Annotated in this window: 40 protein-coding genes and 3 tRNA genes (1 of these 43 running past the window's edge); 8 read left to right on the top strand and 35 right to left on the bottom strand. The window is 62.2% G+C overall.

The features are described from left to right. Both BTIS_RS01910 and clpB read right to left on the bottom strand, forming a co-directional pair. On the bottom strand, positions 1-1982 hold the 5' portion of the coding sequence (locus BTIS_RS01910) for an InlB B-repeat-containing protein (protein ID WP_158216810.1). 739 nt of this gene lie to the left of the window's left edge; the window shows 1982 of its 2721 coding nt (coding positions 1-1982); the start codon lies at positions 1980-1982; its stop codon lies off the left edge, out of view. A 532-nt stretch (positions 1983-2514) separates the two neighbouring features. Next, entirely contained in the window at positions 2515-5184 is a 2670-nt protein-coding gene (gene clpB, locus BTIS_RS01905; RefSeq protein ID WP_094662144.1) for an ATP-dependent chaperone ClpB, read from the bottom strand. A 357-nt stretch (positions 5185-5541) separates the two neighbouring features. Here clpB and BTIS_RS01900 point away from each other — a divergent pair, with 357 nt between their 5' ends. After that, on the top strand, positions 5542-6471 hold the full coding sequence (locus BTIS_RS01900; protein ID WP_094662142.1) for an AEC family transporter: 930 nt from the start codon (positions 5542-5544) through the stop codon (positions 6469-6471). A 40-nt stretch (positions 6472-6511) separates the two neighbouring features. Here BTIS_RS01900 and BTIS_RS01895 read toward each other — a convergent pair whose 3' ends face one another. The 17 genes from BTIS_RS01895 to leuC all read right to left on the bottom strand — a co-directional run bounded on the left by BTIS_RS01895 (position 6512) and on the right by leuC (position 32292). Then, positions 6512-8014, bottom strand: coding sequence for a nucleoside hydrolase (locus tag BTIS_RS01895; protein WP_094662140.1), 1503 nt, complete (start codon positions 8012-8014; stop codon positions 6512-6514). Positions 8015-8202: 188 nt separating this feature from the next. Next, positions 8203-9261 carry an ABC transporter substrate-binding protein gene (locus tag BTIS_RS01890; RefSeq protein ID WP_094662491.1) on the bottom strand — a complete coding sequence of 353 codons (1059 nt, stop codon included), beginning with the start codon at positions 9259-9261 and terminating at the stop codon, positions 8203-8205. 975 nt (positions 9262-10236) lie between these two features. Next, positions 10237-11052, bottom strand: a complete 816-nt coding sequence (locus BTIS_RS01885; protein ID WP_094662138.1) for a fumarylacetoacetate hydrolase family protein — start codon at positions 11050-11052, stop codon at positions 10237-10239. Positions 11053-11087: 35 nt separating this feature from the next. Further along, positions 11088-11756, bottom strand: coding sequence for an HTH domain-containing protein (locus tag BTIS_RS11960; RefSeq protein WP_181160714.1), 669 nt, complete (start codon positions 11754-11756; stop codon positions 11088-11090). A 650-nt stretch (positions 11757-12406) separates the two neighbouring features. Continuing rightward, complete coding sequence (locus BTIS_RS01875) at positions 12407-13306, bottom strand: YggS family pyridoxal phosphate-dependent enzyme (RefSeq protein WP_094662136.1); 900 nt, start codon at positions 13304-13306, stop codon at positions 12407-12409. Positions 13307-13413: 107 nt separating this feature from the next. Further along, on the bottom strand, positions 13414-14217 hold the full coding sequence (locus BTIS_RS11955) for an HTH domain-containing protein (protein WP_211279412.1): 804 nt from the start codon (positions 14215-14217) through the stop codon (positions 13414-13416). A 495-nt stretch (positions 14218-14712) separates the two neighbouring features. Further along, on the bottom strand, positions 14713-16248 hold the full coding sequence (locus BTIS_RS01865) for an isopeptide-forming domain-containing fimbrial protein (protein WP_094662134.1): 1536 nt from the start codon (positions 16246-16248) through the stop codon (positions 14713-14715). Between the two features lie 102 nt (positions 16249-16350). After that, complete coding sequence (locus tag BTIS_RS01860) at positions 16351-18741, bottom strand: DUF7604 domain-containing protein (RefSeq protein WP_094662133.1); 2391 nt, start codon at positions 18739-18741, stop codon at positions 16351-16353. Between the two features lie 448 nt (positions 18742-19189). Then, the gene (locus tag BTIS_RS01855; RefSeq protein WP_094662131.1) at positions 19190-20368 is read right to left on the bottom strand and encodes a class C sortase; all 1179 of its coding nucleotides are present in this window, start codon (positions 20366-20368) and stop codon (positions 19190-19192) included. Between the two features lie 218 nt (positions 20369-20586). Beyond that, positions 20587-21714 carry a glutamyl-Q tRNA(Asp) synthetase gene (locus BTIS_RS01850; protein WP_275542039.1) on the bottom strand — a complete coding sequence of 376 codons (1128 nt, stop codon included), beginning with the start codon at positions 21712-21714 and terminating at the stop codon, positions 20587-20589. Between the two features lie 1103 nt (positions 21715-22817). Then, positions 22818-23552, bottom strand: a complete 735-nt coding sequence (locus BTIS_RS01845) for an MIP/aquaporin family protein (RefSeq protein WP_094662127.1) — start codon at positions 23550-23552, stop codon at positions 22818-22820. A gap of 215 nt (positions 23553-23767) precedes the next feature. Next, positions 23768-24655 carry a lysophospholipid acyltransferase family protein gene (locus BTIS_RS01840; protein ID WP_094662126.1) on the bottom strand — a complete coding sequence of 296 codons (888 nt, stop codon included), beginning with the start codon at positions 24653-24655 and terminating at the stop codon, positions 23768-23770. Positions 24656-24850: 195 nt separating this feature from the next. Continuing rightward, positions 24851-26173, bottom strand: coding sequence for a UDP-N-acetylglucosamine 1-carboxyvinyltransferase (murA, locus tag BTIS_RS01835; protein WP_094662124.1), 1323 nt, complete (start codon positions 26171-26173; stop codon positions 24851-24853). 285 nt (positions 26174-26458) lie between these two features. Beyond that, complete coding sequence (locus tag BTIS_RS01830; RefSeq protein WP_094662122.1) at positions 26459-27652, bottom strand: beta/alpha barrel domain-containing protein; 1194 nt, start codon at positions 27650-27652, stop codon at positions 26459-26461. Between the two features lie 128 nt (positions 27653-27780). Continuing rightward, positions 27781-29487 (bottom strand): Ig-like domain-containing protein, encoded by a 1707-nt coding sequence (locus BTIS_RS01825; RefSeq protein ID WP_158216809.1) that lies wholly within the window; start codon positions 29485-29487, stop codon positions 27781-27783. 588 nt (positions 29488-30075) lie between these two features. Then, positions 30076-30759, bottom strand: coding sequence for a 3-isopropylmalate dehydratase small subunit (gene leuD / locus BTIS_RS01820; protein ID WP_094662118.1), 684 nt, complete (start codon positions 30757-30759; stop codon positions 30076-30078). A gap of 129 nt (positions 30760-30888) precedes the next feature. Then, positions 30889-32292: a 3-isopropylmalate dehydratase large subunit gene (gene leuC / locus BTIS_RS01815; RefSeq protein ID WP_094662116.1), complete on the bottom strand. Its 1404-nt coding sequence runs from the start codon at positions 32290-32292 to the stop codon at positions 30889-30891. 319 nt (positions 32293-32611) lie between these two features. Here leuC and BTIS_RS01810 point away from each other — a divergent pair, with 319 nt between their 5' ends. Then, positions 32612-33355 carry an IclR family transcriptional regulator gene (locus BTIS_RS01810; RefSeq protein WP_223848281.1) on the top strand — a complete coding sequence of 248 codons (744 nt, stop codon included), beginning with the start codon at positions 32612-32614 and terminating at the stop codon, positions 33353-33355. Positions 33356-33457: 102 nt separating this feature from the next. Here the strand turns inward: BTIS_RS01810 and BTIS_RS01805 are convergent, their stop codons facing one another. From BTIS_RS01805 to BTIS_RS01780, 6 genes are all read right to left on the bottom strand, one after another. Then, positions 33458-34777: a metallophosphoesterase family protein gene (locus tag BTIS_RS01805; RefSeq protein WP_094662112.1), complete on the bottom strand. Its 1320-nt coding sequence runs from the start codon at positions 34775-34777 to the stop codon at positions 33458-33460. 334 nt (positions 34778-35111) lie between these two features. Continuing rightward, positions 35112-35183: transfer RNA gene (locus tag BTIS_RS01800), tRNA-Gln, on the bottom strand. 42 nt (positions 35184-35225) lie between these two features. Continuing rightward, positions 35226-35298 (bottom strand) — tRNA-Glu (locus BTIS_RS01795). A 495-nt stretch (positions 35299-35793) separates the two neighbouring features. Beyond that, positions 35794-35869: transfer RNA gene (locus BTIS_RS01790), tRNA-Glu, on the bottom strand. A 327-nt stretch (positions 35870-36196) separates the two neighbouring features. Beyond that, entirely contained in the window at positions 36197-37735 is a 1539-nt protein-coding gene (gene gltX / locus BTIS_RS01785; RefSeq protein ID WP_094662110.1) for a glutamate--tRNA ligase, read from the bottom strand. 40 nt (positions 37736-37775) lie between these two features. Next, positions 37776-38801 (bottom strand): hypothetical protein, encoded by a 1026-nt coding sequence (locus BTIS_RS01780; RefSeq protein WP_094662108.1) that lies wholly within the window; start codon positions 38799-38801, stop codon positions 37776-37778. A 335-nt stretch (positions 38802-39136) separates the two neighbouring features. Between BTIS_RS01780 and BTIS_RS01775 the strand changes: the two genes are divergently transcribed. Next, positions 39137-39910, top strand: coding sequence for an ABC transporter permease (locus BTIS_RS01775; RefSeq protein WP_094662107.1), 774 nt, complete (start codon positions 39137-39139; stop codon positions 39908-39910). Between the two features lie 165 nt (positions 39911-40075). After that, the gene (locus BTIS_RS01770; RefSeq protein WP_158216808.1) at positions 40076-41056 is read left to right on the top strand and encodes a DUF805 domain-containing protein; all 981 of its coding nucleotides are present in this window, start codon (positions 40076-40078) and stop codon (positions 41054-41056) included. 227 nt (positions 41057-41283) lie between these two features. Here BTIS_RS01770 and BTIS_RS01765 read toward each other — a convergent pair whose 3' ends face one another. Both BTIS_RS01765 and BTIS_RS01760 read right to left on the bottom strand, forming a co-directional pair. Beyond that, positions 41284-42156 (bottom strand): hypothetical protein, encoded by an 873-nt coding sequence (locus BTIS_RS01765; protein ID WP_094662103.1) that lies wholly within the window; start codon positions 42154-42156, stop codon positions 41284-41286. Between the two features lie 100 nt (positions 42157-42256). Then, positions 42257-42916: a histidine phosphatase family protein gene (locus BTIS_RS01760; protein ID WP_094662101.1), complete on the bottom strand. Its 660-nt coding sequence runs from the start codon at positions 42914-42916 to the stop codon at positions 42257-42259. Positions 42917-43562: 646 nt separating this feature from the next. On the opposite strand from BTIS_RS01760, the gene BTIS_RS01755 reads away from it, so the two are divergent. Beyond that, a complete protein-coding gene (locus tag BTIS_RS01755; protein ID WP_094662099.1) occupies positions 43563-44894 on the top strand; it encodes an MFS transporter in 1332 nt (443 codons plus the stop codon). 134 nt (positions 44895-45028) lie between these two features. Here BTIS_RS01755 and BTIS_RS01750 read toward each other — a convergent pair whose 3' ends face one another. Then, positions 45029-45586, bottom strand: a complete 558-nt coding sequence (locus BTIS_RS01750; protein WP_094662097.1) for a GtrA family protein — start codon at positions 45584-45586, stop codon at positions 45029-45031. 185 nt (positions 45587-45771) lie between these two features. Here BTIS_RS01750 and BTIS_RS01745 point away from each other — a divergent pair, with 185 nt between their 5' ends. Beyond that, positions 45772-46119: a tautomerase family protein gene (locus BTIS_RS01745; RefSeq protein ID WP_094662095.1), complete on the top strand. Its 348-nt coding sequence runs from the start codon at positions 45772-45774 to the stop codon at positions 46117-46119. A gap of 306 nt (positions 46120-46425) precedes the next feature. Here the strand turns inward: BTIS_RS01745 and rplI are convergent, their stop codons facing one another. The 4 genes from rplI to rpsF form a co-directional block, all read right to left on the bottom strand. Beyond that, entirely contained in the window at positions 46426-46878 is a 453-nt protein-coding gene (gene rplI, locus BTIS_RS01740; RefSeq protein ID WP_094662093.1) for a 50S ribosomal protein L9, read from the bottom strand. Between the two features lie 20 nt (positions 46879-46898). Beyond that, positions 46899-47147 carry a 30S ribosomal protein S18 gene (gene rpsR, locus BTIS_RS01735; protein WP_043167349.1) on the bottom strand — a complete coding sequence of 83 codons (249 nt, stop codon included), beginning with the start codon at positions 47145-47147 and terminating at the stop codon, positions 46899-46901. A 149-nt stretch (positions 47148-47296) separates the two neighbouring features. Beyond that, entirely contained in the window at positions 47297-47959 is a 663-nt protein-coding gene (locus tag BTIS_RS01730; RefSeq protein WP_094662091.1) for a single-stranded DNA-binding protein, read from the bottom strand. 148 nt (positions 47960-48107) lie between these two features. Next, positions 48108-48404: a 30S ribosomal protein S6 gene (gene rpsF / locus BTIS_RS01725; RefSeq protein WP_094662089.1), complete on the bottom strand. Its 297-nt coding sequence runs from the start codon at positions 48402-48404 to the stop codon at positions 48108-48110. 459 nt (positions 48405-48863) lie between these two features. Here rpsF and BTIS_RS01720 point away from each other — a divergent pair, with 459 nt between their 5' ends. Further along, positions 48864-49463, top strand: coding sequence for a hypothetical protein (locus tag BTIS_RS01720; protein ID WP_094662087.1), 600 nt, complete (start codon positions 48864-48866; stop codon positions 49461-49463). A gap of 105 nt (positions 49464-49568) precedes the next feature. Here BTIS_RS01720 and BTIS_RS01715 read toward each other — a convergent pair whose 3' ends face one another. Together BTIS_RS01715 and BTIS_RS11630 are read right to left on the bottom strand one after the other, a co-directional pair. Continuing rightward, positions 49569-53330 carry an AAA family ATPase gene (locus BTIS_RS01715; RefSeq protein ID WP_094662085.1) on the bottom strand — a complete coding sequence of 1254 codons (3762 nt, stop codon included), beginning with the start codon at positions 53328-53330 and terminating at the stop codon, positions 49569-49571. Continuing rightward, positions 53327-55210 carry an exonuclease SbcCD subunit D gene (locus BTIS_RS11630; protein WP_143248836.1) on the bottom strand — a complete coding sequence of 628 codons (1884 nt, stop codon included), beginning with the start codon at positions 55208-55210 and terminating at the stop codon, positions 53327-53329. Before BTIS_RS11630 ends, BTIS_RS01715 begins: the two co-directional genes overlap by 4 nt. Before the next feature lie 426 nt (positions 55211-55636). Between BTIS_RS11630 and BTIS_RS01700 the strand changes: the two genes are divergently transcribed. Further along, on the top strand, positions 55637-56416 hold the full coding sequence (locus BTIS_RS01700; protein ID WP_094662083.1) for an SDR family oxidoreductase: 780 nt from the start codon (positions 55637-55639) through the stop codon (positions 56414-56416). A gap of 645 nt (positions 56417-57061) precedes the next feature. Here BTIS_RS01700 and BTIS_RS01695 read toward each other — a convergent pair. Next, positions 57062-57671 (bottom strand): integrase core domain-containing protein (locus BTIS_RS01695; protein WP_143248835.1); only part of this gene is annotated, 610 nt, incomplete at its 5' end.

Below are 57671 nucleotides of genomic sequence, written 5' to 3'. Positions count from 1 at the left end.
GGATCCACGTCGGTCGGCTCCCAACGGGCCACGACCTTGTAGAGGTCGCCGGTGACCTTGTCGGTCTCCGTGACGGCGTTGCCGTCCAGCTTGGTGCCGGTCTCGGCGTAGGTCCAGCCCTTGAGGGTGAATCCGTCGCGCTTGAGCGTGTCGGCGGTCGGCAGCTTGTCGAGCAGAGTCTCGTCCTTCTTCACCTGAAGCTGGAAGTCACCGACCTCGCCATTGATGTTGCCACCGTTGGTGCTGTAGACCACGGTGTAGCGCACGGGCTGCTTGGTCCACTGGGCGTACACCTGGGTGTCGGCGGAGATGACGTCGGTGGCGGCGACAATGGACTTGCCGTCCTTGTCGGTGCTCCAGCCCTTGAAGACGTAGCCGTCGCGGACGACGGTCGGCACGACGGACAGCACTGTCTGATTCTGGCCGACGGTGGTCTGCACGTCGCCGGTCTGGCCGTCGAACTCGCCGCCCTGGATCGTGCCGCCGTTGGTGGACACGGTCAGGGTGAAGGTCTTCACACTGGCGTCCGGATCGACGTCAACAGCCTTCCACTGCGCCCAGATCTCGGTGTCGGCGGAGATGAAATCAGCGTCGATGACCGGGGAGTTGCCGGCCTGATCGTAGGACCAGCCGGTGAACACATAGTCGAGGCGGGCCACGGACGGAGCCACGGAGACGACCTTCTCGTTCTGGCCGACGGTGGTCATGATGTCGCCGGTCTGGCCGTCGAACTCGCCGCCCTTGATCGTGCCGGCGTTGGTGTGCACGGTGAGGGTGAAGGTCTTCACGCTGGCGCCGGGGTCAACGTCAATGGCCTTCCACTGGGCGTACACCTCGGTGTTGGCGGAGATGAAGTCGGAGTCGAGCACCTTGCTCTTGCCGGCCTTGTCGTACGTCCAGCCGACGAACTCATGATCGAGACGTGAGACCTTCGGCAGCTTGCCGACGAAGGTGCTGCCGTTGGCAACCTCGATGGAGTCGTCGCCGACGTTGCCCTGCTCGTTGCCGGACTGGAAGGTGCCGCCGTTCGAGTGGACGATCACGCGGAAGGTCTTGATCTTGGACCACTGGGCGTACACGTGGGTGTTCGCGGAGATGAAATCGTTGGCGATCACCTTGGACTGGCCGGCCTGATCGTAGGACCAGCCGACGAAGTCGTAGCCGTCACGCACAACGGTGGGCACCACGGACAGCACCTTTTCGTTCTGGCCGACGGTGGTCTGCACGTCACCGGACTGGCCTGCGAACTCGCCGCCCTGGATCGCGCCGCCGTTGGTGGACACGGTCAGGGTGAAGGTCTTCACGCTGGCACCCGGATCGACGTCAATGGCCTTCCACTGGGCGTACACCTCGGTGTTGGCGGAGATGAAGTCGGAGTCGAGCACCTTGCTCCTGCCGGCCTTGTCGTACGTCCAGCCGACGAACTCATGATCAAGACGCGAGACCTTCGGCAGCTTGCTCACGAACTTGGAGCCGTTGGTCACGGTGAAGGACGTGTCGCCCTGATGGCCCTTGTCGGCACCGGACTGGAAGGTTCCGCCGTTGGCGTGCACGGTGACGACGAAGGTCTTGGCCGGCTGGGGGGCGTCCTTGAGCACGGCGTCAAGGATGGCGCCGCCGGGCAGCCCCTCGGCATTGGTGGCGAACTCGGGTTCGCTGAGCTTGGCTCCGGTGTTGATCTTCGCGCCGTTGAGCGTCCAGCCGGAGATGACCTTGCCGGACGGAACGTTGAACGAGCCCTTGACCGCAGCCACGGCTTGGGCGATGGTGGAGTCGCAGGTCAGGTTGCCGACGCCGGTGCCGGCCTGAACAACATAGCCATTGACGCGGAAATTCACACTGCAGCTTGTAGCGGGCTGACTTTGCGAGTCAGTCGTCTTGGCGGTATCATCGGCCGCCAACGCGCTCGTAGCGGGGACAAGGCTCACCAGCATCGCTGCGGCAAGCACGCCTCCGAGCGTCTTCTTCTTCCAATTTCGCATGATCGCGAAACCTCCAATAAACATCATCGTCTTTGCAATATCACTGATGGGAAGCACACAGCCTTGTGCACCATCTAGTACTACCCTTACACCCCCTAACGAGACATTGCAAGGCGACCGCTGAGGTTACATATAGGAAAATCCTAGGGAAAAACCAAGAAAAGGCTTGAAAATCAACACTCCCGGATCACCGATGACCGCGACACGCCCAAATCGTTGATATATCAACGATGTTATGGCATGTTTTGGCAACAAACGAACATATTCAAACATATTGTGTGGCGTATCACATCACCACAACATACGTAGATCGGATGCATAAACTACACCAGTCTGACACTTTTCCCATAACGGGGGTATAGCACATAACGATACCCCCTTATGACGTGATCGCTCTCATTGCGGTCATGTCGATTCGAGAACCCTCGGAAACGACGATGGGCCGGGCCCCTCTACGGGAAACCCGGCCCATCGCCTATATGCGCATGAGACGGAACCGTTGCGGACGGCTACGGAACGCGTCCGGACCGAATCAGTCGGCCTCGATGTGGTCGACGCTCACGTCGGGGTCGTCCTCGGCATGGCCGGCCAGCGGATCCTCCGGCATGGCCGTGAGCTCAAGGTGCTCACCGCCGGTCTGGTCCACCAGCACGGTGTCGCCATCGTGCACCTTGCCGCCGAGCAGCATACGGGCCAGCTGGTCGCCGACCTCGGTCTGCACCAGACGACGCAGCGGACGGGCACCGTACGCCGGATCGTAGCCGGTATCGGCCAGCCACTCGCGGGCGGCGTCGGTCACGTCGAGCGTGATCCTGCGGTCGGTCAGGCGCGACGCCACCTGCTTGACCTGAATGTCCACGATGCCGCCGAGCTCGTCGCGGGTGAGCGGATGGAAGATCACCAGCTCATCGAGACGGTTCACGAACTCCGGCTTGAAGTTCGCGTGCACGGCGTCCATCACGGCCTTGCGCTTGGCGTCCTCGTCGAGATCCTGCGACACCAGGAACTGCGAGCCGAGGTTCGACGTCATGATCAGGATCGTGTTCTTGAAGTCCACGGTCCTGCCCTGACCGTCGGTCAGACGACCGTCGTCGAGCACCTGCAGCAGCACGTCGAACACTTCGGGGTTGGCCTTCTCGACCTCATCGAACAGCACCACCGAGTACGGACGACGACGCACGGCCTCGGTCAGCTGACCGCCCTCCTCATAGCCCACGTAACCCGGGGCCGCGCCGATCAGACGGCTCACGGACGCCTTCTCCATGTACTCGGACATGTCGATGCGGACCATGGCCTTCTCATCGTCGAACAGGAAGTCGGCGAGCGCCTTGGCAAGCTCGGTCTTGCCCACGCCGGTGGGGCCGAGGAACAGGAACGAGCCGGTCGGGCGGTTCGGGTCGCTGATGCCGGCACGCGAACGGCGCACGGCGTCGGACACGGCCTGGATGGCTTCCTTCTGGCCGATCACACGCTTGCCGAGGTAATCCTCCATGTGGAGGAGCTTCTCGTTCTCGCCCTGCATCAGGCGGCCGACGGGGATGCCGGTCCAGTCGGCGACGATTTCGGCCACGGAGTCGGCGTCCACATGGTCGGGGACCATCGGCTCGGGCTTGTTGTCGCCGGCCTCGGTGTCTTCGGCGTCGGCCTTCTCGGCGGCGGACAGCTGCTTCTGGATCGCAGGGATCTCGCCGTACAGGATGCGGCTCGCCTCGGCGAGGTTGCCCTCGCGGGTGAACTTGTCGGCCTCCACGCGCTTGGCGTCGAGCTGGGCGCGCAGATCACCGACCTTGTTGTGACCGGCCTTCTCCGCATCCCAACGGGCCTTGAGTCCGCTCAGCTTCTCGCGGGTGTCGGCCAGATCGGCCTGCAGCTTGCCCAGGCGCTCCTTGGACGCGGGGTCCTCGGCCTTCTTCAGCTGCATCTCCTCCATTTCGAGACGCGTGACCTTGCGCTGCAGCTCATCGATCTCCTCGGGCTGCGAGTCGAGCTCCATGCGCAGGTGCGCAGCCGCCTCATCCACCAGATCGATGGCCTTGTCGGGGAGCTGACGTCCGGAGATGTAGCGGTTCGACAATGTGGCGGCGGCCACGAGCGCGTCGTCACCGATCGTCACCTTGTGGTGCGCCTCGTAGCGCTGCTTGAGGCCACGAAGGATCGCCACCGTGTCCTCCACGCTGGGTTCGCCCACGTACACCTGCTGGAACCTGCGCTCCAGAGCGGGGTCCTTCTCGATGTTCTCGCGGTATTCGTCGAGCGTGGTCGCGCCGATCAGGCGAAGCTCGCCACGGGCCAGCATAGGCTTGAGCATGTTGCCCGCGTCCATGGAGCCTTCGGCCGCGCCGGCACCCACGATCGTGTGGATCTCGTCGATGAACGTGATGATCTGACCGTCGGCGTTCTTGATCTCGTCGAGCACTGCCTTCAGGCGTTCCTCGAATTCGCCACGGTACTTGCTGCCGGCCACCATCGAGCCCATGTCGAGGCTGATGAGCTTCTTGTTCTGCAGCGTGGTGGGCACGTCACCTGCCACGATGCGCTGGGCCAGTCCTTCGACGACGGCGGTCTTGCCGACGCCGGGCTCGCCGATCAGCACCGGGTTGTTCTTGGTACGACGGCTCAGGATCTGGATCACACGGCGGATCTCCTGATCACGCCCGATCACCGGGTCGAGCTTGCCGTCCTTGGCGCGGGCGGTCAGGTCGGTGGAGTACTTCTCCAGCGCCTTGTAGCTGCCTTCGGCATCCGGGCTGTCGACCTTGCGGCCGCCGCGGATCGACGGCACGGCCTTGCGCAGCGCCTCGGGCGTCACACCGGCGTTCTTCAGGATCTCAGCGGATTCGTTCGGAGCGGATGCGGCGATGCCGATGAGCAGGTGCTCGGTCGACACGTATTCGTCGCCCATCTCCTTCATTTCCTTTTCGGCCTGGGCGATCGCCGTGGTCAGCTGACGGCTGGCCTGCGGCTGCGAGGTGCTCGAGCCGCTTGCGCTCGGCAGTTTCACCAGCGCGTTGCGAGTCGCGGCACCGATCGTCTGCACGTCGCCGCCGGCGGCCTGCACGAGTCCGGGCACCACGCCGTTCTGCTGACGCAGCAGCGCGTCAAGCAGGTGCAGGGTCTCCACCTGCGCATTGCCGGCTGCAGAAGCGCTCTGAATGGCATCTCCGATGGCCTCCTGCGCCATCCTTGTGAAGTTCTGTTCCATGATGTTCCCTCCGTAATCATGTTGGCGGCGCACCGGGCGTCGCCTTCGGTTGAAGTCGTTGTCTGATACGAACAACCGGTGCCGCATTCATATTATTCCCAAAACTTGAGCCACGCCGACTCAAGTTTTTAAAAACAGTGATTTCATTCCACCATCCGGCCCCGGAAGGCGAGCGCAACACGCGATTCCTATACTCGAGCTCGTCGCATCTTCCGTCATGCCGGTCACGCCGTCGGGGAATCTGACGCAGGAAAGGCAATACGGACACCACGGGCATACGGACCATACGGAATAGTCGGAATACCGTCACTCGTATCCGAGCGAACAAGAACATCAGGAACAAAGTCAGAAGTCATCATGATCTTCAAATCGGGAGCGCTGCTGCTGGTCATCGTCGGCGCCTACGCGCTCAAGCATCTGCACGTCTTCGGCCCGCGCGACTACAAGGTGGCGCAGGGACTCGTCTTCAACATGACGCTGCCATGCGCCATCATCCTCTCCTTCGCCACCAACAAGCACGACATGCACATGCTGTGGATCGTGCTGTTCGGATTCATCTGCTGTCTTGTGCCACTCTTCATCGTGTACTTCGGATCGCACGGCGACGAAAAGCCTTACCGCGCGTTCCAGATGCTCAACGCCAGCGGCCTCAATCTCGGCGCGTTCTGCCTGCCGGTCATCCAGACGTTCATGGGGCCGTCCGCCGGCCTGCCCGTGATCATGATGGATATCGGCAACGCCATGGTGGCCACCGCGGGCGCGCTGACCATCACCCGCACGCTGCTGCACATGGACGGGAACTTCAAGGCGCTGCCGCTTTCGCTGCGGCTGCGCGGCATCGCTCACGACTTCCTCGGATCGATATCGTTCGACATCTACATGCTCATGCTGGTGTTCATGTTCGCGCACATCACCATCCCCGAGCCGGTCGTCACGCTCATCACGCCGTTCGCCAACGCCAATGCGTTCATGTCCATGGCCATGATCGGGCTGATGATGGAGATTCCGGCCGAGCGCAAGGATCGCGTCGAACTGCTCAAGGTGATCGTGTGGCGTGCGGCGTTCAGCGCGGTGATCGCGCTGGCGGCCTGGTACATCATGCCGTTCGACATGCGCATCCGCGAGATTCTGGTGCTGGCCGCGTTCTCCCCGATCACGATCTTCTCGACCAAGTTCACCGATTCGCTCACCGGCAACGCCAAGCTCGCCGGATTCTCACTCACCGTCACCGCCGTGATCGGTCTGGTCGCCATGACCGTGGCGCACGCCCTGCTCCCCGGCGTGTGAGTCGCGGACGGACACGTACGGCGACCGCGTCGCGAGTCGTTCAGCGGCAGAGCGAGGCCACGCGGTCGCGGAATTGCGACACGAAGCGATCCGCGTCCACGCCGAGCGCCACATGCGCGGTTTTGCGCGGAGTGCGCAGACGGGTCGGATCGCCGATCGTACGGCCGCGGAAGCCGTAGCCGTCACCGGTGCGAGTCTCCACCATCATGTTGACATCGAAGCAGCTGACCAGCGTGGGGTCGAGCGCCACGGCCGCCGCCAGCGGATCATGCAGCGGACTACCGGCGAGGAACATGGGATCGGCATCCTCGTTCGCATTGATGTAGAACTCCACCATGTCGGCGAGGAACCGGCCACGTGCCGTGCCGGTATCGCGCCAGGACTGCGCATCGGCGCGGGTGAGCAGGCACTGATGGGTCACGTCGAGACCGACCATCGTCACGTCGGCGCCGGAGCGGAACACGCGGTTCGCCGCCTCCGGGTCCTGGATGATGTTCGTCTCGCACACCAGGTCGTAGCAGTTGCCCTCTTGGGTGAGCGCGCCGCCCATCATCACCACGCGGAGATGGTCGACGATGTCCGGGGCGGCGTCGATCGCGGCGGCCACGTCGGTCAGCGGACCGGTGGCAAGGACGATCACATCGCGACCATATCGGCGCACGGCGTCGACGATGAATTTCACGCCTTCGGATTCGGCCCGGCGCACGGCCTGTTCGGCGGCGACGACCTCCTCCAGATCCGCCTCGGCATCGGCACGATATCCGCCCACCGACTTCACCCGGCCGGACGCGGCGAAGGTATGCACTTCGGCGGCGAAGCCGGTGTCGGCGACAGCACTGTCAGCATCGGCGACATCGGTATCAACGGACAACGAATCGCGGACCTCAGCAACCACGTCGGCAAGGTTCGTTCCGTGGGCGCCGCCAACGACATCATCCGTGTCAGCGCCACGATTCAAGTCAACGTCAACGCCAAGCTCGGCAACATCGCCAGCCAAGTCAACGCCCGTCGCACCACCGTCTACGCCAGCACCTTCGTCGAAACCGGCGCCGCCAACGGCATCTCCGCCGAGGACGACCACGCCCGCGCCAGCACCAGCCACATCGGCACCAGCCACATCTTCACCTGCACCAATTACGCCAGCACCAGCCGTGCCGGCACCGCCCGCGCCAACATCAACGCCGGCGTCGCCCCCAACGCCGTCCACATACTCCGCGGGGTTCACGTTACCTAGGCCATTGGTGCCGTGGAATCGGGCGCACCCCTCGTCCACTTCGAAGCAGTCGGCCCACGACGGACGCGGCATGCCATGCAATACCGGCACATCGGGCCGGCCGAACAGTCGCAGCACATCGCGGGTGTTCCGCACGGCGGTCTCGGCGGTCACGTTGCCATACACGCCGATCACGCCGAGCAGGTCCACGTTCGGAGAGCCCAGCAGGTACGCGATCGCCAGCGTGTCGTCGATACCGGTGTCCACATCCAACACGATGCGCGTCTTGCCGCGCTCGTTTCCGACGCCGATGTCAGGCCTATCCGCCATGTCAATCCTCCTTATGCCCCTACAAACGTCACATGGTCCGGGCGGCCCACGTGACACACGCCTAGAAACGTTGCAATTTCAACGTTTTTAAAACGGTATCACGTGGGCCGCCCGGACCATGTGACGCAAACCGGACCGCGTGACGCGCGACCGGAGCGGGCCGCACGCCGCGAGCCCGCGAGCCGCGACTACTTACCGAGGAAGTCGTTCGTCGCCACGTCCTTGGCCTGCGGCGTGGTGTCGATCGTGTTGCCGTTGCTGTCGGTGTAGGTGTGGGCCTCGGCGAGGAAGTCGAAGTACTTCTGCGTCTCCACGAAATCGTTGGTGCCGAGCACGAACTCACCGGACTTGATCTTGGCCGGATCGCCCCAGTACTGGCCGTCGACGATCACCTGCATGCTCTTCTTGACGAAGTCCTCCTTGAGGTTGGCGTCGGGCGCCTCCGTGACGAGGATCTTCGCGGCGTCGTCCGGGTTCTCGTACGCGTATTCGTAGCCCTTCTGCGAGGCCTGCACGAACTTCTTCACCAGTTCGGGATCGTTCTGAATGGTCTTGTCGCTGGTGATGATGCCGATGGAGTCGGCGTTGCCGGGCACGCCGTAGTCGGGCTCGGTGAAGCAGTTGAGCTTCGGGCCGTACATGTCGGCCTGCACGCCCTCCCAGGTGGCGTAGAAGCCGCCGAAATCGGCCTTGCCCGAGCTGAGCGTCTGGAACGTGTTGGTGCCGGCGGTCACCTTGTCGAACTCGCCCTTGCCGCCGTCGAACTGGATCATGCGGCGCACCACGGCGTCGGATTCGTTGGAGCCGAACGTGGCGAAGGTCTTGCCGTCAAGATCCTTGGGGGACTTGATCTCGGTGTTGCTGGCGAGCGCGCACCAGATGGCGCTGGGCTTCTGCTGAACCTGCATGACCTGCTTGATCTTGGCGCCCTTGAGGCTGTAGTCGGCGGTGTTGGTCATGTTCGACAGGGCGAAGTCGGCGGCGCCGTTGTTCACGGCCTGTTCGGCGCCGGCCTGCGCCACGGCCACGATGTCGACGTCGAGTCCGGCGTCCTTGAAGTAGCCCTTGTTCTTGGCCACATACACACCGATGTGGTTGGTGTCGGGTGCCCAGGAGAGCATGAAGGTCACTTTCTTCAGTCCGCTGGCGCTGCTGCTGTTGCCGCTGGCGTCGTTGGACGATCCGCATGCGGTGAGCGTGCCGGCGAGTCCGAGTGCGGCGACCACGGCCACACCCTTGCGCAGCATGCCACCGAAACGTCCCATGAAACGATTCGTCATGATGATTCCCTAGTTCTTCCTCAGATATCGTTCTCTGGGAATGCCGACGGGAACAGGACAGAGAACGATATGGAGGATCCGATTCCCGTACGCCCAATGCCCCCGGACGGGTATGCGACCGCGATTCGAGCCGATCCGAGTTCAGTCCGGTTTGCCACACATTGGCGTGAAGCGTAACGATTATATGGCAAAGACGACGACATGTCGCGGCCGTGGAATCCCGGGGGACGGCAATATCCCAACGATCGTCCGACATTGTGACTGACCAGTCCGGTCAGGGTTTCCATGATGGGTGGCACGGATTAACGAATGTCTGATCACCCAGAAACGAATGCCCAAATATAAGGAAACCCCGGCGGGAGGAAGAAGACCGCCGGGGCGAAGAAGAAGAGAGGAAGAAGGTTCAATTATGAGGTTGAAGTTATGAGTATTCAGTTAGGATCACGGATCGGGAGGCTGTGTGAGGTTGATCACCCCGATCGGTGGTCGTCATCGGTATCATCCGCTGACATTTCTTAGTTAACCGCCGTTTTCTTGAAGAACCGGTCGTTCCGCCTCCGCATTACTGAACAAAACGCTTGTAATGGTTGCCATGAAAGCTGAAAGAACGCTGAATCAGCGTTCTCGCGCTCATCCCGGGGCCCGTCTACGACACCGATGCGCCCCTATCTGCGAGTTCTGTGCGGATTGTCAGGCCTTGCGGACACCTATCTTCGAGTTCTGTGCGCTCTAGATCGGATTCGCGAAGTACAAGCCTTGGAATTCCAATCCTCATACTCGTGATTCTCCATTCGGAACGCACAGAACTCGACGATTGATGTCCGCACCAGTGCCGAATCCGCACAGAACTCGAAGATAGGCACCGTCAGACAGCCATCAATACCTTCAGTACCTCGCGGTGCATCAAGCACCTCACGCGGCACCTCAGGCACCTTCAGCCTCCTAGCCGCGAACCACCACGTTGCGCAGATCGCCGATGCCCTCGACGTGCACGATGGCCTCGTCACCGGGACGCAGCGTGCCGGACGCGTTGGGCGTACCCGTGAGGATCACGTCGCCGGGCAGCAACGTGGAGAACTGGGAGATCGCCGCGATCTGGGCTGGGATGGAGTGGATCAGCCCGGCAGTGGTTCCGGCGGCTTCCGGCACCACTTCTCCGTTGAGGCTGAATCCGATGTGCGTGTCGGACCTGTCGAGATCGGTCTGGATCCACGGTCCGAGCGGGCAGGATGTGTCGAAGCCCTTGGCACGGGTCCACATGGGGTCGAAGCCCTGCACGTCGCGCAGCGTCACGTCGTTCACGCAGGTATAGCCGAGCACGTAGTCCATGGCCTTTTCGACGGGCACGTTCTTGGCGATGCGGCCGATGACCACGGCCACTTCGGGCTCGTAGTTCATATCGTTGGAGAAGCTGGGGATCACGATCGGATCGTCGGGACCGATCACGGAGGTGGACGGCTTGGTGAAGATCACCATCTCCTCGGGAGCGACCTTGATGTCGGACAGGCCCTTGCTGGCCATGAATTCGGTGTGCGCCTGATAGTTCTTGGCCAGGCCGAACACCTTGGACGGGATGACGGGGGCAAGCAGACGGATGCCGTCGGAGTCCACGGCGTAGCGTTCGCCGGTGGGCTTGACCTCCTGGGGGCCGAGCGGGAATCCGTCGAGGGCCACCAGGTAGTCCTTGCCATCGTTCTGGTCGGTCTGCACGAATGCGTAGCGGACCTTGTCATTGAGGGAAAAACGTGCGATTCTCATGAGTCCAGTGTATGCCGCCGTTGACGGTTACGCCGTCAAGCGGAGAAGATGATCGAGTCGAGCGGCATCGAACGGGAACCCAACGGCGAGATCGACGAGGAGGCAGATGCTTCCGCCGATCCTGAGAGTGACAACGCAGACGAACGCATGGCACCCGATGCCGCTGGAGCCGAACCCCTATCAGCGATTTCAGCATCATCTCCATCATCCCCACGGAACTGCCCCATCGATGCGTCCCCACGTTCATGCGCATCCCGATCGAACTCGGCGAACATCTGCTTCTGCTGACGGATGAGCTGACGACGCAGGGAGCTCAGTTCATGTTCGAGCTCGTCGATGCGATTGATCTGCCGCTCCAGCAGTTTCTCATACGACATGCGGAACGGCTCGGATTCAGGATTCACCACGCCGGACGCCTCTTCGGCGATGGTTTCCGGAGTGAGCTCGCCGGACTCCTTCATGGACGGCATGACGGTCTTGCGCCAGCGTGCAATGCATCGTTCGATGCGCTTGTATCCGATCACGCTGGAGTCGAGCCCGGCCTCGCGGAAGATCACCGCGGGGGACTCACCCGCAGCGTACCTCCGCATGCAATGGCGTTTGAACGATTCGGAGTAGGTGACACGACCATCAACCACTCGTTCCACGGCCGGCAGCGAACGCAGATACGCCGCTTGCTTGCGCGTGAACTTCTTACGTTCCATCACGCCCCTCCTGTTCGATATGGGGACCAACAACTTCCCCTGCGACAACATCACCCCCCCCCCACCGCAAAAGCGGCAAGGGCCGGCATCCTGCCAATTCATCCGCTACCGTATTAGCTACCACTGCACGTCTCATTCGGCAGCATCCATCGGGAATTCATCCGATACATACCACACACAGACGATTCCTTAATTGTCAGTTATACCCCCGTTTTGCATAAAAAACGACAAACGATGGAAAAAATGTATATTACCGTCGTGTTTTTGCGGAATTCGCATATCGATCATCCGCATCGATGACCGGAACAGAAGGTGTCCGTCGGGGTCTGCAATACGATGTTTCCCTACTCCTTTAATCCGTTCAAGACGTACGTATTACACCCGTTTGACGGCGTGTCACGTCCCGAAATCGTACCGGTACGGCAAGCGAAAACATCCGTCGAATCATGGACAGCGAATCCATGCATCGGAACGATGACATACGACGGCATGCGACGGATACGGACAGCGCGTCCGGGATCCGAGCATGACGGCCCGGTCCTCAACGCGGAACTACAGCAGTAGGACAGACCGTCAGGCAACCAGATAGCCAGGCAGACAGTCAGCCCGCCAAACCGTCAGGCCGCCAAACCGTCAAACCACCACAACCGTCAGATGAACGCGCGCTCGCCGAAGATGGCAGTACCCACGCGCACGATGGTGGACCCCTCACTGATGGCGATCGCCATGTCGTGCGTCATGCCCATCGACAGCTCACGGCAGTCGGCGAGCACCGGGACGCCGGATGCCAGCAACGCGTCACGCGTTTCGCGCAGATGGGCAAATCCACGGCGGATCACGGCCTCGTCGGGCACATGCGCGCCGATCGTCATTAGACCTTCGAGATGCAGTCCCTTGAGTTCGGCGATCTGCGCGGCAAGATCGGCGGCCTCGGCCGGCTCGCATCCGGATTTGCTCTCTTCGCCGGATTCGTTGACCTCAAGCAGCACTCCCACGGTGAGTCCACGAGCCTCGGCACGCTTGGCGATCTTCTGCGCAAGGGCGAAATTGTCCACGGATTCGATGGTGGTGACGTGAGGCAACACCTTGTTGATCTTGTTGGACTGCAGCTGGCCGATCAGATGGAACGGCAACGGGGCGAGCGCGGCAGGAACCGAAGCAGTGGATCCCGAAGCGGCGTCAGCCGCCCCAGCATTCGCCACCGCGGCGGCAGCGGCCTGCGCATCATCGGTGCCGTCGTTTGCCGCCTCGCCGAGCGCGAATCCGCGGACGGCGCACTGCCGTACCAGTCCGGGAGCCTTGACCTCGATCTCCTGCGGGCGGTTTTCGCCGATCATGCGCACGCCGGCATCGACCGCAGCCATGATCTCACCAACGTCACGCGTCTTGGTGGCGGCGAGCAGTCGCACGGAACCGGCTGCGCGTCCAGCATCGGACTCCGCGGCGGCGATGTCATCGAGCACGCGATGCACACCGTCGACGATCTCCTGTCGTCGTGCATCATCGATCGTTTCATTGGTCAGATCCTTGTGATCCATGTATGCGACCATCGTCGTCCGTTTTCCCTTCCGTATGCCACGCAAACCGTTCCGAGCCTGAATTTCACGATCATTCACAATCATTCACGATCGCACACAGGCGGCGGAACCACTGCACGCTATGCTAGTACGCTTTGCGACACCGCTGTATATCGTGCCGCGCTCGCGGATCCGACCGATTTCGGACGTCGGACGGATACGGGAACCGTCTGGGCCCGAGGCCGACCGACTCCGGACGCATACCGACGGATGCACAACGACCGGCAACGGAACGTCGCCAAACCGGTTACGCAGCGGCATCGATAGAATGCCGATTGCGATCGCCCATCGAAGCCCCCCCCCCGAGAAATTCGATTCGTGGTTTCACCGATCTCGCTGACCACGCCATTCTCGCCAAACGCACCGACCACGCCGTCCGCATCCTCTGCGGAATCGCCGTGATCGATGGTGACCTCCACTTCGGCCTTGAGCTCGGTCACCTCACGCTCGAGTTCGGCGATGCGACGCACCTGTTGTGCGATCAGCAGATCGCGCAGATCGCGACGTCCAGAACGCACGACGAGACGTGGCGAGAATGCTTCGTTGTCATAGTCGTCGTCGGATTGGTCATGGTGGCCGTCGGCGGTACCATTGCCGCCATTGACACCATTGACACCGCTCTTGTTCGGCGACGTGTTATCCGCCTCGGCTTCGATGCCGCGCCAGCGCGAGATGCAACGTTCGATGCGCTTGTATCCGATCAGTGCCGAATCGAGTCCGGCATCGCGGAAGATACGGGCCGGCGACTCACCCGCCGCGTACCGGCGCATGCATTCGCGTTTGAATTCCTCGGTGTAGCGGATGCGACCGTTCGACACACGCGCCACAGCCCGTAATGACCGCAGATAGGTGATTTCCTCCTGGGTGAATTCCCCGGTTCTCATGAGTTTCCCCTTCGTGGTTTGTCTCAGCAGCGGCTTCAGTGCCACGAAAAACCGCCCACGCGCACCGATCCGTCACTGATGACGGTGTTGAAATGGACGCGGGCATGCGCCGGGGAGCGATGTCGACACGGCTGGTCCGCGTCAGAAAAGAAAGGCATGTGGGCACGGCCTCACTGCGCCGTCCCATATGTTATCGAGATCTTTAAATATACCCCCCCCCGACCCCATTCTCGACATCCTCCCCTAGCGCGAAACCGGTCGGCAGACGGGAGGTGGGAATCGGGGACGGAGAGTTGACGATCGTGCCGCCAAATGGATATGTCAGTATTGTCAAAGGATCCAAGGATGCGTCTCTGGTGTTCATACGCATATCCATGGATATGGTCGCTGGATATGGGAGGGGCCGGAGCCAAACGATCAGTTCAGCCCCAGCCCCTCGAGATGGTTATCGCACCAGTGTTCTGATCAGTTCATGATCAGGCGTGCAGTGTGCGATCAGGCGTGCAGCGCGGCGCTGGTGCGACGGGACTTGGCGTACACCGTTGCGGCGGCACCGGCCAGAACCACGCCCAGAGCCACGAACATGGCGATGCCGGCGGCACCGGTCTTCGGCAGTTCGGTGACGTTCTTCACGTTGGTCACGGTGGCGGTGGTCTTCTTCTCATTCAGGGTCACCAGGCCGAACGGATCGGAGGTGATGGTCTTGTCGAAGGTGACGGCGCCGTTCTCGGCGATGGTCACGGTGAAGACGACCTTGTTGTTGGCGGACTGCAGGTAGCCGTCGGCGACCTTGGTCTCGGTCACGGTGTAGGTGCCGGCGGCGAGACCGGAGAAGGTCACCTTGCCGTTGTCGCCGGAGGTGGCGGTGGTGCCGACGGTCGGCAGCTTGCCGGTCTGGTCCTTGGCGACGGACAGTTCGAATTTGGCGCCCTCGACTGCGCTGCCAGCGGCGTCCTTCTTGTCGAAGCTGAACTTGTACAGGGAGACCTTGGTCTGGGTGTACTTGTCGTTGTTGCCCAGCAGCTCGTTGACGACGCCGTCCTGGTTGGCGGCATCGGCGTTCACGGTGGCGGAGTACTTCACCACGATGGTCTTACCGGCGTATGCGGCCGGGGTGTTCAGCGTGATGGTGAAGGTCTTGGCACCGTCGCCCTGCAGGTCGGCCTCGAGGCCGGCGACGGTGTAGTCGGAGGCGGGAACGTCCTCGCCGTCGGCGGTCACGGTGAACTTGGTGTTGGCGGCGACGGTCAGGCCCTTGCCCGGCTTATCGGTGAACACGAAGGTGGCGGGGGCCGGGTTGGCGACCTTGCCCTGCAGGGTGTACTCGATGGTGTCGCCCACGGAAACGCTGGTCTTGTCGGCGGTCTTGGTCTTGTCCTCGTTCTTCGAGTTCTTGAAGTTCACGGTGGCGGCGGCGGTCGGCTCGGTCAGCACGCCCTCCTTGGTGACGGTGCCGGAGGCGACGATCATCGGCACGGCCTTGGTGATCTCACCGGTCGCGGCGGTGTTGTCCAGGAACACGTAGATGCCGGCCGGCAGGCTCACGGTGGCGGCGTAGGTGGCGTCACCGGTGGCGTCGTTGACCTTAGTGGCGGCGCTCAGGTTGACGGTCTGGCCGCCGGCGAGCTGAGCCTTGGCGAGGTTGTCGGCGAACTTGCGGGTAGTGCCGTCGGCCCATGGACGGGTGGCGGAGACGTCAAGGACTCCGGCGGAGAGCGCGTTGGCCAGGTAATCGGGCTGGACGTTCTTCTGTCCGGCGGCCTCGAGCGCGGTCTTGACGGCCTCGGCGTTGCCGGCGACGGTCTGTACACCGTAGGCGGTGTTCGCGTCGGAACCGTACTTCACGTAGTCACCGATCTTGTAGGCGGTGACATTGCGGCCGGTCAGCTGCTCGGCGTTCTCAGCGGTGAACGTGAACGTGGCGTTGTCGTTGACGACTTCAGCCGCGCTGGCGGTGGCGGCACCGAACGCCATGCCACCAAGCAGGGTCGCCGCTGCGGCGACTCCCGCGAAAAGCTTCCTCAACTTCATGAGAAAACCCTCTCTTTCCTTTACTTGATATTTGTTATGGGTCGCGGAGGCGGAAGACTCACACCTTCCGCGACCGCAAATTTTCTGGATTTCAGGGACAGTTCAGACCGTCATGCAACGACGCCACGCCACATAGCCCGCACCACCGGCCAGCGCCAGCAGCACGCCAGCCGCCACAATCCACGCCCGCCCGGTGGTCCCACCGGTCAACGGCAGCGCAGCCACGGCCACGTAGCGGTTTACGAACTTCGGATTGTTACCGGAGACGGTTGCGGCCCACTTGCCATCGGCGTTCTTGGCCACGGTCACGGTCACGATGTGTTCGGCGGTGTCGTACTGCCAGCCGGCAGGTGCATTGTCGGCACCGTTTTCGGTGATCTTGAACGTGTACACGACCTCGTTCGCGCTGCCCGACGGCACCTTGAACTTCAGATTCTGGTTGGTGGTGCCGAAGGACGCTTCCGCGGAGTCATTGGACTTAGCGAGCACGTCCTTAGACACGGTCGCGCGCAACTGGCCGTTGCTGTCCAGTCCGCTCACGTTCTTGCAGGATCCGGCGTTCTGGTCGTTCGTCGTTTCACAAGCAAGGGTGAAGCCGAAATCGTTGGCCGCGGCATGGCCTTTGACCTGCTTGGTCACCTTGAGATCGGCGGCAGGCAGCATCACCGACGACGCGGTGTTAGTGATGGCCGCGGCGCCCTTCTGCTCATCCAGTCCCTTGAGCGTGATCACGCCGTTGTCGGCGCTGGACGGCGCGGTGGACACTGACACCGACACGGAGGAGTCGTAACCGTCCACCGACTGTTCGGTCACTGTGTACTGATGGCCATCGGGGCCGGCCGGAACCGTGAAGTCGTGCCTCCATTCATCGGCCGCGTTCAGCGTGACTGCATCGCCGTAGTTCTTGCCGTCCTGCTTCAGATGCACGGTTACGGCATCCGAACCGTGCTGCTCGTTGCCGTCTGCCCAGGTCTTGGTCACGATGATGGTCGAGGTCGGCAACGTGATCAGCGGCTTGTTGTACGGCGTGTTGTTCTCGTCGCTCACGGTCGGCTGACCGTTGACCGACGTCACCGTCTTGTAGAAGACCTTGGCGGTGTCGTTGTCGTTCGTGTAGAAGTTGTTGTTGCCAGTCGCGGCGGAGTCGTCCTTGTGGTTAGCGGCTGCGGCATCGTATGCCTTCTGGGTTGTCTTCACCGTGAAGTTCACCGTGTAAGTGGTGCCGGCTTCAAGCTGACCGTTCTGGCCTTCCGGATACCAGACGATCTTGCCGTTGCCATCGACCGTGGCCTTATTGTCTGGCGTGTAGTCCGTCGTCTTGCCGTTGACGGTCTTGCTGTAGGTGAATTCGGGAGCATTGTTTGCGCCCGTGAACGTCACCCAATTGTCCTTGGACAGCGCATCTTCGATGCGGACGCCCTGATACAGCACCGTGGTCGTGATCTGCTGCTGAATCTTGTCGAATACGCTCTTCAGTTCCTCAGCGGAGGACGCGGACTGATAATAGCCCTGATTGCCGCCCTGACCGAGGTTCCAGTTCCAGCGATTCCAGTTGTCTTTAGTCAATGTTGCGTTGGGATAGTTGCTCGACACGGCATTCAGGAACGAGTTAACGCTCTTATCGGTGGTATTGCCCGGATCGGCTCCATCCACTACACCGACGCTGTAGATGTCGGTGCCGGCCTGCTTCATCTCCCTAGCCGCGGTTATTGCATCACTGGCGACCTGATTATCAAAATCTCTCTGAGAGGTCGGCACGCCATCCGTGAAGAACAGGACGACCTGCTTCGCGTCCGCACGCTTGTTACGCAACACATCCTGGGCCTTCTGCAGACCGTAATCCGCACGAGTAGCACCCGAGGGCTTCAACTGACCTACGGTATTCCTCAGACCATTGAAATCGGTGGTGAAGCCACTGACGATCTGCGAGTAGTTGTACCCCCGCCAATTCGTGTCATTACCTATTTGATCGCTCTTATCACTGGCGAACTTCACCAACGACACCTGATGTTTCTCGGCGTTCGCCGGCAACTGCTCGTTAGCTTTCGCCGTCATATCAAGGAAGGAATCGACCGCAGTCACCAACGCCTGCTGTTTGGTGGTCCTGTCCGAGTAACTGATCGAGTTCTCCATGGAGCCCGACTCATCGAGCACGAGCACGATGTCGAGCGGCTTGGACGTGGTGGATGTGGAGCTGTCGACGGCACCGGTCACGTTCAAGGAAACGGTGTACTTGCCATCCTTGTCCGGCGCGTTCACGATCTTCGTATGTTGCGGAACGCCCAGAGACACTCCATCGTTCGTCGCGACAGTCTTGGGAACAGCCGTCTTCGTGATCTCGGACGGCGATGCGGAGTTGGTCGGCGTGGCGGCGATGGCGGAACCGCCCACTGCCACGGCGAGGAACATCGCCACGGCGGACGCCACCGCCACGAGGCGAGCGCCTGCTCCCCCTACCCTTCCGGGCTTCTTGTTCTTCTTCATTCTCGTCATGTCTTCTTCCTGCGCTTTTGCCGAGCGCGAGATTGCAGCAATGCCACGCACCCCTACGCATGTCCACGCCGCATAACAGTGCCAACAGAACCGCACTGTAGACGGAAGCCCCCTACCCCACGACCCCCCTTTAACGCCCACCAGTTTTCGTGTCGTACCCCCATTGGCACGATGGTGACCGCTTGGAAAATGTGCTTCACACCTGTGCCCCCGAGTTGGGGAAAAGTCTCAGAAAAGCCCCAAAATTCATCTCACCGCAACAATCGGGGGCCGCACTCACGGCGGAACATGCCATGCAACGCATGAGGAATCTTGCCATACGACGTCCATTAGCGTCTATTGGGCAGCCGTCAGGACGCCACTGGATCAGAACGTCCACTGGATCGTAAATCAAGAATCAGTCGCCGCATCGTCAATGATCGACGATCGATGCCGAATCGATCGCGTGCTACCAGCGATGCGGCCACTCACCGGCGTGGTGCATGGACCGCCACGGCATGCGACGCAATCGACGCAGCAGCGCCACTGCGAACCAGCCCACCGCGAGTATGGTCACGCCGGTCACGATTCCCGCGGTCCGGCCGTCATGCAGGTCACTCGGGTCGGGGGCCGGCACAGGAATCGCCACGCGATGTCCGGACACGAGCAGACGATGCGTGTTCACGCCGTACGGCGTGCACGTCATCAGCGTCACGCGGTCCTCGCCCGGCACGATCTTCAACTGCGAAGTGTCGTTCGGTTCGATCACGGTGATGCGATCCACCTTGTATCCCAACGTCTCGCCCATCACTTCGATGTAGAAGAAGTCCCCCTCCTTCATCTCGTCCAGACGAGTGAACATCATCGCCTCCACCAGGCCGCGATGCCCGGTAATCACCGAATGCGTGGATTCACCGCCCACGGGCAGGCTCGAACCATACAGGTGGCCGGCACCCGACGCGAGCGCCTTCTCCGAAGTGCCGTGGTAGATCGGCAGGTCGATCGACACCTTGGGGATGCGGATCGTGCCCATCACGCCGTTTCCGGAGTCGAGCAGGGACTGGTATTCCTTGTCTTTCGACGAAGCGGAATCCTCGTCGCTCGCCTTTGAGCCGCCGGCCGCAGCGGCGAACGGGTCGATGGCCTCGCCCAGCACCGGCTGACCGGATGCGGCGAGGCGTTTGTTGTAGGCGCGGGCCGCTTTGAGCGCCTCTTCGGCCTTGGGGTACGGCCAGTTCGCCACCTGATTCTGGGCGTTGTTCGATGTCTGCGCCAAACGCTGGGACGACTGGTATTGCAGGGCCACGGGGAATCCGGCCACGCATACGGCGGCAATGAGCAGCAGCGCGGTGATCACGCGCATGATGATGAGGTTGCGGCGCAGGCGACGCTGATTGGTTACGAGGTCGGTGATGTCGGTTGCCTCGGCGAACGGGGTGGGGGTCCAGAGAGTCGAGGAAGCGGTGGAGGTCGGGGCTGCGGATGTGGGTTGGGAGGACTGGGTTGGGCGGGCATGCCGGGAGGAACGAGCGGTCCGGGCGACCTGGGCGGGTTGAGAGGCCTGACCGAGTCGAGCAGACTGCGCTGCCGCACCCGCATGCCGTCCCCTACCGGATTTCCCATGTCGAGAGGAACGACCACCGAACATACCGACTCCCATCCATAGATTCACGTTAGCCGCGTTCCGATTCCACCGTCCGCCTCGATCGAGTCATTCGCAACCCCTCGCGTCAGTGGCGTGGCGGCATCGGCATCAACACGAAATCGCAACATCGCCAAACCACGTGGCACAACGCAATAATCCTAACGCCGCCACGGTCTTTGGCGTACCCCCGTATTGGGAATACGGCAATTCGCGGGTTCGGATCAGGCGAATAACGCGGTCGGATCGCAGGCGCGATCGGTATGATCGGCGCGCAACGGGTCCCAGGAAAAGTCTTTGAGCAGATCGTGGGCACTGATCGGTTCGGGGGTATTGCGCAGACGAAGCAGCCATGCGCAGTAGCCGATCACCGATTCCGGGGTCACACCTTCCTCGCGCAGCACGCCGAGGTCGAGCGCACGGTCGCGTTTGGCTAGGCGCTTGCCGCTCGGGTCGTCGATCAGGGGCAGGTGTGCGAACCGGATTGCGGCGGATGGTGCGGGGATATTCCCAAAGTTGTTCGCAGTATGTGGGGTGCGCGTAGCGGTATGTGCATGGTGCGCGGCCGCGGGGAGATCGGTGTCAATCGACGGTTGCGAGTGCCAGCCGCACTCGGCCATGCGATCGCGAATCCACAGCTGCAAGGCGGTGGAACGCAGCAGATCGCGGCCACGCACCACGTCGTTTACGCCCATCAGCAGGTCATCCACCACCACGGCGAGCTGATACGCGTACAGGCCGTCGGAGCGGCGCAGCACGGTGTCGCCGATCTGTCGGGCGAGATCGAATTCCTGGGTGCCAAACACCGCGTCGTCGAAGTCCAGCTGTTCCTGCGGCAGGTGAACGCGCCAGGAATGCCGGCGTTTCTCCGCAAGCCTCCGGTCGCGTTCGGTGGAATCCAAGCGGGCGCAGGTGCCAGGGTAGATCACGTATCCATCGCCCTCCTGCGGTGCCGACGCGGCGCGAATCTCCGCGCGCGAGCAGAAGCAGGGGTAAAGGAGTCCAGCGTCGCATAGATCGTGCAGCGCCTGATCGTACAGGTCGAAGCGGTCCGACTGGTACACGGGGTCGCCGTCCCAGTCCAGACCAAGCCAGTGGAGGTCGTCCATGATCCAGCGGTCGGCGTCCTTGCGCACGCGCGGGGTGTCGATGTCCTCGATGCGCAGGCGGAGGATGCCGGAATGGTTGGGGAGAATGGGGAGATTAGGGTCTGCGGCGGTATGCGGGCGCTCGGCTCGCACGCTCAGCCAGGCGGCCAGCGCCGCGTACACGTTGCCGATATGCATGCGGCCGGTAGGCGACGGAGCCAACCGGCCAACACGGCATGCGTCTAGGGTTTCGCTGCTATTCAGTGTCGGCGCGGTGGCGATGGACGGGAGCCTGGACGCATCGGTCTTGGATGCATGGGCAATGGAGCTACCGGGAATATTGGAGGTATTGGAGGTATTGGAGGTACCAGTGTTACCGGCGATGCCGGCATCGGAAGCGGGCGACTTCGCACCGCGATCCGCACGGGGCAGAGGTGCCGGAGTCTTCCCGGAGTGAGGCGCAGGGCACGAGGCCGTCTTGGTATCGGCGTTCACGCCCTGACCGTTCCAGCCATTCCGGGGGCCATTGGTAACGATTCGGTCGTCAGTCATTGCGCTCCGCCCTTCTCTTCATCACCTTCATCACGATATTCCGCCCCGAGTGTACCCGAATCGCAGGAGGCGACTCTTCTCCGCGGTGCCGGACTGAATCGGGCGTCCCTGCTCCCTGCTTCGATCGATACCGCGCACTTGCAATTCCATGGGGAGTGTCTCGGTAAGTGCGTAACTGGTCTTGGTCGCATGCGCACGTCGGATACGCGCTGGATCGGGTTTCCTACTGCGGGTTCGCCTCGGATGTTCGTCGGATACGCAGCGAAGCACGCCCCTCGGTGCGGGTTCGTCGCATACGGATGCCGGATACGCACCGAGGCGCGTCCCTTAGTGCTTGTTCGTCTCACGCGTGCGTCGAACAAGCACCGAGGCGTGTCCCCTGATGCGGGTTTGGCACAAGCGTGCGTCGAACAAGCACTGAAGCGTGTCCCCGGTGCTTGTTCGACGTCTCTGTGCGTCAGATGCGCACCGGGGCGCGCGTCCGGCGCTTGTTCGGCGCATACGCGCGTCGGATACGCACCGAGGCGGGAACCGTCTTTCCACATGTCGTCACCGCTTCGATCGGCGCTGCCCTCAGCGGGAGTCCCTTCCCGCCGGCATCACGACCGGTGGCAGCCAAGACTAGTCACACACGTAAAGAGACACTCCCATTCCATGCCAACGCCACCGGCAAGGCGACCGACATTGTGGATAACTTTTCAGTTATTCCACCCATTTTTCCGCGGTATCGCCGATTTGTGAACCACCGCCAAAAGAAAAACCCGACGCCGGGAGGCGTCGGGCCGATTCAAGTTCAAATCTTCAATGCGTGCGAATCACGCGGCGAAGAACAGCTTGAAGAGGAAGGCACCCACGATGGCGCCGGCGATCGGGGCCACCACCGGAATCCAGGCCTCATTCCAACGGGAGCCGCCCTTGTGGGCGATCGGGAGGATCTGGTGCAGGAGTCGCGGCATGAGGTCACGGGCCGGGTTCAGACCAGGGCCGGTCGGGCCGCCGAGCGAGGTGACCAGACCCCACACGATGAAGCCCACCACGATCGAAGCGGCGGCAAGATCCTTGGCACCCCACGGCAGCAGCAGGCAGCACAGCGCGCCCAGCACGAGCACGAGCGTGCCGAAGAACTCGTTGAGGAAGTAGTTGAAGCGGGAGCCCTCGGCATCGGTGGTGGAGAAGGTGGCGAAGATGGCCTCGGGATCCTCGGTGTCACGGTAGTGCGGGTAGTAGGTCGCGAACACCACGAGCTGACCGACGGCCGCACCCAGCAGCTGGGCGATGATGTAGGGAATGACGTCATTCCACGGGAACATGCCATTGACCGCCTGCGCAATCGTCATGGCCGGGTTGATGTGCGCGCCGGAAACCGCGCCGAACATCAGCACAGGGAACATCACACCGAAGCCGTAGCCCATGGCGATGTTCAGCCAGCCGGCGTGATAACCCTTGGTGTTCTTGAGCTCGGTGTTGGCCACCGAACCATTGCCGAAGATCATGAGGATTGCTGTGCCGAAGAACTCGGCGGCAAGCTTGGTCATAAGCGAATATTCCACTGTTATTCCTTCAGATTCCTTCAGGTGTTGAAACTTGCGATCCACAGGCCGCTTCGAAGCCCAGTAAGACATGGGTCTCCGAGGGATTGGATTCGTGATGTTCTCTCTGATATGTCCAATGGACAAACAGTGCAATTGTACCTATGCTCGAGACAAATGCAGCCGTCGATCAACAACCGTTAAGCCTCAAGCTCCCGGCCCTTAAACCACCACCGTCAGTCGCGCGGCACGCGCTTCATGGTGCGATAATCCCAATATCCTTCGGCCGGAGGCTCCTCGCCACGGATTTCGGCTTCGATCTCCTCAAGCCGCACACGCACGCGCCGGGTGAGTTCGGTCACGGCCTCCTTGGGCGGGGTGCTCCCCCACGAATCCATATCCGCAAGCAGGTCGGAGTAGTCGATGGCGGCACCGTACCCCATGACCACGTTCTTGCGAGGCCACGGCCACCAGTGGTTGATGCTCGCCGCACCCCACGTGGCCGCCGGGAAGATCGGGATCTCGTGCCCAAGCTTGCGGCAGGCCTCAAGCGCAATATACGCCATGCCGGGCTTGAGGCTCATCGGCCATTTCTTCGGGTCGCGAGTGAGCGTACCCTCGGGCCAGATGGTGAGCGGACGCCCCGAGGTGAGGATGCGGATCGACTCGTTCTCGATGGCGAGCGCCTCGCCCTTGCGTCGCGGCACGGGCTGCATGCCCACGAGCTGGAACCATTTGCCGATGATCGGCCAGCTGGCCATTTCGGCCTTGGCCATGTATCGGGGTCGCCGCCCCTGATAGAACATGGCGGCCATGGGAATGAACACGTCGAACAGGGTCACGTGCGTGCACGCGGTGATGAACACGCCTTCCTCCGGCACGTTCTCCAGTCCCCACGCCTTGGGCTTGCAACGGGATCGCACCACCCACGCGCAGGCGTCGAGCAGTCGTTGCGTGGCCTTGGGATTCTGCGCGTTGATTTCTGCTACGTTGTCGAGCCGCGGCCCGGTGGGATGGTTATGCATCGGGTTGACGAGATGATGGGCGCGCGACAGTTTTGCCACCTGTTCATCGCTCAACGGCTTGACTGCGGAGCGAGGTGACGGCTTTCCGGGAGATACCATAGGCTCCATTCTGCCCCAAGGTGTGGGCCACCCTACGCGCGTATGCACAAGGGGAGCCGGAAGACACCTGTCTTCCGGCTCCCCTGATTTCCTGAGAGCTTTCCTCAGCCCCTTCCGAAGTCCCCTCCGAGAGGGAGTCCCCTCCGAGAGCCCCTTCCGAAGTCCCCTCCGAGAAGAAACTCCTTACTCGACCCCTTACTCGAAGTCAGCCCCGAGGGCGGCCAGCTTTCCGCGGAAGTCCGCGTAACCACGGTCGATCAGCGAGATGCCGCGCACCGTGGAGGGGCCTTCTGCTGCAAGAGCCGCGATCAGATGGCTGAAACCACCGCGCAGATCGGGCACATCGATGTCGCGCCCGGTGAGCGGGGTGGGTCCGAAGATCACGGCCGAATGCTTGTAGTTGCGCTGCTGGAAGCGGCACGGTAGGGAGCCGAGGCACTCGCGGTACAGCTGCACGGTGGCACCCATCTGCACGAGCGGCTTGGTGAATCCGAAGCGGTTCTCATACACGGTCTCGTGCACGATCGACAGGCCCTTAGCCTGGGTGAGCGCCACGACGAGCGGCTGCTGCCAGTCGGTCATGAAGCCGGGGTGCACGTCGGTTTCGATGGCAACGGGCTTGAGGTCGCCGCCCGGATGCCAGAAACGAATGCCCTCGTCCTGAATGTCGAATTCGCCACCGATCTTGCGGAACACGTTGAGGAAGGTCATCATCTCGGGCTGAGTCGCGCCCTTGACGAAGATGTCGCCGTGGGTGGCGAGCGCCGCCGACGCCCAGGACGCGGCCTCGATGCGGTCGGTGAGCGAGGTGTGGGTGAAGCCCTTGAGCTCCTTGACGCCTTCAATGCGGAAGGTGCGGTCCACGTCCACGGAGATCACGGCACCCATCTTCTGCAGCACGGACACAAGGTCCATGATTTCGGGCTCGATGGCGGCACCGGAGAGTTCGGTCTTGCCTTCGGCGAGCACAGCGGCGAGCAGGGTCTGCTCGGTGGCGCCGACGGACGGGTAGGGCAGGTGGATCTTGGCACCGTGCAGTCCGTTGGGCGCGGTGATGTGGATGCCGTCCTCGTGCTCCTTGTCGACGGTGGCGCCGAGCTTGCGCAGGGTGGCGAGGTGGAAGTCGATGGGTCGGCCGCCGATGGCGCATCCGCCGAGCGCGGGAATGAACGCCTCACCGAGACGGTGCAGCAGCGGACCGGAGAAGAGAATCGGGATGCGGGAGGAGCCGGACAGGGTGTCCACGTCGGCCACATTGGCGAGCTCCACGTGGGATGCGTCGATGGTCACGACACCGTCGGCACCGTTCACGTCCACGTTCACACCGTGCAGACGCAGCAGATCGGACACCACATGCACGTCGCGAATCTCGGGAACGTTCTTCAGCACGGAGACTCCCGGGGCGAGCAGCGCGGCGACCATCGCCTTGCTGACAAAGTTCTTGGCTCCGCGCACTTTGATCTTGCCGTTCAGCGGCTTGCCACCAACTACGCGCAACACATCATTCTCAGAATTCACGAACCGCTCCTTCGATGTCGTCGGAAATTCTTCCTGGTTCCTGGTTTCCACCGGCTTCTTCCGTTTTCCCGGGGAAAGACTATCTCTTAGTTTGCCATATCAGGTGTGGCGACTCAGTGAAATCGCCACTGGCATAGCATGTGCCCCTTGGCATCCGGCCGACCGCACGCCTCTGGCACACTCTTGTGGCATGCGTCGACCATGCCGCACTGTATGCCAATGGGATACATAGGATACATGCGGGATGCACAAACGAATGCACAAACGACGGTGAGCCTGGTGAGCCTATCGCACCTGCTTGATGCGCTGCGCGAGATCCGGATTCCACATGGCTCCGGTGGCGCTCATCACGGCATCCGCACCGGCGGCACGGTATTCGAAGTAGTCGGCCGGCTCGGTCACGCCACCCACACCCACGATGCCAAAGTCGAAACCGAGGCGTTCACGCAGTCCGGCGAGACGACGGACCATATCGAGTCCGCTGGGCTTGATCGCCGCACCGCACACGCCGCTGCGATCACGTCCGGCACCGGGCAGTGCCTGGTTGCCGTTGGCGTCGACAAGCTTCGCGGAGATGGTGTTGATCGTGGCGAAGCCCTGCACCAGGCCGCGTCCAGCCGTCACACGGACCATGTATTCAAGATCATCGTCGCTGGGCAGGTAGGCGAGTTTGACGATAAGCGGCACGTCGCCGATCGTGTTCTTCACGGCCTCGCAGATGGTGCTGACCTGATCGGGCGCATGGCACAGCAGTCGGTTATGCCCCTCGTTCGGGCAGCTGGTGTTCATCTCCATCACCTTGGCTCCGGTCTCGAGTACGAGTCGCGCGGTGACGGCGTGATCGGCCACGTACTGTTCGGCGGTCATGCCGTCCACACGGGAGCCTTGGAAACTGGGGACGAGCAACTGCCCGCGACCAGCGCGTTCCATGGCGCGCTGCATGTCGGGCTGCCACACGTCGGGGTCCTGCGAGGGCACGCCGAACGAGTTGGAAATGGAGATCGGGGTTTCGAATTCATGATCGGCGAGCACACCCTCGTCGCATTCGGCACTGCCGGGCGAAAGAATGCCGTCCGAGGCGGTCGGGTGCACGGCGAGCACGTTCGGGAACGGGTTGCAGCCCCACGCGCGCGAGCGCACGGTTTTGTACACGGCCAGGTCGAAGCCCATGCGGAACGCGCCGGTGGTGTAGCGCTCGTTGAGCAGCGGGCCGGCGGGAATACCAAACGGCAGGTCGACGGGCACGCCGAAGAACGATTCCGCGGGGGTTCCCTTACCTTCACCATCCTCACCCGCGCCGGCCGCGCTCACGTTCGCACCAGCACCGGATTCCACCGCGCGCTTCACCTGATCGTCGCTCACACCGGTCTTCGCATCGCCGCCGAGCACTTCGGCGAACGCGCCGAACGGCCCGAACCGATAATTGTCCTCGTACGTACGATCCACGTCATAGAACGGGATGGTGGTTCCCTCGCTCATGGTTTCTCCCTGTGATTCCCGTCGCCGTCATCCGCGTATCGCCCACCACTGATGTGCACGACCGCACGCGATGATCGTCGACTATGTCAGCATCTGTTTGATTGTACGTCCGGGGGCCGGAACGCCGCCTAGCGACGCCGACGCACGACGATCACGACCACCGCGCCGATCACGGCAAGCACGACCACGATCACTGCGATCGCGGCGACTTCCGTACCGGTTTTGGACAGCTGACTCTGGCTGGTCTGCCGAGTATCCGTGGTGACGGTTTTGTTGTCGGTCGGGATGTTAATGCCGGTGCCGTTCGAGCCCGACTGCACCGCGGCACCGTCATCGTCACCGTACTGCACTTCGTAGGCGATCGTGCCCACGATCACCTTGGCCGTGACGGCGTGGGTCTCGAGATCGCCGTCCTGCTCGCTGCCGGTCGTGACCGTGCCGGACACGGTGAACGTGCCGGGATTCCGATACGAATCGGCTGGGATCGCATCCCATGTTGCGGGCGCTTCGATCACATCACCGTTGGTCCACGTCACCTTGACCGTGCCGGGCATGGTCGGGGCCTTGCCGACGACGGTGGTCACGGATACGGTGTCGTCCACGGATTTCACGACGGCAGGCGTGACGGTCACGCGTACGTTCACGGTGCGATCGACCACGAGACCACCCAGCGTGAACGTGCCGCCGTCGCGCGTGCGATACCCGTCGAACTGTGGCCAGTCGATGGGTTCAAGACTGTCGTCGCCACCATCGTTCCACGACACCTTCGCGTTCACGGGCAGCTGCGGCTTGGTGCCGGACGCGGTCGTGACGCTCGTCTCGCCATCCACCACGACCCCCGTCACGGCCGCGCTGTGCACGATGACCGACGTCTTCACGCTGACGACGCCGTCAGAGGACGGCGACGAATTCGCGCTTGCGGACGCACCGGATGCCGTAGCGGCTCCGGCACCGCCCACGACGCTGCCCGCATTGGTCCCGGACGCAGTGACATCACCGGACTGTCCGGAAAGAAGTTTTTCGCACACGCCAACCGTATTGTTCGACGTGTTATTGTTCGACGCGTTGCCTGACGCGCCGTTCGCGACGCCGTTTGCGGCACTGTTCGCGGCACTGTTCGCCGTGCCATTCGACGATTTCGCATCACTGCCGGCGCTGTTTGCCTTGGAACCATTTGCCTTGGAACCGTCGGCGCTGGACCCGCCGTTGTTGTCGGAGTCGTCGCCCACACACACCGTTCCCGTCACGGTCACCGTGCGATCCTTGCCGGTGCGGTTGGAGAAGTCCACGCCGGAGGTGTTCCATGCGATGGGCGTCTGTGATTCACTGCCATCGGACCAGTGCGCGGTCAGTTTGGAGGGCAGTTTCGGCTTGTTTCCGGAGTTCGTCTCCGTGGGTTTCGACGGCTGATCCACGCTGGTGATACGCGTCGTCGACTCCGCCTCCGCCGATGCGGACGTCAGCGACGAACCTGACGACGTGGACTGTGCGGACTGCTCGGACTGCGTGGACTTGGATGCCGACTGCTGAGTCTGCGCGCCGGACGACGATCCCGCCACCGACTGCTGCGATGCCGACTGCGACACCGACGTTGAGGATTGCGAAACCAGAGACGTTCCCGCAAACGATCCCGTGGAAGAAGTGGAGTTGGATGCCGTCACGGATGATGCAGACGACACGGACGACGTTGACGACGTCTGTATGGGTTCGGCGACCATGTCCGCCGCGCTCGCCGTGGTCGAGAAGAGGCCGAACGTCGCGATCGCGGCCACGGAGGTCACGATCCCCGCGATTCGTCTCTTCCAGCCTTTTCCGCGCAGGCGCTCTAGGTCCATGTCTTCCTTTCCAATCCCCGTCCAAGGATATGCGTACCCGTCATGATACCCGCGGCGACGGATTCGCCTGATCGATACTGATCGTTTCCCCCGTTTCCTTCGCATTCCCCACGCATCACGCGTGCACCGTTACGTGGGCCGCACACGGCCCACGTAACGGTGCGCGAAATCGTTGCAATTTCAACGTTTTCGCGAGGTGCGTTACACGGGTCGCACGGCCCACGTAACGAAACACGGCCCACGTAACGCTGTCGGGTGTTACGTGGGCCGCAGTTATACGTATACGGGGCGCTAATGTCGATCAGCCAACGGTCCCGGCCCGGCAATTGCAGACGGCCTGACGGCCGCGCTTTACCGGCTCCGCCGCGGTATTGACCGCGACTCCGCCCGGGACCTGGGCAACAGTTCACTGGACTGTTGCCCAGGCTGATCGAGACGGCTAGTCTCGATCAGCCAACGGTCCCGGCCCGGCAATTGCAGACGGCCTAACGGCCGCGCTTTGCTGGCTCCGCCGCGGCATCCAGCCACGGCTCCGCCCGGGACCTGTGTGACAGTCCACCGGACTGCCATACAGGCTGATCGAGACCATTAGTCTCGATCAGCCAACGGTCCCGGCCAGTTGTCGGACTCCGGCTCGCGGGCGGATGCGACGGGCTCTTCGGGCAGATGACGGGCCGGCAGCGTGGTCGGCTTGAACGGGAACTTCTCCGCACGCATCTTCTCGTACGCCACGATGTCATCCTCATGGCGCAGCGTCAGATCGATGTCGTCGTAACCATTCATCAGACGCCAACGCACGTAGTCGCCCACCTCGAACGGCAGGGTCACGTCGCCGCAGGTCACGGTACGCTCGCCCAGATCCACGGTCATCTCGCGACCGGGCTCCTCCTCGAGCAGCTTCCACAGCAGTTCGATGGACTCCATCGGCATGATCGCGGCCAGCACACCGTTCTTGGCGGTGTTGCCGTAGAAGATATCGGCGAAGCGCGGCGCGATCACCACGCGGAACCCGTAGTCGTGCAGCGCCCACACGGCGTGCTCACGGGACGAGCCGATGCCGAAGTCAGGGCCGGCCACCAGAATCTTGCCGCTGCGATACGGCTCCTGATTGAGCACAAAATCAGGATCACGACGCCACGCGTAGAACAGTGCGTCGTCGAAACCGGACTTGGTCACACGCTTGAGGAACACGGCCGGGATGATCTGATCGGTATCCACGTTCGAACGACGAAGCGGCACACCGACACCGGTGACAACAGTGAGCTTTTCCATTTACAGTCTTCTTTCACGTTTTCCAGAGTCCTGCCGGGCCGCCGACGTCCACGTATACGACGTGCGTCAGCCGCCCGACGGACAGGCCTTACAGGCCGGGCTTACAGATCGGTCAGATAGTCAGATCGGTCACAGGTCGGCCGGGCAGGAGATGGTGCCGCGGATGGCCGTAGCGGCGGCCACGGCGGGCGATGCCAGATGCGTACGGCTGCCCTTGCCCTGACGTCCTTCGAAGTTACGGTTCGACGTGGAGATGGAGCGCTCGTCCGCCACCATCTTGTCGGGGTTCATGCCCAGGCACATGGAGCAGCCGGCGTTGCGCCATTCCGCACCGAAGTCCTTGAAGATCTTGTCGAGTCCTTCCTTCTCCGCCTGCAGGCGCACACGGGAGGAGGCCGGCACCACGAGCACGCGATGCAGGTTCTTGGCCTTGTGATGACCCTTCATGATCGCGGCGGCGGCGCGCAGATCCTCGATGCGGCCGTTCGTGCAGGAGCCGATGAACACGGTGTCCACGGCGATCGACTTGATCGGCTGGCCCGGCGTAAGTCCCATGTACTTGATGGCGCTTTCCGCGGCAATGCGCTTGGTCTCGTCGGTGATGGTCTCCGGATCGGGCACGTTGGCGGTGATCGGCAGGCCCTGACCGGGGTTGGTGCCCCACGTCACGTACGGCTGCAGGTCCTCGGCGCGCAGCGTCACTTCCTTGTCGAACACGGCGTCGTCGTCGGTCTTGAGTGTCTTCCAGTATTCGACGGCCTTATCCCACATCTCGCCCTGCGGCGCGTGCGGACGGCCCTTGAGGTATTCGAAGGTGATCTCGTCGGGGCTGACCATGCCGGCGCGCGCACCCGCCTCGATCGACATGTTGCAGATCGTCATGCGGGCTTCCATGCTGAGCTTGTGGATGGCCTCGCCGCGGTATTCGATCACGTGGCCCTGACCGCCGCCGGTGCCGATCTTCGCGATGATGGCAAGAATGATGTCCTTGGCGGTCACGCCTTCGGGCAGTTCGCCCTCCACGTTCACGGCCATGGTCTTGAACGGCTTGAGGCTCAGGCACTGGGTGGCCATCACGTGCTCCACCTCGCTGGTGCCGATGCCGAATGCGAGCGCGCCGAACGCGCCGTGCGTGGAGGTGTGGGAGTCGCCGCACACCACGGTCATGCCGGGCTGGGTGAGGCCGAGCTGCGGGCCCACCTGATGCACGATGCCCTGATCGGCGTCGCCGAGCGGGTGCAGACGCACGCCGAACTCCTTGCAGTTCTTCTCGAGCGTGCTCAGCTGGGTGGCGGAGGTCTTGTCGGGGTTCGGCTGATCGATGTTGACCGTCGGCGTGTTGTGGTCCTCGGTGGCGATGAGCAGGTCGGTGTGACGAGGCTTTCGACCGGCCAGTCGCAGTCCTTCGAAGGCCTGCGGGCTGGTGACCTCGTGCATGAGCATGAGATCGATATAGATCAGATCCGGTTCGGCGTTCTCGCCCTTGCGAACGAGATGGTCGGCCCAGACTTTCTCGGCCAATGTGGTTCCCATAACAACCTCCTGGAGTCAGGGTTTTTCAACGTTTCCAACGTCTGTACAGCATCCGTCGGTGGCGGTTCCTCATCGATTTCTTCAGTCGGCTGCTCCTACGAACAGCCCAGTCACATTGAGTATGGTGCGTCGGCCAAATTCGAGACTTTTGCATTTCACATTCTGAGATGGCATAATCCCAATCATGGCAATCGAAAACGGCGCGACTTCAACGGTGGGACCGGTGCAGACGAAAAAAGATTCAGCAAAAGTATTGACAAATCAGCGAAACGCCTCAAACTCAAGTGCGCAGACCGATGAGACGGGTGCCGAACGCACCATCAACGGCCGCAAGGAAGTGCATTCCGGCGTCGGCGTGCTCGACAAGACCGCGAAGATCCTCGACACTCTGGAGGGCGGTCCGGCCACGTTGGCGCAACTGGTGAACGAGACGGGACTGGCCCGACCGACGGCACACCGTCTTGCGATCGCATTGGAAAAGCACCGCTTCATCGTACGTGATCAGCACGGTCGATTCGTGCTTGGGTCTCGCTTCGCGGAATTGGCCGCGGCGGCGGGCGAGGATCGTCTGCTCACGGCATGTGGTCCGATTCTGCAGACGCTGCTTGATCGCACCGGCGAATCGGCGCAGATCTACCGTCGTCAGGGCGACCAGCGTGTGTGTATCGCCGCGGTGGAGCGTTCGAGCGGTCTTCGTGACTCCATTCCGGTGGGCGCGATCCTGTCGATGGAGGCCGGTTCGGCGGCGCAGATCCTGCTCGCGTGGGAGGATCCGGAGCGTATGCATCAGGGCCTTCGCCGGGCGAAGTTCACGGTAGCGAAGCTCACGACCGTGCGCAAGCGCGGCTGGGCGGAGTCGGTGAACGAGCGAGAGCCGGGCGTGGCTTCGGTGAGCGCCCCGATCCGCAACGCCTCCGGTCAGGTGATCGCGGCGATCTCGATCTCGGGCCCGACGAACCGTATGGGTACCACGCCGGGGCAGCATTTCGCCCCGCTGGTCATGGCCGCCGGCAAGTATCTATCCGACGCGCTGATCCGCGCCCACGCCGGCGCTGGCATGTAATCGGCAGCCAATCCGCAGACGGGCATTCGTAGCCCGATCGCCTTTATATCGAAATCCCCCGTGTCGCTGCAAACGCTTCGGCACGGGGATTTCGCGTTTCCGCTACTTCCGTTTTCCCGTAAAGCCCAGCGACGCCACTGCGGCGGCGAAGGCGGCGGCGAGCGTGGCGAGGGTTCCCGGCTTGCGCATCAGGTTCCATGCATCCCCCGGATTGGTCGGGACGTGGCTCATCGCGAACGTATACACCTTGCGCGACGACGGTTTACCGACGATATCCCCGAACTCGAGCAGCTGCGTTCGCGGCTCGTACGGGTGACGGATGTCGAATTCGAACAGTCTGGCCGCACGCTTGGATGGCACGGGACCGTACGCGCCGAATCCGCAGGTGGGTGTGGCACCGAGCATGATGCCTTCGGTCGTGCCCACGAAGCCATTGCGATGATCATGACCGGCAAACAGGCCGAAGTAACCGTCGGTCTCCTTCATGATGTGGAATTCGCCGCAATCCACGTCGGGGCAGCTCACCCCCTCGCCCAGATAGCCGCCGGGCAGTGTCTTGCCCTCGTCAAGCACGTAGCAGGAGCCGTCGAAGCTGCGGTAACCCTGAATCGCGTACGCGGTGGTGGGCGGCACGGGCGTGAGCAGGTCGTAGAACTGCGGGATGGGAATGTGCTGGAAGATCAGCGATTTCGCCTCGATGGCCGACGGCACGGCATCGAGAAAGTCGAGCGCACGCTGGCTCGGGGCACCGTAGCCGCCGGACTGCGCGTAGTCTCCCGAATCGAGCAGTACCAAGCCCATGACGTTGCGCTTGCGTTCCTCGTCGGCGACCGGCAGGGCGAAGGTGCCGGGTTCGCACGCGTACGCCGTCTGATCCTTGAGCAGACCGTTGGCGTCGGCGGGCTGTGCCGCGATGGCACCGATCTGCTCCGGCGCGGCCATGACCGGGTTCACGCAGCCGGGGAATTCACGATAGATGGCGTCGAGTTCGGCATTGTCAAGCCCGCACTGGAAATCATGATTGCCGTAGGTCACGGCGAAGGGGATCCCCCGATCGATCAGCGGCTGCAGGAACTGGCGGATGCACCCGCGCACGAGTTCACGTGTATGGTCGAGCTCCGCCGCGTTCGTCGCCCCCTCCTTCGGATAATCCCACGCACGTTTGCGGAAGGTCTTGGCATAGGCGGAATCGTATCCGGCGATCTGGTCGCCGGTGAACACCACAAGGTCGGGCCGGGCGGCGTCGCAGGCGGCCTCGATTAGGCGGATCGTGTCGGATGACACCTTGGGCCCGTCCTGAATATCGGCGAGTTGCAGCACACGAAACTTGCCGGAACGGTGGAATTGAAGACGTCCGAGTTTGGCGGAGACGGAGATGGGTCGTTCATCGTCGGCCGATCCACGCTGAATTCGTTCACTCATACCCACAACCCTACTTCACTCAACCTGAGAATCAACCGAACGATGTCGCGACGTGGGCGACAGGCCAAATTGCACGTCCGGTGCCTGGCTGTTCGGTCTGGGTGCGGAACCTGCCGCATCCTCGCCCCCATACCGCCGTATTGCGAAGCACCGGCGTCACCCTCGACCGGGGAAGGTGCCCATCGGACGCACACGCACGGCAAACAGGCATCGGGAAGGATACTCCATGCTCATCGGACGCACGCCTACGTCGAACAGGCATCCGGCGGCACCTATGCCAGTGCCGGAATAACAAAAAACCTCGCGAGATCTATGTGATCTGCGAGGTTATTCGCTGGGGTACCTGGACTCGAACCAAGAATGGATGAACCAGAATCACCTGTGTTGCCAATTACACCATACCCCAATTGGCAAGCAAAACAGCCCTTGGCGAACTGTCTTGTCGTCGTACCCCCAACCGGATTTGAACCGGTGTTGGCGCCGTGAGAGGGCGTAGTCCTAGACCGCTAGACGATGGGGGCGTATTCACTTTTCAGTGGTCACGGCGTGAACCGCAACGAGTGATTAATATACGCGTGCACTCACACATGCGCAACTCACGGCGTGTCGTTAGTATTTCCAACGTTTTCCCAACACTTTCTGCCACCACCCGTCTCCTCCACTGGCTCACAACATCAACATACGCGTCGGCACGGTGAATCAAAATGCCCGTCGTACACCCTTCGCCCGACTGCGCCGTCAACATACGGGCCCAAAAAGACGAAATCCATGATTCGTAGTGGTTTACGGACGTTTCGCCGCCTCCAAACGTCCGCAAACCACTACGAATTGCCGATATCGTCCATTTCAGCCCGTATTGTTCGCGCCTATTCGCGACGACAACCGTACGCCCGGCCCGCATACCCAAGCCGCATGCACCGCGCCCAGTCCTCACGAGCTTCGCCGCACCCAGACCGCGCACACCTAAGTCTGCGATAACAAAAAAGGACTCCGACACGTACTGCCGGAGTCCTTGCTGGTACCCCCAACCGGATTTGAACCGGTGTTGGCGCCGTGAGAGGGCGTAGTCCTAGACCGCTAGACGATGGGGGCATATTCACTTTTCAGCGGTCACGGCGTGAACCGCAACGAATTAATAATGTACGGGACGATTCCATATCCGTCAACCACGGCGTGTCACATTGTGACCCTTCGGTTGACAAACCCGGTTTTCGTGATCTCCGCAAGGCGTAATGGCCGGTATGGAGAAGCCGCATCCCCGATCACGAACTACAGCATGCAGTCCGACGGTCGAAGGTGCGGCTCACTCGAGTATGCGATCGCGCGAATATGCGCGTGACCGATGCACATCAATCCCGCTGACGGCACATCAACACATCAGCACGCCAACCACGCCAGCACATCCGCGCCCGCACCGGATCACAGGTGCTCGCGCAGACCCTTCAGACGGGCGACGGTCACATCCTTGCCGACGATCTCCATCGACTCGAACAGCGGCGGGGAGACGCGGCGGCCTGACATGGCCACGCGGACCGGGCCGAACGCCAGACGCGGCTTGAATCCGCCGTCCTCCACCAGCGCCTTGTTGAGCAGCTCGTGCAGGGAGTCGGTCTTCCACTCGGACTCGTCCACGGCCTCCAGCGCGGCGATGGCCTTGTCGAGCACCTCGCCGGCGGAATCCTTGAGCTGCTTGCGGGCGTCGTCGTCGGGCTCGATGTAGCCTTCGGTCGACAGCAGCGAACCGGCCATGCCGGCCACCTCGCCGAGCAGACGCACTCGCGGCTGCACCAGCGGCGCGGCGGCAGTCAGCACGGTCTTCTCACGATCGGTAAGCGCATCCCAGTTGTCGGCGGACACCACGCCGTCGCGGTGCAGGTACGGCACGGAACGGTTGAGGAAGTCCTGCGGCTCGAGCGCACGGATGTGCTCGGCGTTGATGGCGATGGCCTTGTCGATGTCGAAGTGGGCCGGGTTGGCCTTCACGTCGCGCACGTCGAACTTCTCGACCATCTCGTCCATGGAGAACACGTCCTGGTCGGCGCCGATGGACCAGCCGAGCAGGGCCAGGTAGTTGAGCAGACCCTCGCGGATGAAGCCGTGGTCGCGGTGCAGGAACAGGTTGGACTCCGGGTCGCGCTTGGACAGCTTCTTCTTGCCCTTGCCCATCACGTACGGCATGTGTCCGAACAGCGGCATCTCCTTGGCGATGCCGAGCTCGATCAGGTCGCGGTAGAGCACGATCTGACGCGGGGTGGAGCTGAGCAGATCCTCGCCGCGCAGCACCACGTTGATGCGCATCAGTGCGTCGTCGACCGGGTTGGTGAGCGTGTACAGCGGGTCGCCGTTCGGACGCACGATCACGTAGTCCGGCACGGAACCGGCCTTGAACTCGATGCGGCCTCGGATCAGATCGTCGAACGCGATGTCCTCGTCGGGCATGCGCAGACGGATCGCGGGCTGGCGGCCCTCGGCGCGGAAGGCTTCCTTCTGCTCCTCGGTGAGGTTGCGATCGTAGCCGTCGTAGCCGAACGCCTTCGGGCGACCGGCGGCCACGTTGCGGGCCTCGATCTCCTCGGGAGTGGAGAAGGACTCGTAGGCATAGCCGGCTTCGAGCAGCTTGGCGGCCACGTCCTTGTAGATGTCGCCGCGCTCGGACTGACGGTACGGGCCGTCGGGACCGCCGACCTCAACACCCTCGTCCCAGTCGAGGCCGAGCCAACGCAGGGCGTCGAGGATCTGGTTGTAACTCTCCTCGGAATCGCGCTGCGCGTCGGTGTCCTCGATACGGAACACGAACGTGCCATGCGTGTGACGGGCCTCGGCCCAGTTGAACAGTGCGGTGCGGACCATGCCCACGTGCGGGGTGCCGGTGGGCGACGGGCAGAAGCGCACACGAACGTCCTTGGGAAGTTCGGGCTTTGCTTCGGACTTTGCGTTTTCAGAATGCTCTTCAGTCATGCGTCCTATTCTGCCCCGCCGACACGACGGTATCAACCGGTCATCGACGCCGTGAGGATCGCGATAGGGACAGTATGCAGTCGGCGATCATGATGCTCAGCATCAGACCGGTACCGATCAGGCAAATAACGGCCGTGGAATCACCTACGGCCGATCGCTGGTCATACATGGGCCAAGTGACCGCGGTCGCGGCACCAGGACCGGGACCATACACGCATTGGACGTCGCCGGCCGCGTTCACTTGTTTCCGTATATATCGCGATCCCAGTCGTTGCGCCTGATCTTCGGCACCGTCCTCGGCACCGGTTGCCGAGGACGCTCCGACGGCATCATTCAGGGCCCGCAACACCGCTGTTTTTTCTGCGGAATCAGACACCACCGGAGACGATTCCTTGTCGATGATCGTTTCGCCCTGCCATGCGGTCAAGCAGTGATCTTCCGTCTGTATCACATGGCAATAGGCGGAAAATGTCATGAGCATCAGTATCGATACCACGGCAAAGAATACACAATGACAACCGTGACGTATTACCGCGAATGCGTGTATCCCAGAATCGGATTGCCTTTTTTGCTCTACGTTTTGCCACATGTTTTGCCATACGGAATGGCATATTATTTTGAACGCAATAAGCAGCGCAACGGCAACCACCGTCATGGAGACAACGGAGATCAGCGAAACCATTCCGCCTGTCTTCGCGGGGACGATAGTCGTCGCAGTCGCCTCAATCGACTCGCTTCCAGTGGAATACATGACGCATTCCACGGAAATCCATGGCGACGGCAATGACAACAATGCATCCGCCCCGACCAAGTCACCGATCCGTAGAGCAGTCACCCGGGCCTCTCCCCATGTCGACACCGTGACGGCACCGTCGATACCCGGTCTGGTCGAAAACGCCGATTCCCCACAAGCGTCTCGGTTGGAAATACCCAGCGCAACCAGCAACGCGGCCGCATACGCCACCATCCCCGCAATCATCGCAACAAACGAACCAACTGCACCAAACACCACGGTCTTCGTGGCCGTATTTGCGGCCGTATTTGCCGACGTATTCCTATTGTTCATGCCCCCCCCAAAAAAAGATCGATGAAATTCAATAATTATGCGTTATTTATCATATTTTTTGCAAAACACATTTCAACCTCGGCGTTGTTATTGGTTGTCATTGCAACTGTCGCTGTTACATAGGGAAGATACCAAATCACTCGTATCAACTCTCGTATCAAGTATAGAATACAGCCGGATACAGAATACGCGGAAATTGCAGCTCCATACCATGGGGCATACTGTGTAGCTGGGTTTTGAAACATTTGATTTCCGGTCGTCTGGCGCGCAGGCTCCTCACCTTACTGCTCACCGCCGTCGACCGCGTAGCGCCAGCGCGCAGGAGGCAAGGTGAAGTGAACAAGGTTCGGCATTACATTCCCACGGTTATCGCCGTGATCATTCTCATAGCGGTCTGGGAGGCGTGGTGCCGTCTGGGCAACGTCTCCCCCGTGATGATCTCGTCGCCGAGTGACATCGTGGAGGCGACCATCGACACCTGGCCGACGCTGTGGCCCGCGACCACGGTCACGCTATACGAGGGCGTGGTCGGCTTTCTGCTGGCCGTGCTGCTCGGCGTGATGATCGGCATCGGATTCCACTGCTCGCGCATTCTCAACGCCGCGCTGTTCCCGCTGCTGGCGGCCGCGCAGACCATGCCGCTGATCACCATTGCGCCGCTGTTCATCATCTGGTTCGGATTCGAGACGTCGGGCAAGATCGTGATCGTGGCCGTGTTCGGCCTGTTCCCGATCGCCGTGCAGACCGTGCGCGGACTCGATTCGGTGCCGCAGTTCTACTCCGACGTGGCGCTCACCTGCGGCGCCACGCCCACATGGACGCTGTGGCATGTGAAACTGCGCGTGGCGGCACGACAGATCTACGGCGGCGTCCGCATTTCCGCCGCATACATCTTCGCCACGGCGGCCACGGCCGAATATCTGGGCGCGCGCAAGGGCCTCGGCATCTGGCTGCAGGCGGCGTACAACTCGTTCCGCACACCGTTGATCTTCTCCGCCACGTTCGTGATCGTGGCGCTGACCGCCGTGCTCCTGATCGTCGTGAATCTCAGCGAGCGCATACTGCTCGGACCGGCCAGCGACGACGAGAATCCCGACGCCGAGGAATAGGGAATAGACAGCGGGCAATAATCTGTCGATTCCGTCTACATTTTCACCACATAGTGTGGGAGAATGAAGACGGATCAACGAATGTGCACGGTCACGGCGCCGCCGACGATCATCCTTTCGCACGACGACGTTACGGTACGACGCGCACGTAGAGAAGGGATATCTATGACCGATCCGAACAACAACGGGTACACCCCCAACGGCAGCAACCCGTACGGTCAGACTTCAAACTCCGGCCAGAATTATGGCCAAAACTACGGGCAGAACGGACAGAACTACGGGCAGACGGGCAATGGAGCCAACCCGTACGGCCAGCAGCCGGGATATGGCCAGCCCGCCGGCAGCCCGTACACGCAGAGCAACCCGTACGGCCAGTCCAGCGGAACCTCGTCCAACCCGTATGGTCAGAGCCAGCCGGCAGGGAACCCCTACGGTCAGCCCGCCGGATCGTCGAACCCGTACGCCCAGCCGGCGCAGCCGAGCTCGAACCCGTACGGTCAGACCACGAACTCGAACCCGTACGCCCAGCAGCCGGGACAGCCTGCCGCAGGATACGGCCAGCAGCCGCCGGTGGCACCGGCCGCACCCGCCGCACAGTACAGCGGTCAGGCCTCCTACAGCACCGCCGGCGAGCCGCCGCTGTGGGCACCGTGGTACGGCATCTCGTTCCCGAACGCGATCGTGCGCTTCTTCAAGAAGTACGCGGTCTTCCATGGCCGCGCCTCCCGCAGCGAGTACTGGTGGTGGTTCCTGTTCACCGTCATCATCAGCTCTGTGTTCAGTGTGCTGAACACGGCCACGGACGGTAGCTCGATCATCTCCGGTCTGGAGGGAATCTGGAACCTTGCGATTCTCGTTCCCGGCATTGCGTTGGCCATTCGTCGTCTGCACGATACGAACCGTAGCGGCTGGTGGGTCCTGCTGCCGTACGGTCTGGCTGTGGTTGGACTCATCGTCATCTTCATCGGTGGCGGCGCGGCCATTCTCACCGCCACTGGCAACGGCGGCGTCGGTGGCGGCGTGGGCAGCGTCGGTCTGTTCATCGTCGGACTCCTGCTCTGCTTGGCAGGCGGCATCGCCAGCATCGTGCTGTATGTGGGCCAGAGCGACCCGCAGGGTGCGCGATTCGATCAGCCGAACGCGTGACGGCGGCCACATCAGCGTCATTCGTCATCATCGGGCTGACGTGACAGTCTGAGCAGACGGGAACACGCCGATACACGCACGGCACACGCACTGAGGGGCGTGAATGAATCATCCATGTGGATGGATTCGTTCACGCCCCTCAGTCTGTTCAGGTCGCTACACCCAAGCCGCCGACCGTCTCTCGCCAAGCCATTCCCGGCTACCCGACTACCCGGCTACATGCCCGGTTACGGCTCCACGGTCTCCTTGCTGGGATCGTCCTTGATGTGGGCGAACTTCGCGGCGAGCGCGGCCTTGCTCTTGGCCTCGTCCTCCTCGCGCGCCTTCTTCTTGGCCTCGGCCGGATCCCACAGCACGTCTTCGCGATGCTTGCGCCATTCGGCTTCGGCCGGACCGGCGAGCACGTCGATGAACTTCGCGGCGCCGTCGTTGTCCGGACCGGCGATGGCGATCTCACGCAGCTGCTTCACGGTGTCCAGATCGAGGAACACGCGCGGCACGCCCAGCCATTCGTCGAACTCGTTGAAGTACAGCACGGCGGGCAGGGTCGCCTTGAGCGCGGAGCTCTCGTCAGCGGTCTCGCCGGTGAGCGCGAGCACGTCCGCGAACGCGGCGGCACCCAGCGCGTAACGACCGGGCAGATCGGCGACGTCCAGCGCCTTGCCGGCGTCGGCAGCGGCGACGATGATCTCGCGCGCGGCGGCCACGGTGGCGTCATCCCACACGTCGCCGAGCTGGGACGCGGATTCCACGATACGCTCAACGTCGCAGTCCTCGGAGAAGTCGACGGACGTGTCGTACGCGTCGTTGGCGTTCAGCAGCGCGTCGACCAGGCTCTGCGGACGGCCGGGGATCTCGTCGGCACCCTCGTACACGTATTCGGCGTCGGGCATGGTCACGTCATCGCCGGTAAGCGCGATGGCGAACTGGCGGGTGATACGGACCTGGAAGGTTTCGGCGTATTTCACGTCGTTGTCGATCTGCACATGATCGTGCAGAGGCCACAGATCAGTCAGTTCCTTGCCGACTTCGATGGCAGCAGTGGTGGCCGGCAGCTGCTTCAGTGCGGCCACGGAAGAAATCCATGCAGTAGTGCTCATATCTTCAGTATGGTCGTGCTGACGGAGAAAACGGGACGTTTTCGTCAAGTTGGCTCACGTTCAGCCGGTTTTCGTGACCAAGATCACGTTGACGATCACATCACTGCACGCCGGCGGCCGGGTCGGCGTATGCGATGGCGAGCAGTTCGCGCGTATCCGAATCGAAGGTGAACGACGTGACCGACGCGAGCGCGGTGTGACGCTTCCACATCCAGTGCTCGGCGTTGCCGGTTTCCATGAGGTGGCGGAACGAGTAGATCGGCGATTCATGGCTGACCACGATCACCTGTTCGCCCGGATATTCGTCCACCTTCTCGTACACGAAGTCGCTCATGCGCTGGCCGATGTGCTCGTAGGTCTCGCCCCACGACGGCTTGTGCAGGTTGCGGATCAGACGCAGGTTCTCCGGACGCCACAGCGCACCGTCGCCGTGGCCAATGCGCTTGCCGCGGAATTCGTTGCCGGCCTCGATCACGCGCTCGTCGGTGGAGAGTTCGAGTGGCTGTTCGCCTCGTTCCTCGCGTACGGAGTTGAGCGCCTTGAGGATCTCGCCGGCGGTTTCCCGCGTGCGGTCGAGCGGCGACGAGTAGATGGCCGCCGCATGGTTGAGTCCGGAATGGGCGGCGATGTATCGGGCCGTGGCCTGGGCCATGCGCACGCCGCGCGTGGACAGGTGGAAGTCGGGAAGGCGTTCGTACAGCACGTGGTTCGGGTTGAACACCTCGCCGTGACGGACCAGATGGATGGTGGTTGCGGGCATCGTCGATGAAGCTCCTTTTGTTCGGTTCTGCGTTCGGTTCGCGGTTTCGGATCCGTTCGTCACATGTCTGCCGACCTTGACCGAAGCGGATCGTTGGCCGAAGCGGATCGTACGGGACGGACTGTTGGACTGTCCAGTTCGGATCATCCGAAACGGGCTGTCGTGGCGAACGCCATTATTGCTGGCATCCAGTCTACCCGCGTGGGAATCGGGCGGGAGACGGAAGGAAAATCGGGAGGCGAACCTCACGGGATCACAGGACAGTCGTACCGGGAACCAGACATGGAACCGCCGCGGAGACGGCGGGAATGTCACGCAAAATTCATGTGGTTTCCGGACGAATGCTGCGTGTCGAGGTCCGGGAAGGGTATAGGCTAGTCCAAGTTTGCAAGCACTAACCAAACGGTTAGTACACAGACGGCCGGGCCAACGGCAGTGCGCAAACAGCCGTAACCACCGGCTGTGCGCATATAGGCGCGACGCAGACGAGACGAAACGAATGCGCCGGCAGAACCAGCACAACAATAATCGAAATCATCCACACACCTGTCACGGGTGGCGGGGACCACGGCCGAAGCGGACCGCGCCCCGGCCGACGCATCGAAGCGGCAGCCACCACGAGCAACCAAAGGAGGAGAAGCGAAGCATGTCATCATTCATCCAAGCGATCAAAGACGTCAACCATCGTGTATTCGGCGGCTATGCTGAGCTCCTTCGCATGCCGCACTCCGCGCGATACGCCATCGGCTCGGTCATCGCCTGCATGCCGTTCCCCATGGTCGGCATGACCATCACCATCTCCGTGCAGACCTACTACGGCAGCTACGGACTTGCCGGCGCGCTCACCGCCGTGCAGGCCATCGCGCTCGCGATTCTCACGCCGCTGCTCGGCAAGCTCACCGACAAGTTCGGCCAGCGGCAGATCTCCATCCCCACGATCATCCTGTGGATGATCTCGGCCATTGCGCTCGTCACGTGCATCACGCATCGCGTACCCGAATGGATCCTGTACTGCATCACGCCGTTCCTCGCGTGCATCCCACCGTGGGGTGCCATGAGCCGCGCCCGCTGGACGCATCAGCTCAAAGGGGATAGCGAGAAGATCAATCGCGCGTTGTCGCTGTCCGGCGTGTTCGACGAATGCATGTGGGTGATCGGCAACCCGCTCGCCTCCATTCTCGCCGTGATCTCCGGCGTGCTCGCGTTCTCGTTCACCGGCGTGTGCGTGCTGGTCGGCGCGCTCATGTTCCTCACCGAGCTGTCCACCGAGCCGCCGTCGCAGACGCAGCTGGCGCGCGCAGCCGGGCTCACACGTAAGGAGTATCGCGCCCGGGAGGCGGCACGCGCGGTGGCCATTCAGGGCGGCGACTCGGACAAGGCCAAGGATTCGATCTGGGGACCGGGTCTGATCGCCGTATGCGTCACCTGGTTCGGTCTCGGCGCGTTCCAGAGCGCCACCGCCATCTCGATCATCGCGTTCGCCAAGGAGCAGGACATGGCCCAGTTCACGGGATTCGTGTTCGCATGCTTCTCGTTCAGCTCGCTGTGCGGCGCAGTGGTGTATGGTGCGAAGAACTGGACGATCCCGCTGTGGAAGCGCTTCTACTTCTGCCTCGCGGTGGTGAACATCGGCATCAGCTGCTTCGTGTTTGCCAACCATCTGTGGGTGATCATGATCATCTACCTGCTGTGCGGCGTGTGTCAGGCACCCACGTGGATCAACGGCAATCAGATCATGTTGCATCTGGTGCCGCCGTCGCGCTTCACCGAAGGCGTGGCCTGGATGGGCGCCATGAACTCGATCGGCGCTTCGTTCGGTTCCGCGGTAGCCGGTCAGTTCATCGACCGCTACGGATCGCACGGCGGATTCATGACGGTGACCGTGCTGGCGCTGGCGTCACTGGTGATCGCGTTCGTGGGCTTCAAGCAGATCAAGTCGAGCACCGAAACGCCGATCCTCGCCGAAGTGCACGTGTGATCGGTGCTTATTCGACGCATCTCTGAGGCGAAGAAGCACGCCATATACGATTCGGTGCCTGTCTGACGCGTGGATGCGTCGGACAGGCACCGAATATGCAGTTAAGGCGCTCAAGCGGCTGTAGACGGAAGTGGCTACTTCCAGCCGAACGGGGCGTGCTTGATCGACCACATGCCGAGGCGGTGCGAGAAACTCTTCTCGCGCTTGGCCTCCAGCTCCTCGGGCGTAAGCTTGTGATCTCCCGAACGCAGACGATTCATCGCGTTGGTATGCGTATCGTCGAGCAGCCACTTACGGATCACGAAGTTCCATACGGCAACCACAACCGTGGCAATCAGCTTGCCGATGTTCGTGTACAGCACGTACCGGCCATGATCCGTATGAATCGCGTCAGCCGGCAGCATGGACGTGGACATCCAGATGATCAGATCGTTGATCAGCAGACCGATCACCGCGGACACGACGAAAATGGTCATCTCCATCCAGCGCGCCATATCTTCGCGATGCTTGAAGACGAACTTCATACTGGCCAAATAGTTGAAAATCAACGAGATGATGAAGGAAATGGTGGCGGCCACCACGTTGGGCATATGAAGGAAGATAACCAGAAGGTTCAGAATGCCCCAGTCGATGACAAAGGCGACGACACCCACGATGCCGAATTTCATAAGCTGTTCAATCAGTTTTCTCACTCGCACTATTTAACTCAAGCGCTCTGACCTCAAGTACGGGGGGCCGCAAACCCCTCCCCGATCTTTACGTTTTGATGCCGGAATCACAGAAGCGATCATTCCGGATCATAAGCGAACGCCCAGCGGGGAGACTACGCTGGAAAATGAACGACCGGTCGGCAGATGGCCGGAGAAAAGGAGCGATCATGCCCGTCATTCACACCCATGTCAGTGTCAACACCAACCGCGAGCAGCGCGAAGCCCTCAAAACCGCGTACGGCAAGGCCATCTCCGCCGTTCCCGGCAAGTCCGAAGGTTGGCTCATGTGCCCGTTCGAAGACAACATGCCGATCTACTTCGGCGGCGAGGACGGCAAGCCCGCCGCCTACGTGGAGGTGAACGTGTTCGGCAGCTCCGTGCCGCGCGAAAGCTGGGAGGAGCTCACCCGTCAGATCGACGCCGCGTTGGAGGATGTCCTCGGCATCGCATCCAACCGTGTGTACATCCGGTACACGGCGACGACGGACTGGGGTTGGTCTGGCCGCAATTTCTGAGGTCGCACCTCTGGGGCGTCTCGCGCTCGTACATCGCGCTCGCGACGGCTACGTACAGTCCACCGGACTGTACGATTCACGCCGTCGGGGGATGGTCTGGCCGTAATTTCTAAGGTTGAACTCCTGGGGCGTCTCGCGCTCAGACATCGCGCTCGCGACGGCGCGAAACGCGAAAAACCTAGCAGCATAACGAAAAGGGGGCTCGCAGGTATGAAACCTGCGAGCCCCCTTGGGCTTAAGCTCGGGTCGGTCGATCGACTGACGCCATTCCTACGCTGGCCGTGCGGCCATTCGCGCGGAATGCAATCAGGCGGCGACCACCTTGATGGTGAAGTTGGCGGCGATCTCCGGGTGGAGCTGGACCGTGGCGGCGAAATCGCCGGTGGTCTTGATGTTCTCCACGGTGATGTCCTTGGCCTCGACGGCGGTGCCCTTGGCGGACAGCTCCTGAGCGACATGCTTGGTGGAGATGGCACCGAATAGCTTACCGGACTCAGAGACCTTGGCGGCGATCTCGATGACGGTGCCTTCGATGGCGTTCTTGGCGGCCACGGCGTCCTCGCGGGTGGCGAGAGCGGCGGCACGACGAGCGCGCTGCATCTGCTCGATCTGAGCGGCGGCACCCTTGCTCCACGCGAAGGCGAGGCCCTGCGGGATCAGGTAGTTGCGAGCGTAGCCCGGCTTCACCTCGACGACATCGCCGGAGTGGCCCAGGTTGCTAACGGTGGTGGTGAGAATAACCTTGGTATCCTTAGCCATTGCGAATCTCCTATCAGCTATCAGCGGCCGGAAGTGGCGTACGGCAGCAGAGCCATCTCGCGGGCGTTCTTGATGGCCTTGGCGAGATCACGCTGCTCCTGGACGGTGACGCCGGTGATACGGCGGGAACGGATCTTGCCGCGATCGGAGATGAACTTGCGCAGCAGAGCCACGTCCTTGTAATCGATCTCGGTAACCTTGGCAGCCTTCAGCGGATTCGGCTTCTTCTTGAACGGCTTCACCGGCGGCTGCGGCCTCTTGCGTGACATATGCACTCCTTACAAATTACGACTGATGTCTTTGACTGGTTGTCTGACTGAGTCAGACCATGTGTCTGGTGTTCGTCATGTCTGTTCGTCGCCGACAACCATGGCCCCTGCCATGCCTCGGAACGACGACGAAATGACGATGGTAAGCGTTAGAACTCCGGCTCGTCGTCTCCGCCACCGAAGTCGTTGGTGGCACCAAACGAACCATACGAATCCGAGGCGTCGGCACCGCTCGACCACGGATCGGCCGCGGGGGCCGGCGCGGACTGCGGAGCTGCGGGAGCGGCCTGAGCGGCACCGCCGCCCTGATAGCCTCCCGAGTATCCTCCGGAGTACCCGCCCTGGTAGCCTCCCTGCGAGGAAGCCGCGTTGTTGCGCGGAGCACCGGCGAATCCGCCACCTTGGCCTGCGCCCTGGTAGCCGCCGTTGCCTCCGTTGTTGTTGCGGGTCACCTGTGCGGTATTGCGCGACAGTGCGGGACCGATCTCATCCACGCGGAGCTCCACCACGGTACGGCTGCTGCCGTCGTTCGCGGTGTAGGAACGCTGGGTCAGACGGCCCTGCGCGATCACGCGCATGCCCTTGGCCAGCGACGCCTGAATGTTGGAAGCGATCGGGTTGTAGTTCGAATCCCATGCCGAGCAGCGGAGGAACAGCGCTTCGCCGTCCTCCCACTGACCCGACTGCCTGTTGTAGGTACGGGGGGTGGAGGCGATGGTGAAGTTCGCCACCGTGGCACCACTCGGGATGGTACGCAGTTCAGGATCGGCCGTGAGGTTGCCCACGACCGTGATGACGGTATCTCCTGCCATGATTCTGCCTTCCTGTCCGCCGCACCTCGGCTTCGGTCATGCGACCGTTGAGTTCGGGTTCGGCCGGGAATCGTACTGTGTCGTTCTAAGCTCTAGGTGTTCTAGACGTGGTAGACGGGGAAGTGATTTTCGGGTCAGGCCCGAAGGATCACTTGGCGTCCTTACGAAGAATCTTCGTACGGATGATGGACTCGTTGAGGTTGAGCAGACGGTCGAGCTCGGCGCTGGTGGCCGGTTCGGCGGTGTACTCGATGACAGCGTAGTTGCCTTCGGTCTTGCCGGCGATCTCGTAAGCCAGCTTGCGACGGCCCCAGTAATCGGTGCTGTCGATGGTGCCCTTCTCATCGGTGACAACCGTGAGGAACTGCTCGGTGAGCTTCTTCAGTGCTCGTTCATCCAGCTCGGGATCGGCAATGAGCATCAGTTCATACTTGTGCGCAGACATCACCCACCTCCTTCGGACTAAAGGCCATGGACGGTCCATGGCAGGAGTGTGTAAGCGCGTGCCCAAAATGGGCAACTCTCGTAATCTACACTCCCCCACGGACTTCGGCCAATAGACGTTCGACATACGGCCAGGAAACCGACAGGCGGCCGCAAATCGACCAAAAAAGACGACCAAGGCTGTAATCTTCCTTACATTTTCAGCAGATTCCCAGCCGGATCGGTTTATCTGGATATCAGTCGTTATTTCAACAGATCATGCAGAAATGTCGTTCTAACGTGACAGAGCGGCCACGAACGATGCCGATCTGCGTGGAATGATCGCAACCAAACCAGAATCACAACAGAATCCACAACACGACCACAACGGAAGTTGTGCGATGCACGCGCGACGCGGCTTGTCATTCGCAGTCACGCCACGCACAAACGAACATGGATAACGGACAAGAAGGGGGACATCATGGTATTCGGATTTCTTAAGGATGCACTGTCGAACGGCGCCGGCGATCTGCTCGGGCAGGTGGCCGAGAACACGGGACTGTCGGACGTGGTGGGATCGGTGCTGGGCGACGGCACCGCCGCGGCACAGGATGCTGCGGGAGCCGTGACCGGAGCGGCCGGCGATCTGGGTGCCTACGGACAGGACGCCGTTGACGGGCTGACGGGCGCTGCCGGCGATCTGGGTACGGTCGCACAGGACGCCACGGCCGGGTTCGCCGACGTCGCAGGTGCCGGCCTGGCCGATGCCGGCGCCGGTCTGGCAGATGCCGGTGCCGGCGTTGCCGATGCAGGACAGGCCGCATTGGGCGATCTGGCCGGCTCCGGACTGGGCGATGCCGCGCAGGGTGCCTGGGAGAGCGTGACCAGCGGCAACTTCAGCGGCGCGCTTGACGGCCTGGCTGCAGCCGGCAGCGATCTGGGCGGTACGCTGCAGGGTGCGACGGGCGATCTGGGCGGCACGCTCGGCGACGCCGCGGGCAACCTGTCCGGCGTGGCAGACCAGGCGCAGAGCTCGCTCGGCGACGCAGCCAGCTCGCTGTTCGGCCGCTTCTTCGGCTAAGCACCCGGACTGATCACCTAACTGGGCAACCACCCAACTGGGAAACCACCCGATCGCGCAACCACCCGATCGCGTAATTCCCGCCAGCCACGCCTCGCACCCATCTCACACCGTGACGGTGATGCGGCTGGCGGAGTCCTCGTTGATGCGGGTCACGCTGATCCGCTCGGCGATCTGATCCTTGAGCTGCCCGACGTGCGAGATCACGCCGATGTCACGATGCCGACTCATCCGTCGCAGCACGTCGAGCACATCGTCGAGATACTCCTCGGACAGCGTGCCGAAGCCCTCGTCGATGAACAACGTGTCCATCGAAATGCCGCCGTTCTCGGCCTGAATGATGTCGGCGAGCGCCAACGCAAGCGCGAGCGACACGAAGAACGTTTCGCCGCCGGACAGTGTGGTCGCTTCGCAGGTGAGATCACTGCGACGGTCGAACACCTCGATCGGCAGACCGGTTTTGGAGGTGCGTCCCTCGTGCGCGCCAAGTCGCAGTTCGTATACACCGCCTTTGATGTCGCCGAGGATCTCGTTGGCGCGGGCGAGCACGTCGCGGAAGCGTTCGGTGACGGCGTAGGTGACGAGGGAGAGGCCTTCGTTTGCGGTGCCGGTCGCGAGCGATCCTGCACGCCCGCCGGCGAGCAGGGCCATGTCGCGGATGGGCGCGAATCGGGTTGACGAGTCGGACCATGTGCGGACCGCCGTTCGCAGTGTTTCCGCGGTTCGCATACGTTCCGCGTCGAGTGTCTTGACCTGTTCCTCCGTGCGGATGGCAGCGTCGCGTTCGGATTCGGCCTGGCGTACGGATGATTCGAGAGTGCGGATGATCGCGTGCAGATGATCGGTATCGGGAAGCAATTCGAGACCGTCTGGCGTGGGCGTGAATGTGGACGAGGACGTTGTTCCCACGCCTGCTGGCTCCTCGATCGATACTTCAGTCGGCATTTCCACAGTCGGCACTTCCACGCCCGATGCTCCCAACGTCAGCCGCACGATGTCCGACTCCAGCAGCGCTTGCAACGCGGTCAGTGTGCGTTGCAGTTCGGATTGGGTCGCGTGATCGTCACGATCGAATCGTTCGACCGCGGACTGCAATCGTTGTGTTTCCTTGGCGTCGAGTTCGGCGTTCAGAGCCGCTTCGACGGTTTCGAATCCGCTGTGTGACAACGCCTGATCGCGGGTCTCCTGTATTGCGGCAAGCTGTCGGTCGATCTCCTGCAGTGCGGCCGCGACCTCGCCGATCCGCTGTTCCAATGCGGTCCGCTGCGCGATATCCCGGTCGATGCGCGCGACTTCACGAGACGCACGATCGCACACGGCGATGGCGTCGTTCGCGGCTCGTTCGTCGTCGGATGCGCGGGTTTCGACGGCGTCGATGCGTGCGGCGAGCGCGGCCAGTTCATCAGCGGAATCCTTGGAATCAGTGGAATCGCTGGCATCACTGACGGGATCAATCGCGTCATCCGAATCGACGACGGATTTGGGCAGGCCAACGGACGCCACGCACGATTCCACGGCGGCACGCACCAACTCCAGCGCACCGGACGCTTCGGCCTGGGCCACGTCCAACCGGCGAACGCAGTCGTCGACCTGTTTGACGGCATCGTGCAACGCCTGCAGCTGCGCGTTCAGCTGGTCCCGCGTCTTGCCAAGTGCGCGTACTTCGTCCAATTCCTTGCGCACCTGAGCCACCGCAGCCTCGGCATCCTCGACGCTCAGCCCTTGGGACTGCTCGGTTTCCGAGGCGATGCGCGCCTTGCACAGGTCGACGGCGGCATTGGCTGCGATCACCTGCTGCGCGGCCTGACGGGCGGACTGATCGAGCGCGTTCAGACGGTTCTCGTCGGGAGCGGCGACCACATTGTCAGTGGCATCATCCGGCAGAGCAACGGCATCCGATGGTGTGGCGGCCGGATGCGGATGTTCCACGCTGCCGCACACCGGGCACGGGCACCCGTCGACGAGTTCCCCGGCCAGCCGCGCGGCCCCCGCGGCGAAAAACGCACGCCGAGCCTGCTCGTACTCGTCGTCCGCATGCCGCTGGTTCCGCAACGCCTGGTCGACAGCGGCTTGCAGTTGTTCCAGAGACGATTCCTCGGCCTGTCGTTTGCGCGCGTGATCGAGCACGGTTCGCGCAGCCTGCAAGCGGTCCTGCAGACCGGGCCGCGCCGCTTCATGACGGATTACATCCTCCAGTTGTTGCCGCAGATCCGACTCGCTATGCTCTCGTTCCAACGCAGACAATGCGTCACGGGCCGCATCCGTCGCCGCGGCCTGCGATCGCGCCTGACTATCGGCACGCTCGGCCTTCTTCCACGAGGCACGGGCCGAAGCGGCACGGGATTCCAACTCCTGCGCGGCGCGCAACGCGGCTTCGGCGGCGGGTCGTCCGGCGGCCACGGCATTTGCCTTGTCACGCGATGCGGTCAACGCCTCCGCGGACTCGCATGCGGCCAATTCCTCGTTGGTGGCACGCAATGCGGCATCGGTCCGCGCACGACGATTCTGCACAGCCTCGCATTCGCGCTGCGCACGCGCCACGGGCTCCGCCGCCGCGGATTTCTGCAATCGTTCACGGATGTCGTCGACGTCGGGCCGACGCTGTTCCAGTTCGTCACGTTGACCGATCGCGGTCCGATACGCCGTGTCAGCTGCCGACAGCTGTCGCATGGCGTCGAGTTTTCGCTGCTCGTCGTCGAGTCGCGTGGACGATGCCGTTAATGCGTCGTGGCTGTGGGCGAGCAAATGCGCCGCCGCGGTTTCGGCAGCGGCCAAATGGTCGTCGAGCGCGGCTGCGATGTCCGACGGGCTCAGGGCCGGTTCGGCCAGATCCCCGCGCTCGTCCAGGCACCAGTTCGCCTTGATAACGGAAAGGGGGTCGGGGTTGTCCTTCACAACCTCGGGTGCATTGACATCGTTGACATCCCAGGCATCCTCACCGGCATCGCGTTCATCATCATGACCATCGGCGGTTTTATCAATCGAATCCGAATCCTGATTCACAACGTTTTGGCCAGCATCACGTATCTCATCACCACGTCGTTCGATCTCTTCAGCGTTGGTGCGCGCATCGCGGACCGCACTCACCACATCACGACGTTGCGCGGCCACCTGATCGGATTGTGTTTTCCGCATCTCATCGAGCGTTTTCTGAATCGACTCGTATACATCCGCCTCGAACAGACTCTTGACCAGCTGCGTACGTTCCTCCGGCTTGCACCGCAGGAAACTGGAGAACTGGCCCTGCGCAAGCATTACGGTCTTGGAGAACTGGTCGCGCGACAAATGCAGCAACCGCAGGATCTCCGTGCCGGTGTCGCGCGCCTGACTCGCTAGGACCTTGGCGTGATCGGCGTCGTCGGCGTACTCGAAATATCGCGTGGCGGTGCCATCAAGCGCAACCTGATCGGAATCATCCACGATCTGATTGGAACTATCGACGTCATGATCACTGCGATCATCCGACCCCCATCCGGCCGGCAGCAGCGCAGCGATCCCGTCATCCACTTGCCACAGCAGGCCCTTGGGATTCACCGCCGTCGTGCCTTCGCCGCGACGCTTGCGACGCTCATAGGCCGGCTCGCGGCGCACACGATAGAACGCGTCGTTGAGCTCAAAGATCAGATCCACATACGACGGCGTCTGCTCGGTGCCGAGGAATCGCGAGCGCAGACGGTCCTTGCTGGCCACGTCCGCCGACACGTCGCCGTACAGCGCGAAGCTGATGCAGTCGAGGATCGTGGATTTGCCGGCTCCGGTCTCGCCTTCGATCAGAAACATACGAGACCGGTTGAGCGCCGCGAAATCGATGGAGTATTCCTTTTCGTACGGGCCAATGCCTTGGAAACGCATGCCGATCAGTCTCATGCGCGGGCTCCTTTCCTGTTCGCTGGCGTAGCGGTTTCGACGGTCGCGGTGTCGGTTGCGACGGGCGCGGGCGCGCCGAGTGTTGTGGCTGCCGTTGACGTAGTCGTATCGGCTTTCTCATCGTCGGTGGCATGTACGCGTTCCACGGCGTCGCGCAGCACGGCGATCTCACCGTCATTCGGCTCGCGGCCCAGCGTGTAGCGAACGAACCCTGTGAGCACGTCGAGTTCGCTGCGAGTCTCGTGGAGATTAGCCATCGCGCGATCCGGTCCGCTGCCATTTGCGGAGTCGGCGGTTCCGGCGGATCGTTGCGTGATCTTGAAGTTCTTTTCCAACGCGTGCTCGTACGCGGCGTCGAGTTTCTGATACATGCCGTGCGGGTAGGTGTCGGATACCACGGTGAGTGACACCCAGTCGTGGCGGTGCGATTCGGCGAGATCGCCGAGCAGTTCCTCGGGCGAGCCGGCAAGTCGGACCAGCGCGGGCTGGGCTGATTCCACGGGGATTGTGCGTAGGGACGGACGGACTGGCGTGTCGGACGGTTCCGGCATGTCAACGATCACCACGCTTTTCCCGTTGCCCACGACCGGTGGCGTACATGCTTCGGAGAACGAGTACGCGAGCAGGGATCCCGAATACCGGGCGAGAGGCGGAGCGGAATTTCCGCTCTTGAACATCGAGGTCTTGGCGCGCTGCGGAGCCGTGACAGACCCGATGGACTTGTGCGGCTCAATGGGTACGAGGTCGGCGGGATCGCCGGACTTGGATGCATTGGGGTTCGCGACATGAGCGGCAATCGAAGTCTTCTCATTTTCTGTGTTCGTCGAATCTCGGTCATCATCGAGTCCATCAGGAACGACGGCGCTGCCGGAGGGGATACGCACCTGCTGGGCGCGGTGCAAGTGGCCGAGCGCGAGATAATCCAGACCGCTGTTCGAGAACACCGCGGCCGGCACGCTGTCCACGCCGCCGATGGTGATGTTGCGCTCCGAATCGCTGGGGGCCGCGCCCGAAACGAAGGCATGGGCCATGAGCACCGCGTGGAATGATACGCCTTCGGCTTCTGCCTGCTGCCGGCGACGCTGCAGATCCATGCGGATCAATCGCATTGCGGCGGTCATCACGCCCTCATGCGAGCGCGGGATTCGCAGGCGTGGGGCGACGTCATCCGTTGTCTCCGGGGTATCCCCAGAGTTGCTGCGGATGTCCGCATCCCCGTGATCGACGGGATCGACGGGATCGGTGCGGCGGAAACGCCCGGGGGCATCGTTAGCGTTTCGGTTATCCCCAGAGTTGCGCGGGTTGTCCCCATCCTCTCGTCCCACATGCTCGGCTTTCTCCTTGGGGCGAGTATCCTCCTGAGACACAGCGCAGGAATCCAGCTGGGCGAAATCCTTGGCGTTCTCGTACTCCAGCAGTTTCTCCAGCGCGGGCCGCGCCACGTCCGGGTCCAGGTACGGCAGCGCGTACACGGCCAGTCGATCTTCCCTGCCGTCCGCTCCCCCACGTGTCACGATCACCGGGTCCGCAATCTGCGCGATCTCGCAGCGCAGGTGCAGATTCGGGCGCATCATTCGCGCCCCAAACCCGAGTTTGCGCGCGGAATCATGGTTTCCGGGTGTCACGATCACATCCACCGCCGGGCGTCCCTCATCGTCAATGATCGAGGTCAGACGTGTCAGCGCATCATCCAGAAGATCAACCGACGCGGCGGATGGCATCGGCGAATCGTATACGTCGCCGGACACACACACCACGTCCACATGCTCACGCTGCACGGTGTCGATCAGCCAGTCAAGCGCCCGACGCTGGTATTCGACAAGGTCAACCCCTTTGAAACGCCGGCCGATATGCCAATCCGAAGTATGGAGAATCCTCATACATTTCAGAGTAGCCGCCGGCAAGCAGCCTCGCCAGCGTGAGAACTCGGCATGATGCAAAAGCAACCGCACGACATCCAATCGTGAGATTGTGCAGCGATGCCGCGCGGCGCTCTTTCATCGTACGACAAAAAACGTTGATTTCTACGTAGTTTTTCAAAAATTAACGTAGTTACACGGAGAGTCGTGGGCATCGACATGTAATCGAAGGAATTGGACGCATAGGGCACATCGGCACACGCCAGAACGGCCCGGCCCCTCATTCGAGGGTGCTCCGGCGACACTGATCGCGTCGTCAATGCGGGTCCCATTGATTGGGATTAGGCGCATTCACTGCAACGGGGATATCGGCATCGCAACCTCGCAACACTAGAATCGGAAGCGAATGCAACCCCCGCAAAGGAACTCTTGCCGAAGGAGACCGCAATGACACAGGAATCCGAACTCACCAACGCAACCAACACCGCACGCACCGCCGTGGTGACGGGCGCGTCCAGCGGCATCGGCGCCGCAACGGTCCGCAAGCTCACCGCCGAAGGATGGACGGTGTTCGCGCTCGCCCGCCGCGAAAGCAAGCTCGACGCGCTCGCCTCGGAAACCGGCTGTACGCCGATCGCCACCGACATCACCAACGAGGAATCCACGCAGTCCGCGGTCGACCGAATTCTGGCGGCGGGACCGGTGAAGGCGCTGGTCAACTGCGCGGGCGGCGCGATTGGCAAGGATCCGGTCGCCACGGCGAATCTGGACGATTGGCGTGCCATGTATGAGCTCAATGTGCTCGGGACGCTGCGCATCACGCAGAAGCTGCTGCCCGCGCTTAAGGAGTCGTCTGGCAGCGTGCTGGTGATCTCATCCACTGCGGGCATCGAACCGTATGAGGGCGGAGCCGGCTATTGCGCGTCGAAGTTCGCGGAACGGGTGATGGCTCGCGTGCTGCGTCTTGAGCTGATCGGCGAGCCCGTGCGTGTGATCGATATCGCGCCGGGCATGGTGCACACCGATGAGTTCGCCATCAAGCGCTTCCACGGCGATGAGGCCAAGGCCGCGGCGGTGTATGCGGGTGTGCCCGATCCGCTCACGGCAGAGGACATCGCCGAATGCGTGCGCTGGGCGCTTGAGCAGCCCGACACCGTGGACGTGGACCAGATCGTGGTGCGGCCGCGCGCCGAAGGCTCCTACACCAAGGTCTACCGCCAGCAGTGAGGAGGGCGGCACCGAGCTAGGGCGGCCTGCAATAACTCGTCCGGCGGCGGCCCGGGTCCAGGCTAGGGTCTGGGTTACCGCCGGACGAGTTCGATCCGGACGCCCGCGGATCCTGTTCCTCACACCGGTCGGCGGGCAGGCCTCCGAAAATTCTGTTCGGACATTCAAATCTGTTGCGCATCACACGCCCGATGCCTCGTCCCAAGAACTCATGAACCGCCACGCAGAACACAACATGCCCCCGGTCTCTGGCCCGAATCGGATCAGACCACTCAATGCCCCTGCCCCATTTTCTTTTCCCAGCGAAGCTCTCGCCCCCGGCTCTAATTTCCTCAGCTTTACCTACATACAAGCCCTATGTGCCCTTCGCTAGGCAGATTGAGCCTGCCGCAGACATCTAACCACGCCTCGCTAGGCACTCGGCAAAATACACCATTCACGGCGATGCCCGAAAATCGGGGTGCCCTGGATAGGTTTGAGCATATAGATATCCATGTTTGCTCATGCTCGGATAGGTCTACGTTTGGGAAGACCTAGCGAAGCGGAGTTAGATGTCAGCAGAGAGCCATATCCGCCTTGTATTGTCTCGGGGCATGGTTGACGGGTGTCTCGGGGCATGGTTGACGGGGTGTCCTGGGGCATGCTTTACTGCTGTCCTGGGGCATCGTTGTCGTTCGCCGGTGGCCTGCGGTATTGGTATTCGCGTGTGGTGTCGAGTCTTTGGTCGGCGAGGATCTCGCCGGTGGCGGTGTCGGTGACGGTGACGATGCCGTGGTCGATGGCCAGTTCCACCGTCCTGCCGGCGTTCTCCCTGCCGATGTTGACGATGATGCGGCGCAGCGGAGCGACGCCGCCCTGCTGGGTGACGCATCCGCGTCGGTCGGTCTTGTGCGTGCGGGCCGGGACGGTCACGTCCACGGGCTCGGGCTCCGTGCGTTCGGCGGCCGGGACGGGCCTGCGTCTCGGGGCCGTCACGCGTTCGGCCTCGCGGTGTTCCTCCTCGTCGCGTCTGGCCTGTTCGCGGGCGGCGATCTCGGGGTCGGGGCCGGCCTTGCCCTTGGCCTCGTACGCCTCCTTGGGGGTGCGGCGGCCCAGGGCCCGGTGGGGGCGTTCCTCGTTGTACTCGCGGCGGAACTCGTCGAGCTGGGCGTTGAGCTCGTCGAGACCGCGCGCGAGGTGCCGGGCGGCGAGCCATTGCTTGAGGGTGCGGTGCCAGCGTTCGATCTTGCCCTGGGTCTGGGGATGGTAGGGGCTG

The organism is Bifidobacterium tissieri (assembly GCF_002259645.1).
GTDB classification, from domain to species: Bacteria; Actinomycetota; Actinomycetes; order Actinomycetales; family Bifidobacteriaceae; genus Galliscardovia; species Galliscardovia tissieri.
Note: the sequence above shows the minus strand (reverse complement) of the source record. Positions and strands in the feature narration are given on the sequence as shown.

What these genes read in the sequence shown, in the direction of transcription:
- BTIS_RS01860 (WP_094662133.1), bottom strand. Translation starts at nt 18,741, where the DNA reads ATGACGAGAATGAAGAAGAACAAGAAGCCCGGAAGGGTAGGGGGAGCA.
- BTIS_RS01755 (WP_094662099.1), top strand. Translation starts at nt 43,563, where the DNA reads ATGTCATCATTCATCCAAGCGATCAAAGACGTCAACCATCGTGTATTC.
- BTIS_RS01700 (WP_094662083.1), top strand. Translation starts at nt 55,637, where the DNA reads ATGACACAGGAATCCGAACTCACCAACGCAACCAACACCGCACGCACC.
- BTIS_RS01770 (WP_158216808.1), top strand. Translation starts at nt 40,076, where the DNA reads ATGACCGATCCGAACAACAACGGGTACACCCCCAACGGCAGCAACCCG.
- BTIS_RS01865 (WP_094662134.1), bottom strand. Translation starts at nt 16,248, where the DNA reads ATGAAGTTGAGGAAGCTTTTCGCGGGAGTCGCCGCAGCGGCGACCCTG.
- BTIS_RS01830 (WP_094662122.1), bottom strand. Translation starts at nt 27,652, where the DNA reads ATGAGCGAGGGAACCACCATCCCGTTCTATGACGTGGATCGTACGTAC.
- clpB (WP_094662144.1), bottom strand. Translation starts at nt 5,184, where the DNA reads ATGGAACAGAACTTCACAAGGATGGCGCAGGAGGCCATCGGAGATGCC.
- rpsR (WP_043167349.1), bottom strand. Translation starts at nt 47,147, where the DNA reads ATGTCACGCAAGAGGCCGCAGCCGCCGGTGAAGCCGTTCAAGAAGAAG.
- BTIS_RS01715 (WP_094662085.1), bottom strand. Translation starts at nt 53,330, where the DNA reads ATGAGACTGATCGGCATGCGTTTCCAAGGCATTGGCCCGTACGAAAAG.
- BTIS_RS01825 (WP_158216809.1), bottom strand. Translation starts at nt 29,487, where the DNA reads ATGGACCTAGAGCGCCTGCGCGGAAAAGGCTGGAAGAGACGAATCGCG.
- BTIS_RS11955 (WP_211279412.1), bottom strand. Translation starts at nt 14,217, where the DNA reads ATGAGAACCGGGGAATTCACCCAGGAGGAAATCACCTATCTGCGGTCA.
- BTIS_RS01890 (WP_094662491.1), bottom strand. Translation starts at nt 9,261, where the DNA reads ATGCTGCGCAAGGGTGTGGCCGTGGTCGCCGCACTCGGACTCGCCGGC.
- leuC (WP_094662116.1), bottom strand. Translation starts at nt 32,292, where the DNA reads ATGGGAACCACATTGGCCGAGAAAGTCTGGGCCGACCATCTCGTTCGC.
- gltX (WP_094662110.1), bottom strand. Translation starts at nt 37,735, where the DNA reads ATGACTGAAGAGCATTCTGAAAACGCAAAGTCCGAAGCAAAGCCCGAA.
- BTIS_RS01855 (WP_094662131.1), bottom strand. Translation starts at nt 20,368, where the DNA reads ATGTTCGGTGGTCGTTCCTCTCGACATGGGAAATCCGGTAGGGGACGG.
- BTIS_RS01875 (WP_094662136.1), bottom strand. Translation starts at nt 13,306, where the DNA reads ATGGTCGCATACATGGATCACAAGGATCTGACCAATGAAACGATCGAT.
- BTIS_RS01765 (WP_094662103.1), bottom strand. Translation starts at nt 42,156, where the DNA reads ATGAGCACTACTGCATGGATTTCTTCCGTGGCCGCACTGAAGCAGCTG.
- BTIS_RS01840 (WP_094662126.1), bottom strand. Translation starts at nt 24,655, where the DNA reads ATGGTATCTCCCGGAAAGCCGTCACCTCGCTCCGCAGTCAAGCCGTTG.
- BTIS_RS01780 (WP_094662108.1), bottom strand. Translation starts at nt 38,801, where the DNA reads ATGAACAATAGGAATACGTCGGCAAATACGGCCGCAAATACGGCCACG.
- rplI (WP_094662093.1), bottom strand. Translation starts at nt 46,878, where the DNA reads ATGGCTAAGGATACCAAGGTTATTCTCACCACCACCGTTAGCAACCTG.
- BTIS_RS01760 (WP_094662101.1), bottom strand. Translation starts at nt 42,916, where the DNA reads ATGCCCGCAACCACCATCCATCTGGTCCGTCACGGCGAGGTGTTCAAC.
- rpsF (WP_094662089.1), bottom strand. Translation starts at nt 48,404, where the DNA reads ATGTCTGCGCACAAGTATGAACTGATGCTCATTGCCGATCCCGAGCTG.
- BTIS_RS11960 (WP_181160714.1), bottom strand. Translation starts at nt 11,756, where the DNA reads ATGGAACGTAAGAAGTTCACGCGCAAGCAAGCGGCGTATCTGCGTTCG.
- BTIS_RS01900 (WP_094662142.1), top strand. Translation starts at nt 5,542, where the DNA reads ATGATCTTCAAATCGGGAGCGCTGCTGCTGGTCATCGTCGGCGCCTAC.
- BTIS_RS01730 (WP_094662091.1), bottom strand. Translation starts at nt 47,959, where the DNA reads ATGGCAGGAGATACCGTCATCACGGTCGTGGGCAACCTCACGGCCGAT.
- BTIS_RS01805 (WP_094662112.1), bottom strand. Translation starts at nt 34,777, where the DNA reads ATGAGTGAACGAATTCAGCGTGGATCGGCCGACGATGAACGACCCATC.
- BTIS_RS01885 (WP_094662138.1), bottom strand. Translation starts at nt 11,052, where the DNA reads ATGAGAATCGCACGTTTTTCCCTCAATGACAAGGTCCGCTACGCATTC.
- BTIS_RS01745 (WP_094662095.1), top strand. Translation starts at nt 45,772, where the DNA reads ATGCCCGTCATTCACACCCATGTCAGTGTCAACACCAACCGCGAGCAG.
- BTIS_RS01720 (WP_094662087.1), top strand. Translation starts at nt 48,864, where the DNA reads ATGGTATTCGGATTTCTTAAGGATGCACTGTCGAACGGCGCCGGCGAT.
- leuD (WP_094662118.1), bottom strand. Translation starts at nt 30,759, where the DNA reads ATGGAAAAGCTCACTGTTGTCACCGGTGTCGGTGTGCCGCTTCGTCGT.
- BTIS_RS11630 (WP_143248836.1), bottom strand. Translation starts at nt 55,210, where the DNA reads ATGAGGATTCTCCATACTTCGGATTGGCATATCGGCCGGCGTTTCAAA.
- BTIS_RS01895 (WP_094662140.1), bottom strand. Translation starts at nt 8,014, where the DNA reads ATGGCGGATAGGCCTGACATCGGCGTCGGAAACGAGCGCGGCAAGACG.